The organism is Paenibacillus cisolokensis (assembly GCF_018403665.1).
GTDB classification, from domain to species: Bacteria; Bacillota; Bacilli; order Paenibacillales; family Paenibacillaceae; genus Paenibacillus_AH; species Paenibacillus_AH cisolokensis.
In genome coordinates this window covers 1-57,671 of sequence record NZ_BOVJ01000042.1, presented here as the reverse complement: position 1 = coordinate 57,671, position 57,671 = coordinate 1, and the positions used below count along the sequence as shown (strand labels likewise).

The following is a 57,671-nucleotide window of genomic DNA, read 5'->3' as shown; positions in this document are numbered from 1 at the left end:
GTTCCCGGAAGGAGGCCAATAGGGCGGGAAGCCGCCAACTGGCGGCCGGTTCCATCGCGCCAAGCCGGATCATGCCCGCTTCTCCCTGCTCCCATTCCTTCATCAGATTTTGAAGATATTCATAGTTTTTCAACAGCAGCTCCGCCTGCTCGTAGAACAGCCGGCCCGCTTCCGTCAAACGGACCTTTTTGCTCCGTTCGAGCAGTTGGACGCCCAGATCGGATTCCAGCTTTTTGATCTGCATCGTCACGGTCGATTGCACATATTGAAGCTCTTCCGCCGCCTTTTGGAAGCTCCGCCGCTTGACGATCGTTTGGAACGTTTTTAATAATCGCAAATCCATAGAGATACCTCCAGCTCGTAAAATCAAAAAAGGCACGGGGTGAAATCACTGAATCACCTCCGTGCCTCCGGTTGACCGGTAGACTCGCTTATCGGTATATATCATATAATTCTTATTGTTTTAGTGTGTTTTTTGATTGCAATCATACCATTGCACCGTTGGTCTGTCAATGGCCGGACTTCAACTTCACCATCATATATACGCCACCAAGCCGCACACAAGAACGCCAGGTCTCCCCTCATCCGACAGGACAATGTACCGGCCGGGCGTTTCGCTCGATTCAGTCCCGGGCGAGACTCAATTGCCAGGATACGCCGTATCTGTCGTTCACCCAACCGAATTTGGCGCTGAACGGATACGAATCGAGCGGCATCAGGACTTGGCCTCCTTGCGACAGCCGGTCGATCAGCCGGTCGATCTCTTCCTCGGATTGACACGAAACGTACAAGGAAACCGCGGGCGTAAACGTCCATTCATGCTTAACGCTGCTGTCGATGCACATGAAAACCTGGCCGTTCAGCGTAAACGTCGCGTGCATCACGCTGCCTTCCTTCCCGAATCCCTCCGGACCGTAACGGGTTATGCTGACAATCTCGGATTGCTCGAACAACGAAACATAGAAATTCATCGCTTCTTCGGCCTGACCGTCGAACGTCAGGAACGGGGTTATTTTCTGTCCGGCGTTTAACATTGGCATTCATCCCCTTTATGATATCGGCTTTCCATTTCGGTCCGTTCTGTCCAATTATCCCGCTGTCTCCGGCTTTTCCGCTATGACAAACATATAATCCCCAAGATCGCTTCCATACTTTAAAGCTTTGGTTCGAAAAGTTCCGTCCCCGGATGTCCGATTCCAGCCTTTTGATGCCATGCTCGACTTCTTCCGGGCTCGCCATTGAAGCGAACGATTATATAATCTGCGGCATATTTCCGGATCGGCCTTTCGGGGCGTGTCATAGCCGGCTCCGATACGATCGTATAGCGGATTGTTCATCGTCCCCTCCTTATTCAAGTTTATCGCCTTGGTACCCGTTCCGCCGCTATCGGGACAACTCTTTTGTAAAATACAATACCAAATCATCGTCGACACGGATAGTCGAACCCGGTTCTACCGCCTGGCCGTGATAGGCCGCCCCGTTTCCGTCCGGTATGTACCCCCTGCGGCAGTAAATCCGTTGGGCCTGACCGTAATCCCGGTACAGTCCTACACCGATTCCGATTCGCTTGTGGGTGGCGGAGACTCGGCTTTCGAACTGATCGAGCAGCTGATTCGCGATTCCTTTCCTCCGATATTCGGGGAACACATTCAAATCATTAATTTCCGGAATGCCATGGTCGCGAAAATAAGGATAGCCCGATATGTACTTGACATGCGCGCAACCCGCCAGCTCCCCATCGACCATAGCCAATAGGGTCATCCGCGTACCGTTCCGGTTTTCCCGCAAGCAATCGTCATAGTAATCGTCGCTTCTGACCAAACCGTGCTTGGCGAATGCCGCTCTCCAGCCCTCCGCCTGATCCGGCGTTTCCAGCCGCTGGATTCGCACTTCCCGATTCCGCGCTCCTGCATGATCGCCCGCTGTTAGCGCTTTCGGATAGTCGCCCCACAGCTCGATCCTGTTCCCGTCGGGATCATGAAAACCGAAGGACAGGCCTTGATAGCGGGACATGCTTCCGACTTGAATTCCCCGTTCCTCCAATTGCCGGTATGCCGCTTCCGGATCCGGAACGATAAATCCGTGAACGTGAACGGCCTGCGGCCCGTTCGCATAGGACATATGACAATGAATGCCGTCTTCGTTCGGAATGAGCATCATTCTGATCCCCGATTCGTTTCTCAGCTCCAGATACAGAGGATCCTCGAAAACGATTTGAAATCCCAAATGCACGGCATACCATTCCGCCGAGCGGTACAAATCGCTTACCGGAATGTAATGGTAACCGCTTGACAGCTTCATTCCCGCACCTCCAAAAAAAGTTTTAACGGATTCATAGGTAGTCATCGTTCTCCCGAATCGGGCATCGTCCCTCCCATCATGCATTGAATTCCACCAGAAACGGTTCCTGCCGGGTGATGCAGTATTCGATCCGTTCGCGAAAGTTCTTCCATGTGACCATATTCAGCGCCTCTTCGATAGTAAAATAGCCGATCTCCAAACTTTCGTCCGACGTCCGGAACTGTCCGCCGACCGGTCTCCCCAAAAATAACGTGTTGCATATCGAGTCTCGAACGTTTTGAAAAATGCCGCAAAATCTTATAATTTCGATGTCGATGCCGGTCTCTTCTTTCGTTTCCCTGATGACGGCGGAGCATAACGATTCGCCTTCTTCGACCTGCCCTCCGGGCATCTCCCAGCCTCTCCTCGGTCCCCGAAGCAGCAAAATTTTGTTTTCTTCATTCAATACAATGGCGGCAGCCGATACGATATGTTTCGGGGGGTGTGCCATCCGATCCGTCTCCTTTCTTCACCCGTTCAAAAAAGAAAAGAGAGACAAGCCAGGCAGCCTCGTCTCCCTGTTCACTCGTTATGTCATGGCGCTAGCCACTTTTATCGTATGGCATAGGGAAAATAATGTAAAGACAATTTTTGTTGTTCATGTTATCCTTATATTTTAAAATGATATCCGAAGAATACGTCCATTCCTTACCGGCGGATGGATGAACGATCTGGAGGGATCATCGCATGCCAACCTTTCAAGCGCTTGTAGTGAGCCGTGAGAACGGCCGGTTTGGCCTGGACGTGCAGGACCTGACGTTCGAAGACTTGCCCGAAGGCGAAGTGACGATTCGCGTAGCCTATTCAAGCGTGAATTACAAGGACGGGCTTGCATCGATCCCGGACGGACAAGTCGTGAAGACATATCCGATCGTGCCCGGTATCGATCTGGCGGGTACGGTTGCGTCATCGCGGGACCCGCGGTTCAAGGAAGGCGATGAGGTGCTGGCGACCGGCTACGGGCTCGGCGTTTCGCATCATGGAGGATTCAGCCAATACGCGCGCGTTCCCGCTGAGTGGGTCGTTCCCCTCCCCGACGGCCTCACCTTGAAAGAGGCGATGGCTTACGGTACGGCCGGGTTCACGGCGGCGTTGTCCGTTCATCGGCTGGAGGAGCACGGCGTTGCGCCGGACAAAGGACCGGTGCTGGTGACCGGAGCGACGGGCGGGGTCGGAAGTATGGCGGTCGCCATGCTGGCCCGCAAAGGATACGAGATCGCGGCCAGTACGGGAAAGGATGCCGAGCATGACTTTTTGCGAAGACTCGGAGCCGGAACCGTCATCCATCGCTCGGAGCTGCTGCCGGAGAACATTCGCCCGTTGGGCAAGCAGCTGTGGGCGGGTGCTGTCGATCCGGTCGGCGGCCGATCGCTCGCTTATATTTTGAGCGCGATCCGATACGGCGGTTCCGTAGCGGTCAGCGGATTGACAGGCGGCAGCGAGCTGCCGACTACCGTGCTTCCCTTTATTCTCCGGGGCGTCAACTTGCTGGGCATCGATTCGGTATACTGCCCGATGGATTTGCGGCTGCGGCTGTGGCAGCGAATGGCGACCGATCTAAAACCGAATTTCAAGCTGGACGACATATGCAGCGAAATTTCGTTGGCCGAGCTGCCGGGCGCCTTGTCGGACATATTGAAAGGCCGGCATCGCGGCAGGACCATTGTGAAACTATGACCGGATGGAAGATTTCAATGCGTGCAACAAGCAGGGAACCCCGCTAGCTGACGCTGCCTTGCGGGCTTCCGCTTTCTCGCGGCCGGATGAAAACAGCGACAGCAAGCTCGTCACGGCGCAAATGCCGCCGATGGTCGCGAACAAGACCGAATGGCCGGATTGCGCGAGCAGCGACACGGCCGGCGGGCCCAAGGACACGCCAATGAATCGCATGCTGCTGTAAAACGAAGTAATCGTCCCGCGCTTCTCCTTCTCGATGCCTTCCGTAATCATGGCATCCAGACAGGGCAGCAGCAGCCCGATCCCAATCCCGCTGAACACCATGGCGGCGATCATATAGACGATATTCTCCCACCAGCCGATGACGAGCACCGATGCCGTTAACAAGACCGATCCCGCAAAGCTTACCCATTTCATTCGTATTTTGTCTTTGCCGATTTTTTTGCCTGTCACATACGAGGCCATACATAATGTGGCGAGCGGAATCGCCAGCACCGCGCCTTTCCATACCCCGTCCAGTCTGTACTTGTCTTCGAGCGTCGACGACAGATAGAACAGCAGGGCGAACACGACAAACATGCAAATTCCCCCGATCAGGAAAGCCGCATACAGCCACCTCCCCTTCTCGCGGAAAACGGTACGGATCGATTGAACAAATGCTTTCAAGTTCACTTGCGGTTTCGGTTCCTTCGGCGCTTCCACCAGGAAGGCGACCAATACGATTGAAATGGCACAAAACAAAGGAATGGCGAGAAACGGAGCATACCATGCCAGCATCCCGAGCGTCGCTCCGACGATGGGACTCAACACTTTCCCGAACGTATTCGATGTTTCGATTATACCGAGTCCTTCGCTCACTTCCTGCTCCCGTTCGAACAGATCCCCGACAAGCGGAAGGACGATCGGCGCCGCGCCGGCCGCGCCGATCCCTTGCAGCAGACGGCCCAGAAGAATGAGCCAATAAGCCGACTGTTCCAGGAAGATCGCCGACAATCCCGAGATGGCGCCGCCTATTGCCGTTATGATCAAGCTGGGAATAATGATCGTTTGCGTCCGTAACGGTCCGATAAATAGCCTGCGACGGGAATCAGCAAAATCGCCGCGACCGCGTATACCGTAATGAGCATGCTGACCTGCAGCGAACTGATCTTTAATTCTCTGGAGATGCTCGGAAGTACAGGAATCAGCATGGAATTGGCTAGCGTCGAGATAAGGGGGATGGAGGCAAGAGACCGCAAGGCCAATTTTTTATTTTTCATCTTTAACCGTCCTTTGACCGGATTTCCCGCAGAAATGTACGTTTCCGGTCGTCCGGTCAACGTATAGCATTTATTATTTCCTGTTCATGGAAAACAATACCTTTGAGCAATATATGGCGGTCGCAGTATCGTTTCGGCGAACAAGCCTTAAAATCTGCCCGATCGGATGATCGAAAAGAGCAGCCACAAGAACATCAGCGTCGCCATGCCGAAGCCGATCTCAATCACCGGAATCCTCCACAGCAGGGTGGATTGCCGCCCCAGAGAAGAAGCGATTACGACGCCCGCCATAATGATGCTGAAAGCGAGCAACACGATGCTGAATGACAGCCGATTGCCGACTCGGTCCAATTTCCTCAAAATGAGATCCAGTTCGGGCACGGCCATCTCGATCCGCCATTTCCCGCGTTTGATCCATATGGCTGCCTCTTTCATCTGTTTGGGCAGATCGATCAAGATTTCCCCGAAATCGTTAACGCGTTTCCATAACGATTCCGCCACATGTTTCGGATGCAGCCTTTCCTTTAACAACTGACGCCCGAAGGGCTCCGCGATATCGAAAATGCTGAAATCGGGGTCCAGCTTTTCCACCACGCCTTCCACGGTCAGCAACGTCTTCCCCAGTACCGTCAAGTCCGCCGGAATGCGGATGGAATGCCGAAACGCGGTGCGAAACAAGTCATTGACGGCCTCACCGAGACTGATGCGGCTTAACGGAACGCCGTAATATTTCTCTCTCAGCTGTTCCACATCATCGCGCAACGCCGCCATATTCACATCATCGGGCACGATTCCCATGCGGAGGATCGATTTGATGACGCCGTCCGAACTTTTGCGCATCAGGGCGATCACGAGTGACGAAAAATGATATTTCATCTCCGGATTCAGCCGGCCGACCATGCCAAAATCGATAAAGGCAATCACGTCGCCCGGCAGCGCGAACACATTTCCCGGATGAGGGTCTCCGTGGAAAAATCCGTTGTGGAAAATTTGCTGAAAAATCGCTCTTGCCAGTCGTTCCGCTATCCGTTTGGTGTTATATCCATCCTGCCTGAGCTTGACCGGATCGTTCAGCTTTACCCCTTCGATATATTCCATGGTGAGCACTTTTTTGGTCGAATACTCGAAAAACACTTTCGGCACGTAAACGGCAGGATCGCTTCCGAACTGGTTCGCCATTTTCTCCGCATTGCGGTATTCGATCGTATAATCGAGTTCCGCGCGCAGCGCCTTGGAAAATTCGTCCACCATATCGCGAATTTTGTACGCTTTCGCCCATTCCAGACGATGTTCGGCAAGGGCGGCCAAATCCTGGAGTATTTCCAGATCCGTTTCGATTACGCCGGCGATATTCGGCCGCTGAACTTTGACCGCTACATTCTCGCCCGACCGCAGCACCGCACGATGAACCTGCCCGATCGACGCCGCGGCCAGCGGCAGCTCTTCCAAACGCTGAAACAGGTTATGCCATTCATCCCCCAGTTCATCCCGCACGATGCCGCATACTTCTTGAAATGAAAAAGGCGGGACCCGATCCTGCAATTTTTCCAGTTCGCCGATGATCTCTTCGGGAAGCAAGTCGGGACGCGTGCTCGCGATTTGCCCCAATTTCACAAAAGCGGGGCCCAGTTCCTGCAAAACGAGCCGGATCCGTTCGCCAACCGTTTTGGGGGCCTTTTGCTCGGGCTCCGGGAACCGTCTGCGGGGAAGGGAGAGAAACGGGGCAAAACCGATTTCCTCCACTACAAATCCGAATCCATGACGAATCAAAGCGAGGGCGATCGCCCGATACCGACTGATATGGCGCATTCTTTTCCCATCATCTGAGACCGAACGCCAATCCTTTCTTGGCAGCATCCATCGTCACCGCAACCTCCGTTTCGGGTTCAATTCAGCAATGTCAGCACTTCATGAATTTTGTTTTGAGCTTCCCGTTCCCCCGCTTCGATGCACTCGCGGATTCGGCCGATGTCAAAGGCGAAGAAATGCCCGACTTCCGGCCGAAACACGACATCCGCGTACTTGAGATTGGCCCGGCGCTGCACCGTCGTCATAATCGTAAAAGAACGGTAGACCACTTCGAAAAGATTGCGCGGCTCCTGCTCTTCATGCTCTCTTTCGACATCGACTGCGATGACGACATCCATTTCCGGGCGCAGCAGATCGGCCGGGAGATTGTTGAGCACGCCCCCGTCCACCAACACTTTGCCCCGATGGCGAACGGGGGAGAAAATACCGGGAACCGATGTGGTGGCCCGAATGGCCAGGACGAGACTGCCCTCGTCAAAACAAAAACGTCCCCTTTCATCAGATCGACCGACACGGCACGGAACGGAATCGCCAGATTCTCGATCACAATATCGCCAAGCCCTTTATTTCCGAGAAATCGAATCAGCATGGCGTAAATTTTGTTTCCGGCAAAAATCCCGCGCTTGCGGATTCCGATATCCACAAGCCGATAGGAAGGGGTGCGCAGCACGAACTCTTCGATTTCCTCGATGTCGATTCCGGCCGCGACCAGCCCGCCTATGGCGCCGCCCATGCTGGTACCCGCAATAAAATCGATCGGGATTCGATGTTTCTTCAAAACTTTCAGCACGCCGATATGAGCGAGCCCGCGTATCGCTCCGCCCCCCAAAGCCAGTCCCACTTTCATCCTCATTCTGCCCTTCTGTTACTGGATTTAAAAACTTTTCTTGATCGCTTCGATGATGCTGGCAAGAAAGATCGTAATAATAAAGGGACGCTGATTGACAATGCATAGCCATAACCCGTATCCCACCGAAGACACGGCCAGAAAGACAACCGCATCCCGAATATGTTTCTTTTGCAGCAGCCGAAACAAAACGACGCCGATTAACGGTACGAACCAGATGTGAAACGTCAGCATATTCAACCGGCTGACCTCCTGTATGTTTTCCGAACGATGTTCTTCACCCAAGTTATGACAAGAAGCAAACAGGGAATAAAAAGGGCGAAGAAAGAGCCGTACACAAACGTATACTTTTCGTTCCATTCCCTGTTCTGAATCGGGTTCTCATAAATCGATCCGGCCATGGCCGTCATGATCATGGTTATAGCAATCAGGAAAGGCCATTTGGTTGCCGGGAGGAACATCTGATTCAAGCTTGCATAAGCGGCGTACACGAGCACCAACAATTTGATGAAAATCAGAATGAGCAGAATAACCGAAATAACCGAATGAATATTCATCATCACTTCGCCGATGGAAATCTCCTGCACGACCGAATAGATCGGAAAGGTAAGCCTGGATGCCCGTTCGATCCCCAATAAACCGATGATCATAAACAGGATCAGACTTAGCGATAGGGTTGCTGTCACGATCCCCATAACAAATGAACGGCCGGCGCTCTTGTTTACCAACGGAAACAACATCATCAGCACGATCGTTTCCATGTAAGGAAAGCCCAAAAAAGAGTAAAATCCAATAATATTTTCCAATTTTCGATAAGGAAAGCAGGCTGAAATCGGCTCCAGTCCCAATTGACGGATGCCAGCAACATGACAAACCAAAATGGAAAAAACAAAAAGGAGTGAGCACCTGATTGAGCCGTGCAATCGTTTCGACGCCATTGGCCACCGTGTAGCAAGCGACAAGCAAAAACATGAAATGGAATACGCTCTTCGGTGTCTCAGGCATAATGGTGCCGTTCATGAAATCGCTCAAATTCCGCAGCACCCATCCGGCCAAGATGCAAAAGTACAGAAAATATAAAGTGGCGATAACCGTCCCGAAGACGCGGCCCAACGTCGCCCGCGAGATTTGAACCAGACTTTTTCCTGGATGGCAGCGATAAAGGATAATCCAGATCAAGGCAAAGAGGATGCCGGCCGTACCTGCCCACCAAGGCATTAGCCAGGCATCCTGTCCGCCTTGACGGATCAGCGCCTGGATCAGTACAAAGAACAAAGTTCCCAAAATATAATTAATGGTCAGAAGGAAAAACTGCCAGCGCGAAATCATCCTCGAATTCATTTTGGATTTTCCTCCTAGTACGTTTTTCTAATGCTTCCGATCTGCGATAGTCTGGCTTTCACATTGATCATGACCTCCACGTCTTTCATCGCGATGACCTTTTCGGCTTGGTTCTTCTTCGTCAAGTACCGTTCCACGGTCTCCTTGGTCTTCAGCAATTCCCACCCATTGGCTTTGATTTTTTGATAAAAAGCGTACAAATCATCTTGAATGATTTGCGCCACTTCGTTCTCGAGCTGTTTCACTTCATTCCGGGACTGCGGAACATATTCAATGGCATAAATGGTGGACAGTTCAAGATCGATATGGATCGTGACAACCGGTTTATGATTGCGCCAATGGGCCGACCAGTCCATGTTTGCCAACTGCATTTGCATCGTTATCCGCTTTCCGTCCACCTCGAACAGTTTGGTGTGCCGCCCCGTATCGCCGCTTAACAAGTGATACCATATCAATTCCGTATCATTGAGCTTGCCCACCATCCGGTAATCCCGAAAAACCGCTCCGCCTTCAATAATCAGATTGTTTTGATTGGCGTCGATATGCGTTGACGCCTGGTTGCTGTTCGAATTCGTTTTTTTCTCGGTCTCCTTGATCATCGGCAGCACAATGGCTTCCGATTTTTGCATCCGTTCAATAAAATCCCTCACCTTGACATGTTCTCCCCCTAATAGCGAATCGCTGGTCAAATGCTTCAGCTTTGAATCAACGGCTTCCGAGGGTACGCTTTCCAACGGAGTGAAGGTTTTCATGATACGAGATATCGGGCCGTCCGCTACCAGCAACGGGATCGAGGAACGGCCATTGGGCTGCATTTCGATATAGTTGACGAAGTCGCGTATTCCTTGCCTGGCCGCCCTTTCCGAAACAATCAGCGCTCGATAATGGGCCACAAAAAGCTTGCGCGATAATAATTTATGTATGGTCGATTTCATTTCCCCGTAAGAGCGCCCGGCAATTTCGTACGTGTATATAGGAGCTTCATTGCCTCCGGGCGCTCCTTTGGAAAATACGCTGCTTAACGGGTTAATGATCTGGTAATAAATCGTTTTCAAGCCGCTTTCCCGATCGCTGTCCACGCCGACCATACTGACAAGCGCCAGTTCGTTCAATTCTGTCTTGTCCCAGCAGGCGGTCAGCAGAATGGACATCAGAACAATCGGGATGAACGCTTTGAATGCCGATATACGCACCATTATCGTTCCTCCAGGTCATTTTTTCGTCTCAAATGGCTTATAAATCCAGGTAACCGGTTGGCATGCATCCACGGTCTGGGCATTCTGACCAGTTCATCCTGCCAGTCGGATTTATGGGCCGGCGCCACGGAAGTCAAGTAAGGGACACTGAACGATTTGAGCGACACGAGGTGAGCGACCAGAAACAACGCGCCGCACAAAATGCCGAATAGCCCCATCGTTCCGGCCAACAATATGAACGAAAAGCGGACGAGGCGCTGGGACATGCCGAAGCTGTAGACAGGGACGACAAAATTGGTGATGCCGGTGATGGCCACCACAATGACAACGGCGGCAGAGATGAGACCGGCATCCACTGCCGCTTGTCCAAGCACGATAGCTCCTACGATCGACAGCGCCTGCCCAACCGCTCTGGGCATGCGGAGACCCGCTTCCCGGATAATTTCGAACACCACTTCCATCAGCATCACTTCGACGAACGCCTGAAAAGGAACCCCTTCTCTCTGCGCCGACAAGCTGATTAACAATTGGGTAGGGATCAGCTCCTGGTGGAAAGTCGTCGCGGCAACAAACATCGAAGGCACGAAGACGGCCGTAAAAAAGAAATTAGGCGAATCCAGCGAAGAAACGTGGCAATATCCGCCCGCTGATAATAATCTTCCGGCGAACTGAAAAATTCCAAAAACGTTATTGGGGCCAGAAGAACATTCGGCGTCCCGTCGACCATAACAGCTACTTTCCCGTCCAATAAGTGGGCCGATACCACATCAGGACGTTCCGTATTAGTGATGGTGGGAAAGGGAGTCCATATTCGATCCTGAATATACTCCTCGATGTAGGCGCTCTCCAGCACGCTATCGGTTTCGATGGCCGACAGCCGCCGCCTCGCCTCCTCCACCAATGACTTCGGAGCGAGATTGTCCAAATAGATCAACATCACGGTCGTCCGGGTTTGATTGCCGATATTCAGTTTCTCCATTCGCAGATGCGGATTTCGGATTCTTTTGCGAATCAGTCCGATATTGGTATCGATGCTTTCCGTGAAGCCTTCGTGCGGCCCGCGGATGATCGATTCCGATTTCGGTTCGCCAATCGGGCGCTGTTTGGGAGCGGCCACATCGATCATATAAATGCGCTCCCTTGCGGGATCGACAAACACACATTGACCCGCCAACAGAGCATCGACCGTTTGCTTCAGCAAATCTTCAGGCTTTAACGACAAGGGAAGTTCGCGGAAAAACCCGTCCGCTGCGGCATCGGGGTGCTTCGCTTCCGGAAAGGTGCCCGCCATTAGCGATTTCAAGACATAATCGTCCAATATCTTTGTATCCACCATCGTTTCCAGATACATGCATTGTACCGATTGCTCTTCCTTCACAAACACCGATCGGCAGATCAGATCCGGGGGGGACCCTAGAGCTTTCTGAACATTCCCGAATAAAACGCTCCACATTCGCTGTTTGTCCTTGCTTCCTGGCATCGTCCGAACCTCCGGTTTTTCCATCGACAGTATTAATTTCCCCCCATAATACTTTTTTTTATACCGAATTGAGGGGGGCGGACCGAACGCCGGCTGTCCGGATCGCGAATTGTGTAAAATGCTGCTTTATAAGACGAATTGCGAAGCTCCAGGGCCTTATTTGCTCGCTCCAACCCCGCTGCGAACCGCCATCAGTCCCGAAATGGCTTGCTTTACTCCGGCTCCGCGGCGGCTGGTATCCGGAAGATGAAACCCAATAACGAACAAAGCTGTAAAAGTGCAATTTTTCCGGGGGTAAAATAACCAAAATGTGAAAATTCCTGCGATTATACAGTTTTTGAACCCGTTCAAGCCAGACAAACGAAAATCACAAAAAATTACTGCATTTTCGCAGGATTTTGTTCCATTATTACCTATTAAATCCAAAATTCCTGTATTTTTGCATCATTTTTTCGCTAAAGCAATCTGCCAAAGCAATCTGCCGCGAGAAGGGGGCGCTGAAGGCGGGGCGCGCAACGGACCGGAGGCGATTAGACAGATGACGGTGCGGGCCAACGGACGGGCGACGATTTGACGGAAGGCCCTCAGGCCAGCCGATTCGTTTGCCGCCAAGCTTTGGCCAATCCTTCGGCCATGCGCCCGACGACCCGGTCGCTGGCGAAATACCCGCTGTGGCTAAACGGATTCCAACCGGTTATCCAGTTTCCCACATGAACTTCGATATCCTCCCGAACCGCATCCGCATAGGCCGGATGTACGCCGCGGAGAGGATAAGCGAGAATATCGTCCTTGTCATAGAAATTAATCCATTCTCCTTCGATATCCGGGGACAGCTCGCGCATGGGGCGGCTCGGTACGCGGATCGGCTTGTCGAAATCAAGATAGCGCAAGCTCCATAACGGCAGCGTCGTGCCGCAGGAGTAAAACAGCAACAGCGTGTCTCCCCGTTCCAATGCCGAGTCCGGATTGAAGATAACGGGCTTCCAGCCGTTCGCGTTTTGCAAATCGTAAAATAGTTGCTCGCAATGACGGCGCCCAGACTGTACGACACGACACAAAGCGGCGCATTCGCTCCCGCCACCTCCGACAATCGATGCAAGGCGGCGCTGATCGTTTCATGAATGGCCTGATAGGTTTGATCGTTCGTCCCTAGCGGTTGATAAGCGACCGCATCGGCCAGATAATGAATGACGAAATGTCTCAGCCATTGATAACGCAATTGATAGGAACGAACGATATTTCGTTTCAAAGCTTCTTCCCTTTCTTCCAGCACCTTCGCCCAGTAGACCGGTTCGATGGCCAAATGCTGTTCGGGATGCTTCTCGCCCGTCTCTTTTGCGTATTGCTCCAGCAGCAACCGGGTGAACGGATCGGCGAAGTTTTCCTTCTGCCGGCCTATTCCGTGGATCACGATGACCGCTATCTTTTGATCCAAACTCATCCCCCCCTTGCGCGCAATTAGTTCTGCTTGTGTACTAGGAGTATATGTTTCCGGTTTAAAAGAAAAACCGCAATATTGCGGTTTCCGGCTTTGCATGGCATATGGGGACGGGACAGATTCAGTCGGGATACGTTTCTTTCAAAAATTTGATCGATTGGTTGATTAACGCTTTCAAAACCTCGATATCGATATCTTCTAATTTATTGATGTATACGCAAGCTTTGCCGGACGTATGTTTTCCGAGTTTGGGCAACAATTCTTCTCTCACCGATTCATCCAGCATCAAATACAAACTTATTTTTGCTTTTCGAGGTGAAAAGCCGACGAGAGGCGCATCGCCTTCGTGACCGGTTTTGTATTTATAATGGTAGGAACCGAATCCGATAATACTCGGTCCCCACATCTTCGCCTCATAGCCGGTCGTTTCCGTAAAAATATCCAGCAACCGGTATGCGTCCTCGCGTTTTTTCGGGTTCTCGACATTTTCGATAAACTCGACGACCGAATGATCCGTTTCTTTCGTTTTGAGTTCGTACGCCATAAAAATCCCCCTTTTCGAGTCAGTGAGATACGACCAGTATACATCAAAAGCCTCCATTGCATCTATGGAAATCTATCCGCGCCAAACACCTCCGATTGTTATAAAATAGGAAGGAAAGGAGGAAGAACGGATGCTGCATATTGTCAACGGCGATACGGTGGCGGCCAAGCTGAAGCAAGGCGCCGTTCGCGGCGACATACTCGTCTGGCGGGAAATTTATTCGGAAGGACCGGTCTTTCCCGATCTGTCCGAGCCGTCTGGCCGGGCGCTCCGCGCCGATTACCTGGAGAACGCGCTGCGGATTCCGCGCGAGGAGTATATCGAGGGCTGCCGATCGCAGGAACAGCGGCTCAGCCGTTTCCGAGACTACGACGAAATCGTGCTTTGGTTCGAACACGACCTGTTTGACCAGACGATGCTATGCTATTTGCTGCACTGGTTTTCAAGGCAATCGCCGGGCCGGACAACACTGAATTTGCTATGCATCGGTTCTTTTCCCGGGGTCGAATCTTTCCGGGGGCTCGGCCAATTGACTGTCGAACAGCTGAAAACGCTGTCCGGTACGTGGCATCCGGTCGGGCGGCGGGAGCTGGAGCTTGGCCGGGCATGCTGGGAAGCCTACGCCTCGCCCGATCCGCGCCATCTCGTTCGATTGCTTCAGGGGGACGTGGCCGCGCTGCCCTTCGTTCGCGAGGCGTTTCGCTTCCATTTGTCCCGCTTTCCTTCCCTCCGCAACGGACTCGGCATCGTGGAAACAACGACGCTGGAAGAGGTGCGCCGCGGCCTGCAACAGCCTTTGGCGTTGTTCCGGCAAACGGGAGAGCGGCTTCATTGGTTCGGCATGGGGGATATTCAATATTGGCATATTCTGGAGCAGATGGCGTCCGGTCCGCATCCCTTGATTCGCATCGAAGACGCCGGCGACGCCATGCCCGGTTGCGCCGACTCCGCCCCCTCGCCCGAATTCCGCAACTCCCGCGTCGTGCTGACGGAGGCCGGACGCCGCGTCCTGGACGGCGAAGAAGACCGGGTGGCTCTAAACGGCATCGATTGCTGGCTGGGCGGCGTTCGTCTTCAAGGCAAGGAACGGATATGGCGCTGGGACGACGCGGGAGAGACGATCGTGATGCCGGGGGCGGACGAGGTCTAGCCCGAAATTCACCAAAAAGGCAATAGCGAAAGCGCAACGAACAAGGCGCTTTCGCTATTGCATCTTTTTCAGCAATCCGATTTTCACTGCAGATGCGCGGTCATGTCGAACAGAAGCCTGGCAATGGTCGTTTTCGTAATTCGGCCCACCGCCTCCGCGCCGCTCCCCCCATCTGCCCGGTCGAGCGGCTGTACGACCGGCAAACCGTCAACTTCGTGCTCGATCATTTTCCGCAGCGCTTCATGGACGGTGTCTTCAGGCGTGACCGTTATAATATTGGGGTAACGGGTCATGACCATGCCCAGCAAAACGGAAGGAGCCTGCGCGTTGCCAAGCGTCAATTTGAGCAGATCTTTCCTCGATATGACGCCTGCCAGCGCGCCTGACGCATCCGCTACGATCAGGCTCCCTACATTATGAAGAAACAGGGTGGCGACAGCATCGTTCACGGTAGCCGTTTCCCGAAGCACGACCGGGATGCTCATCACTTCCTTTACGAGCCGCTGCGTGATCTGCGCCACGTCCGAAGTTTCTTTCGCCGTACGGTTGCCGACAAAGTAACCGACTTTCGGTTTCGCGTCAATATAGCCGAGCATGGTAAGGAGCGACAGATCGGAACGGATAGAAGGCCGGGTTACGCCAAGAAGCTCGGCTATTTGTTCCCCTGTAATCGGAGCATGCTTCCGTACCAGTTCCAAAATTTCCAATTGGCGGGATGATAGTTCGATCATGGTTCCCCCCTGCAAAATCGTATATCTCCCACCATTGTAACCGATCTGACAGAAGGATCAAACCGCTGCCGCTTCTTCCGGCTTCCCGGCCTGACGCTTCTGCATGATGGCCGCCTGGGCGGCAGCGATTCTCGCCGTCGGAATCCGGAACGGCGAACAGCTGACATAGTCCAGTCCGGTCTGGTGGCAAAAAGCGATGGAGTCCTTGTCTCCCCCATGCTCCCCGCATATGCCCGTTTTCAGCGCCGGCTTGAGCGACCGCCCTTTCTGGACGGCCAGTTCGATCAGTTGGCCGACGCCTTCGGCATCGAGCACCTGGAACGGATTATGGGGCAGAAGCTTTTTGTCCAAATAATGGGACAGAAACTTCCCTTCCGCATCGTCCCGGCTGTATCCGAACGTCATTTGCGTCAGATCGTTGGTGCCGAACGAGAAGAAGTCCGCATGGGCCGCAATGCGGTCGGCGGTCAACGCGGCGCGCGGCACCTCGATCATCGTGCCGACCTTATACTTGCAATCGCGCCTGTGGTCCGCTCCCAGCACCTGATCCGCCACTTGATCGACCAGCTCCCGCAACATTTTCAATTCGCTCGCATCGCCAACCAGCGGAATCATAATTTCCGGCAGCACGGCGATTCCTCTGTCCATGCAGGCGACCGCAGCTTTGAATATGGCCTCGATCTGCATGTCGTAAATTTCCGGATAAACAATTCCCAATCGGCATCCCCGGTGTCCGAGCATCGGGTTGAATTCGTGCAGCGATTGAACCTTGCGGATCATGTGCTTCCATTGCTGTCTTTCCGCGTCCGAATCCGCCTGCTGAAGCTTGTGCTGCAGTTCGTCCAATTGAGGCAAAAATTCATGCAAAGGCGGGTCCAGCAGCCGGATCGTAACCGGCAAGCCGTCCATCGCTTCGAAGATTCCTTCGAAATCGGCCTGCTGCATAGGCAGCAATTGATCCAATGCCTTCTTGCGTTCTTCCGGCGAATCCGCCATAATCATCTTCTGCATGACGGCGAGACGGGACGGTGCGAAGAACATATGCTCCGTCCGGCAAAGTCCGATTCCTTCCGCTCCGAATGCGCGCGCCGTTCTGGCATCTTCGGGGTTGTCGGCATTCGCGTAGACGCGCAACGTTCGCACTTCATCGGCCCACTGCAGCATCCGGACAAGCTCATCCGTCACCTTGGCTTCCTGAAGCGGAATGGCCCCCCGTATAACCCTTCCGGTGACCCCGTCCAACGTAATCCAGTCTCCTTCAGCGATGGTGATGCCATCCGCCAGCATATGCTTGTTCTGCGGATCGATACGGATGCTCTCGCAGCCGCAAACGCAAGGTTTCCCCATACCGCGCGCCACCACGGCCGCATGGCTGGTCATCCCTCCGCGGCTTGTCAGCACGCCTTCCGCAGCGAGCACGCCATGAATATCTTCGGGCGTCGTTTCCGGACGCACCAGAATGACCCGCTTCCCTGCTTTCTTCCACTCCGCCGCGGTATCCGCATCAAATACCGCGACACCGATCGCAGCGCCAGGAGAGGCGGGCAGCCCGACGGCCAATACTTCCGTCACTTTCGATTCGTCCAAGCCCCGGTGAAGCAGCTGGTCGAGATGGGAAACCTCGATTTTTTGCAAAGCTTCATATTTGTCCGTGACGCCTTCGGCCACCAGGTCGACCGCAATTTTCAATGCCGCCTGGGCGGTACGTTTGCCGTTTCGCGTTTGAAGTACATAGAGCTTTCCTCTTTCCACGGTAAACTCGATATCCTGCATATCTTTGTAATGATGCTCCAATTGCTTGCAGACACGCGCCAGCTGGTCATAGATGTCCGGCATGTCGGATTTCAATCTGTCGATCGGTTGCGGCGTTCTCACCCCTGCCACGACATCTTCGCCTTGCGCATTGACGAGATATTCGCCGAACAAAGCATTTTCGCCCGTGGAAGGGTTGCGCGTAAATACGACGCCCGTTCCGCAATCGTCCCCCATATTGCCGAATACCATGCTCTGCACATTGACGGCTGTGCCTTGCGAATCGGGAATCCGGTTGATTTTGCGGTAAATTTGTGCCCGCTGATTGTTCCACGACTTAAAGACTGCCTCCACGGCCAGCTCAAGCTGCTCGTGCGCATCCTGCGGAAAATCTCTTCCCGCGTGGCGCTTGACGCACAATTTGTAATCGTCGATCAATTGCCGCCAGCCCTCGGCCGCCACTTCCTGATCTTGCTTGACGCCAAGCGAATGTTTCAAGCGCAGCAGCAGTTGTTCGAAATGAATCGCCTCAATTCCGAATACCACATTGCCGAACATCTGGATCAACCGGCGATAGCAATCGTAAGCGAATCGTTCGTTCCGGGTTAGCTTCGCCAATCCGGCCACCGTATTGTCGTTTAAACCGAGATTCAGGATCGTGTCCATCATTCCCGGCATCGAAGTGACGGAGCCCGACCGGACGGATACGAGAAGCGGATTGGACCCGTCGCCGAATTTTTGTCCTTTCGCGGCTTCAAGCCGCTCAAGGGCGTGCAGCAGTTGCGGTTTCAGCTCTTGCATCATGCGCTTGCCGGACTTGAAGAAAGCGCGGCACGCTTCGGTCGTAATGGTGAATCCTTGCGGCACAGGGAGCCCGACCCGCGTCATTTCCGCCAAATTCGCGCCTTTCCCCCCCAATAGCGGTTTCATATTCGCATTTCCTTCGGCAAAGGAATAAACCCATTTTTCCGTCATGTTGAAGTGACCTCTCCTTTTTTGAATTGTCCGGAACATTCCGGTTTGGTGCAAACGCTGTAAAATTTTTTATAGCCATTCGTAGGCAAGGTATAAAGGACATCATTGCATACCCGGCAAATGACGACTCCCAGTTCGTTGTTTGAACCGACGCGGTCAGACATGGTAACCCCCTCTCGAATCGCTTCGAATTAGTATGTCATAATTATAAAATATGAGTTATATTAAACGCAATAAGGTAACTTAAATTTGTGTATATTACTCATATTAAATTTTTCTTATGATTTATAAGTCAAAAACCCTCCTCTTTCCTGGAAACAGGCTTTCGCCACAAGTCTCCCAGCCGCCCCGCCCGCCAACGCCAAAATTTTGCATATTGGGTGCATTTATAACCCATAATAGGAAACGGATGAAAACGGGGCTTTTCGGTCTTGTTATTTTTGACAGGGGGATCGCGATGGGCAACATGAAGAAACGATTGAACCGGCTGCTGCATTCCGATCGGCAAAAACCGTCAATTGCCGCCCCGGGCAAAGATCCGCAAACTGAGATCCATCTTTCTGAAGATCTGAACGAAAATCTGAAACTCCTGCAGACCGTCTATGCGGATTGCTCCGATGTCATTCTCCATCAGTTTTTGATCGGCGAACAGACAAAAGCCTTACTTGCATACATCGATGGTCTTACCAATCTCGAGGAGGCCGACCAGCATGTGCTGGCACCGCTTCAGCAGAATATCGATGCGGAGCACACACTGCCGAATATTCGCAAAAAGGTTGCCGTCTCTTCCATAAAAGACGTCCGAACCGTAGCGGACATTATCGCGGAAGTATCCGGCGGAAATCCTGTCCTGCTTATGGACGGACAAAATCAGGGATTGGCGTTCGCTTTATCGAAGTTTGAAAAACGCGGAATTGAAGAACCGATATCCGAATCGGTATTAAGGGGCCCAAGGGAAGGGTTCGTCGAGACGCTGCGGATCAATACTTCAATGCTGCGGCGGAAATTAAGAAGTCCGAATCTGAAAATCAAGCCGATGAATATCGGGATCTATTCCAGAACCCCCATTGCCATCGCTTATATCGAGGGAATAGCGGATCCCGGTCTCATTCAGGAAGTGACGAGCCGATTACAGCGGATTGAGGTCGACGGTATATTAGGAAGCGCAGCTGTCGAGGAATTGATTGAAGACAACCCTTATTCCCCTTTCCCTCAACTTCTGTCGACGGAACGTCCGGATGTGGCAAGCGCGTATTTGCTGGAAGGGCATGTCGTCGTGTTGGTCGACGGAACCCCCAGTGCGCTGATCGCTCCGGTGACCATCGTTTCCCTGCTGCAATCGCCGGATGATTATTCCGAGCGATACTTTGTCGGTTCTGCCATTCGCTGGCTTCGCTACATTTTTCTTTTCATCTCTTTATTGGGCCCTTCGTTCTATGTCGCCGCTGTTACGTTCCATCAGGAAATGCTACCGACCGCCCTGTTATTAACGATGGCGAAGTCACGGGAACAGGTGCCGTTTCCTGCGCTTATAGAGGCCTTGATCATGGAAACCGTATTTGAAGCGCTGCGCGAAGCCGGAGCCAGACTTCCGAAGCAAATCGGGCAGGCCGTCAGTATTGTCGGGGCGCTTGTGATCGGTCAAGCGGCGATTGCGGCCGGTATCGCTTCCTCTCCAATGGTACTGGCCGTGGCGGTGACGGGGGTTGCTTCGTTTATGGCTCCCCGCTTCACTGTCGGCATTGCTATGCGCCTCCTTCGCTACCCGATGATGTTCCTTGCGGGCTTCCTGGGATTGCTCGGCTTGATCCTCGGGGTGATTGTCATTTTGTATCATCTTCTCACGCTTCGTTCGTTTGGAGTTCCCTACATGTCGCCATTGGCTCCTCTGAAACGCAACGATCTGAAAGACGTGCTCTGGCGCGCTCCGCGTTGGAAGATGAATACCCGTCCTCACTTGACCGGGGAATGGAACCAATATCGGCAGGCCCCCGGACAGCAGCCTCATCCGCCCAAAGGCAATGGAGAAGGGTAACCGAAAGGAGGATTTGTATGGATACGACGAAACGAAAAACCGTTCTTCTCCTGCTTTTCTTTTCCATCCACTCTCTGTTGCTGGCCGGCTGCTGGGACCGAACGGAAGTGAACGATCTGGCGATCATTACAGCGGCTGGTATCGATCTGACGGAAGATCGTTACCCTGAGCTGTCCGTAAATATATATGTTACATCTCAATCAGGCACAGGCGGTCAACAGATAGGAGGGATGTCCGACTCCAGCGGCGGGGGGGCCAATGTATCCGTCGTTCGATCCGCGCCAGGGCTCACCCTGGCGGATGCGACATCCAAGCTGCAGCGAATGCTGCCGCGCAAAGTGTTTTGGGGACATGACGAGGTGTTTATTTTCGGGGAAAGATTAGCAAAGCAAGGCATTGGCGAACCGATCGAATTTTTGACCCGGCACCCCGCTCCGCGAGAACGCGGCAACGTATTCGTCAGCAAAGGGCTGGCGAAAGATGTGCTGATGCTTCCGCCTTCGATTGAACGAACGATCGCAGATAAGCTGCGGGAAGTGGCCAAGTCCCAAACCGGGTTGAATATTACGTTGAAAGAATTGGCGCAAATGATGGCAGGCAAATCCAAGGCTGCAATCGTCCCCTGGTTGGAAATCCAACCGGGCTTCAAAAACCAAACGCCGTTTCCGTTTATTATGGGCTCCGCCGTTTTGAAAAACGGGAAAATGGTCGGCCGCATAAACGAATACGCCACCAGGGGGGTTATGTGGCTGAGAAACGAAATCAATTTGGCCACCATCACCTTCTCCCCGAAAAATACGCAAGGATATGTATCCTTCGAACTGAAAAAAAGCAGTACGGCATTGGTCCCGCACATTGACGGCGATAACTGGAGCATCACGGCCCGGATTGAGACGCTGAACGATATCGTTGAAAATACGACAGACCTGAATCTGATGGAACCGAACAATGTTAAAGAGCTGGAGACGGAACTCGGAAACGATATTGAGCATCGGATGAAGCTGGCCCTGACGAAAGCACAAAACATGAACGCCGACATTTTCGGTTTTGCCGACGCTTTTTACCGAAAGTATCCGAAAGCGTGGAAGCGGGCTCAGGATCGCTGGGATGAGATCTTTCCGAAATTGAAAGTGAAACTGGAGACAAGGACCGTCATTTCAAGGCCGGGAATGACCGGTAAAAGCATTATTAAGCCGGAATAGAGGTGAGTGAAACGATGAGATGGGCTTTTATACTGGGAATAGCGGTCATATTGGCGATCATGACCGTATACGAATGGCCGAAAATGAAGAGAGAAATGAAAAAGGAGAAGACGGCCTTTGCCGTTTTAACCGTTTTGGGAGGAATTCTGGCATTCCTGCTCATGTTTTATCCGGAAATGCCGGGACCTACGCATTTGATGAACGCCATTTATAAACCGCTGGGGACAATTTTCGAGAAATAAACGCGTGGAAAGAGGGCATTGACAATGATCGAGAAAGGGAAAATTTCTGCACTGCAGCTGGGAATGATGATGTATTTGGTCATTGCCCCTACGGCGATTCTCAATTCGCCGTCGATTTCGTTCCGATATGCGAAACAGGATTTGTGGATTTCGCCAATTTGGTCTTTGAGCGGATGGATGGCCATCTATCTGGCTTTCAAACTTCATGACATGTATCCGGGTCATAATATCGTCCAGGCAAGCGAGCGAATTATCGGACGATGGCCCGGAAAAGCGGTCGGGTTCCTGATTCTGTTTATCTATTTATATATCAACAGCGGTACCACTCGTCTGTACGGCGAATTCGTGAGCGAGGCCTTTCTCCCTGAGACCCCGCTCATCGTCGTGACGGGCACCATGGTGCTGGTATGCGCATTAGCCTCGCGCGGAGGCGTAGAAATAACGGGCAGATTCGCGCAGCTTATCCTGCCTGTTTTTATCGTTCTTTTCTTATCGAACGCGCTTCCGATCATACCCGATCTGAAGCCTATGAATATTTTTCCGGTCATGCCGGAAGGGATTATGCCTTCGATTGCGGGCTCGATTGTGCTGCAGTCCTGGTACTGCCAATTTATTACCGTCTCGTTTCTTCTTCCTTTTGTCAGCGACCGCGAGAAAGCGGCCAAAAGCGTCTCGATCGCTTTAATCGCGGTGATCGTGACGTTGGTGGTTGCCAATTTGGTGACGCTGCTGCTCCTGGGAGAAATTACGGGCCATTTCACTTATCCCTTTCTCATTTTGGCAAGGTACATCAGCCTGGTCGAATTTTTCTCTCATCTGGAATCGCTGTATACCGCGATTTGGGTATTTGGCGCTTTTATGAAAATTTATTTGTTTTTTACGTACTCGTGCTTGCCGCCGCTCAATGGATGAACCTGTCCGATTACCGGCCTATTGTCTACCCGCTCGGTTTTATTTTAATTGTGTTCAGTCACTGGATTGCAAACAACCTGCAGGAACTTATCCATGCCCTCGGGACCTCGGTTACTTTTACGGTATTGACGGTACTGCTCGGCGTGCCGATGCTGCTGTTCTGCATTGCGTTGGTGAAGAAACGAGGGCATGGAACCGTGCCCAAGAACTGACGCGATTCGTCCCCTTTCCGTCGGCGGCAAAATTCGTTCCGCATTCTCCGTAAAAAGCTAGACCCCGCTCGGCGTCAACGTATCGGCGTTTTGCTTTATCGTTCGCTCACCCTTTTCCGCATGGTGTCCGGCGACATGAGCGACGAAATCCAGCACCCGGCAGGCGTACGCCCATTCGTTGTCGTACCATGCCAGCACCTTCACTTGCCGTCCTGAAGCCATCAGCGAAAGGCCGTCGATAACCGCCGACTTGTCATTGCCGACGTAGTCCGACGATACGAGCGGCAGCTCGTTGTACTCGACATACGGCGCGAGCGTGCCTTGCACTGCTGTCTTGAACGCCTGCTGCACTTCTTCTTTGGATACGGGACGGTGAACCTCGGCCGTCAAATCGACAAGCGAAACGTCCTGCGTCGGCACGCGCAGCGACAACCCCCGAATGACGGGTGCCAGATGCGGCAGCACCCCGGCCAGCGCTTTGCCGACACCGGTGGAAGTCGGCACGATCGATTGCGTGCAGGCCCGCGCGCGCCGCAAGTCCTTGTGCGGATTGTCGAGATGGTTCTGATCGTTCGTATAGGCGTGAACCGTCGTCATCCAGCCGGAGGCGATGCCGAACGCGCGGTCGAGAATATGCAGCACCGGCGCAAGGCAGTTCGTCGTGCACGATGCGGTGGACAACAGCGTATGCTTGTCCGGATCGTAGCTCGATTCGTTGACGCCCATCACGACCGTCAGATCCAGGTCTTTGCCGGGGGCCGTCACGACGACGCGCTTCGCGCCCGCCGTCAAATGCTTCGACGCTCCCGGACGGTCGTTGAACTTGCCTGTGGCGTCGATCGCGATGTCAATCCCGTATCTGGCCCACGGCAGCAGCGACGGGTCGCGCTCCGAAACGAATGCCACCTCTTGCCCGTTGATGATCAGCTTGTCTGTTTCGACTTGAATGTCGGCGTCCCATTTGCCGTGCACCGTATCGTATTTCAGCAAATGCGCTACCGTCCCGATCGGGCTTGTCGAATTGATTACCGTAACTTGCGCCCCCGGGATGCCGGACGCAAACGCTTTCCGGATTAACAGCCGGCCGATTCTGCCCGTGCCGCTAATTCCTACCTGCTGATTCATGATGACCTCCTGTGGCGTGTAATGACAAAGTGCCGGATGATTCGGCAGAATGACAGCATAAAGCTTCCGTCTGCGAGAGCACATGGTTGACGGTCTCGATAACCGTCCCTCCCCGCAAGTATACGCGGGGAACCCGCTTGCCGACCGTACAGACGATTTCGTAGTGGATCGTATCCAGCCGGGAAGCCATCTCATCGACCGGCAGGCAGCCTTTTTCGGCGCAGCCGAACAGGATCGCTTCGTCCCCGACCCGAACGCCGGGGATGGCGCTGACATCTGCCATCGTCTGGTCCATGCATACCCTGCCGACGATCGGCGCTTTCCGTCCGCCGATCATGATGCTGCCCCGGTTGGACAACCGGCGGGACAGCCCGTCGGCATACCCGGCCGGAATGACCGCGATCCGGCTGGTCCGTTCCGGCCGATACGTACAGCCGTATCCGACCGGCTGCCCGGCGGGTATCTGCTTCAACGACGCAATTCTCGTTTTCCACTGCATCGCCGGCCGCAGCTCGGGCAATCCCGGCACAGGTCCGGCAAAAGGCAGCAAACCGTACAAGCTGATGCCGACCCGAACCATATCCAGATGCATCTCCGGAAAACGCAGGGTCGCCGCGCTGTTGCAGCAGTGCTTGACCGGTACCCGGATACCGTGGCGCTCCAGATGCGCGATATAAGCCAGAAACGTCCGGAACTGGCCCCGGGTGTACGTCTCATCCGGACTATCGGCGCTGGCAAAATGCGTAAAGATTCCTTCCAGCCTGATCCATGGCGAGCTTGCTGCCAGCCGCGCCAGGTCAAGAGCCGTCTCGCGGTCGGTTACGCCGAGCCGCGACATCCCCGTATCCACTTTCAAATGCACATCGGCATGCTGCCGATGGCTGGCCGCGCATTCCATCACGGCTTCCAGCTCTTCCCTGGTGGATACGGTCACGGCGATGCGATGTTTTACAGCCGCTTCGACGGACGCGGGGGGCATGTACCCCAGCACGAGAATGGGGCAATCGATGCCGGACACCCGCAGCTGCAACGCCTCGTCCAACAAGGCCACGCCCAGCCGATCGGCTCCGGCTTCAAGCGCCGCCTTGGCGGTCTGGACCGCGCCATGACCGTAACCGTCCGCCTTAACCACCGCCATGAAGCGGCAGGAAGGCTTGATCCCCGCTTTGATCGCCCTTACATTATGGGCTATGGCGTCGAGCGAAACTTCGGCCCAAGTCTCTCTGTAACCAAACATGATGTAGCGCCTCCGTTCTGGCAACGTTGCTGTCCGATGCGGCAATTGCATCCCTCCTCCGGACCGAAGCCCGGAGGAGACGGACATCGTTACAGGACAGACGGAATTTTCTCCAGCGCCTCTTCGACCGGGACGTATTCGTGGCCAAGGCTGTCGGCCACCGCTTTGTACGTCACGCTTCCCGCTGCGACATTGACCCCTTGAAGCAGCGCCTTGTTCTCCTTCACGGCGCGGATGACGCCTTTATTGGCAATTTGCAGGGCGTACGGCAAGGTCACATTGGTCAGCGCGATCGTCGACGTTCTCGGAACGGCCCCCGGCATGTTCGCGACAGCGTAGTGGACGACACCGTGTTTGACAAACGTCGGGTCGTCATGGGTCGTGATGCGGTCTACCGTCTCGATAATCCCGCCCTGGTCGATCGCCACATCCACAACGACCGAACCCGGCTTCATGGAGCGGATCATGCTTTCCGTAACCAGCTTCGGCGCTTTTGCGCCCGGAATGAGCACCGCCCCCACGACCAGATCGGATTCCGCCACCGCTTCGGCAATATTGAACGGATTGGACATCATCGTTTGCAGGCCGCTGCCGAAAATATCGTCCAATTGACGCAGACGTTCCGGATTCAGGTCGATAATCGTCACGTTAGCGCCGAGCCCGACGGCGATTTTCGCCGCATTGGTGCCTACGATGCCTCCGCCGATAATCGTCACTTTGGCCCGCTTCACGCCGGGCACGCCTCCGAGCAGAACGCCTTTGCCGCCGTAAGGCTTTTCCAAAAACTGCGCGCCGATTTGCGGCGCCATCCGGCCGGCCACTTCGCTCATAGGCGTCAAAAGCGGCAGCGTGCGATTCACTTCCACGGTTTCGTAAGCGACGGCGGTAACGCCTTTGTCCATCAGCGCCCGGGTCAATCCCGGCTCCGCCGCCAGATGCAAGTACGTGAACAAAATCAGTCCGTCACGGAAATAGCCGTATTCGGACGACAGCGGCTCTTTCACTTTCATGACCATATCGGCGCCGGCCCAGACGTCGGCCGCCTGTTGCAAAATCGTCGCCCCGGCTGCGGCGTAGTCCTCATCGGTGAAACCGCTTCCGACTCCGGCATTCGTTTCGATCATCACTTCGTGTCCGGCTTTGACGAAAGCGTCGACGCCCGCCGGCGTGATCGCCACCCGGTTTTCGTTGTTCTTAATTTCTTTCGGAATTCCGATTTTCATATCAGTATCTCCCCTTTTGTTTTGCGGTCTACCGCAAGTATAAGGGAGAAAGCGCTTTATTTCGTTGTTTCAAATTCAGAAAAAATAGCCGGGGTCTTGTGAAAATAAACAAAGCCTCCGCTGCGCAATGGAACGTCATTCCCGGTTACTGCTCCATTTTTCCGTCTTCAAATCGAGATAGAGCGTAACCTTCTGATCCATGCTGTTCAGATCGATCCCCCCGATCTCGGCGATACGCTTCAAGCGGTAGGTGAGCGTGTTAATGTGAATATGCAGCAGCTCCGCCGCAGCTTTGACATTGCTGTCGTTGTTCAGGAAAACTTCGAGCGTTTGCAGCAGGCGGCTGTGGTGTTCGCGGTCATACTTCCGTATTTTTCGCAGCGCGGGATTTTCGAACCGGTGCAGCTGCTTTTCCTGCAAAATATGAGGGAGATAGCGGTAATAACCCAGATCGGTGTAGTTAAACACCGCTTTCGTCTCCTCGGGAAACCGCTGCTTGATCTGCAGCAGCGCGGAGGCTTCCTGGTAGCTTCGTTCCACCATGGCGTAGTCGTCGTAGATCATCCCGCTGCAGCTTTGGACAGGCGAAATCCCGAATCGCTGCTTCATTTGGCGGACCATTCGCAGGAGCGGCTCCTGCGGCTCCTCCTCATCATCCGCAGAGGGGGAAGGCGCCGCCGCCAGCAGCACCAATTGGGAATCGGTCACCGCATGCAGGACGATCCGGACGAAAGGCGTCGTTTCCAATGTATAACGAATTTGCTGGTGCAGCTTGTCCGAGATGGGCGCATCGAACTGGAGCACGGTCACGTGATACCGTTCCGGCAGCTGCAGCCCCAGCTGCTTCGCCCTTCCGCGAACGATTTCGTCCGATTTCAGGTGGCCGGTCAGTAGCTGCCAGAAAAATCGTGATAGCTTTTCTCCTCTTTCCGGGATTTCATCTGAAGCCGGTCCAGTTGCGAGCGGGCAGCTTCGGCTGCCCATTGGAGCTGACGCAGCTCCGGTTCGCCGAGCGGCTCGTTCACTTCCAATACCCAGATAAAACCGAGCACATCCTGATTTTTTCGGATCGCGACGGCCACCCGGTCCCCCAGCCCGATCTCCTCCACCGCGGAGATGCGGACCGGAATTTCGCTCTGCAAAAGACGCTTCATCACGCCGTTTCTCCATAGCGAGCTGATCACTTTTGCGGAACCTTGCGTCCCATAATGGTCGAAATTCGGGCGGGATCTGTCATATCTTCATGAGAGCTGTATGCCAACAGCCGGTGATTGGCGTCTTCGATCGTGACCGGACAGCGGAGCGCGCCGTAGATCGCCTCCGCCAACGTATCCAGACTATCGAAGCCCCGGTCAAACGGATTGATGACTTGATCCATTCTCATACTCTCCTACCATCAATTTTGCCAAAAGCGGACACACCGCCCCAATAACAGACTGACATTTGTAGAATACCACAAAAGCGGCCGGAAAATTTCTCACTATGAAACAAATCCGAACGTTCCATTTTGCAGTACGATAAAGATGCCGAACGAAACAAAATGAACGATTCCATTTGCTTCGGCATACTTGATGAGATTGACAGCGCTTACAAAAAAGTTGAAAGGGGTTTCAACATGAGCAATCATTCCAACACAACCGAGTTGAAACGGGGGCTTGAACAACGGCACATCACGTTGATGTCCCTGGGAGCGGCGATCGGGGTCGGATTGTTTCTCGGTTCCGCATCCGCCATCAAATTGGCGGGGCCTGCGATTTTACTTGCTTACGCCCTTGGCGGCCTCGCGATCTTTTTCATCATGCGCGCGCTTGGGGAAATGGCCGTTCACAACCCGGTTGCCGGTTCCTTCAGCCGATACGCACGCAACTATATGGGACCTCTGTTCGGATATTTGACCGGCTGGAACTACTGGTTTTTGTGGGTCATTACCTGCATGGCGGAAATTACGGCGGTCGCCGTATATATGGGGTTCTGGTTCCCGGACGTGCCGCGCTGGATCTGGGCATTGGCCGCGCTGGTCATCATGAGCGCTGTCAACCTGATTGCCGTCAAAGCTTACGGCGAGCTGGAATTCTGGTTTGCGCTGATTAAAATTGTAGCCATCATCTCCATGATTGTGCTTGGAGTCGGTATGATTGCCTTCGGTATCGGCAACGGCGGCATCCCGACCGGTATCAGTAATTTGTGGGAGAACGGCGGATTTTTCCAAACGGTTTCAAAGGCGTATTTTTATCGTTGCAGATGGTCATGTTCGCTTATCTGGGGATTGAAATGATCGGGGTTACCGCCGGCGAGGTTCAAAACCCTAGAAAGTCGCTGTCCCGCGCTATTGACAGCGTTTTCTGGAGAATTCTCATTTTCTACGTCGGCGCTCTGTTCGTGATCATGTCCATTTATCCCTGGAATGAAATCGGGCAAAAGGCAGCCCGTTCGTCATGACCTTCGATCAGATCGGCATTCCGTATGCGGCGGGCATCATCAACTTTGTCGTGCTGACGGCGGCTTTGTCCTCCTGCAACAGCGGGATTTTCAGCACCGGACGCATGCTGTTCAATCTGGCACAACAACGGGAAGCTTCTCCGAAATTCAATCGGTTGAGCAAGAGAGGCGTACCCGCAACCGCCATTATTGTCTCCGCGCTCGCGCTGCTCGTCGGCGTCGTGCTGAACTACCTGGTTCCGGAAAAGTATTCATCTGGGTGACGAGCATTGCCACGTTCGGAGCGGTATGGACTTGGGCGGTAATCCTCATTTCGCAGCTGCGGTTCCGCAAATCGCTGTCCGAAACCGAGCGGAGCCAGCTGGCCTACAAAATGCCCTGGGCGCCTTACAGCTCCTATCTGTCCTTGGCGTTTCTGGCTCTGGTCATCGTCCTGATGGCTTTCTCGCCGGACACGCGGATCGCCCTCGTGGTCGGACCGCTCTGGTTTGTCTTCCTGATTGCGGTATATTACAACAAAGGCTTGCACAAAAAAATCAAATGCTCCTGGTGAACGAGAACAAACAGGCAGGCTGATTCGACCCGAAATGGGCGACACGCGTGACGTCGAAGTGCAGCTTTCCCACTTCTTCCATGGGCATTCCCACTTTGATCATGCACTTGTCAATGGTGGCGCCCGTCCCCGATGCGCATTTGTCGTTCATAGAGGTCAGCGCCTGCTTGTTCCCCGTCTCCTCGTTTTCCTTGAAAATGATAATCTTCGCGTCTTGTCCCCCCAATTCAATGACGCTCCCGACATCGGGGTGAAGATGCTCGACAGCCATCGTAACGGCATTTACTTCCTGGACAAACTTCGCTCCAATATGCGGGGCAATGGGAGCGCTGCCGGAACCCGTCGCAAAGACGCGAATGTTTTCCTGTATGATGTCAGGAAATTCGTTGCCGATCGCAACCAGCATGTCCAATACTTTTTCCGCTTGTTTCGTATGGTGGCGATGATAGTCCGACCACAGAATTTGTTTGGTTTCCGGATTCACCACCGTAGCTTTGACGGTCGTCGATCCCACATCTATGCCGATAATCAGCTTGTCGCTGCCTTGTTTGCCGAATCCCATACAGGTCAGCTCCTTTTTTCCAGTCTTTTGATATGGATAGATTCTTCATATGGGATAACTTTTATCCCAAAACCGGAAGTTCCCATGTCGGGTTCGAACTTTTTTGGGACAACTTAATCAAAGCTCTTTCTTACGAAACGACAACACGCTTACGCGGCCATGGAGGAGAGACGATACCCTTGCTCTGGATCATATCGGCCCTTTTGCTGATCATCGGCCAGATGGCAATCGTGCTAATTAATGAATATTGCCGTCCGCAAAAGCGGTTGCCTGGCTGGTCATCCTGATGGTCTTCCCGCTGATCGGATTCGCGGCTTATTATTTTATCGGCAAAGAATATTCCCGGATCGATCCCGCACGCTGCAAAACGAACAGGATGCTGGCCCCTTTAAAGGAAAAACTTGCAGACAGGTGCGCGCAGCGTCTCCCGCCGGAAACGGTCCGGCAGCACGTTGGCGACGAACGTTTGCGGGCGATGCTAAAAAACAACATTTTCCTTCCCATTACCGTCTGCAATCAGACAACGGTCTATACGGAAGGAACGGAAGCCTTTGCGGCGATGTTCGAATCGATTTCCCTGGCAAAAGTTTATATCCATATTGAATTTTACATCATACGCGACGATGAGATCGGCAAGCGTTTCCAACAATTACTAATCCGAAAATCGCGGGAAGGCGTAAACGTGAGGCTGCTGTACGACGGAATCGGATGCCTTCGCTTGCGGAAAACGTATTTGCGGGAGCTCAAGGATGCCGGCGTGGAAATCGGGTGCTTCGCTCCCCCGGTACCCGCCTTCCTGAACAAGCGGATCAATTATCGAAATCACCGGAAAATCGTCGTGGTGGACGGAGAAGTCGGCTTTATCGGAGGGTTGAATGTCGGCGACGAATATTTGGGGCGGAAAGCGGAAATCGGCTACTGGCGGGATACCCATTTTCGCATAAAAGGGGATGCGGTACTGTGGATTCAATATACCTTCGCCCGGGATTGGTTCGTGGTCAAACGGCAGCTGCTGGACGATCCTGTCTATTATCCCGTTCGGCCGGCGCAAGGAAACGAATTCGTGCAAATGATCAAAAGCGGACCGGATGAAACGATTCTCGAGCTGATTTTCACCTTGATCGTATCGGCGAAAAAGCGCATTTATATCGAAACCCCTTATTTCATTCCCGATCCCGCCGTCTTCCTGGCATTAAAAACGGCTGCGATGCGCGGCGTCGATGTGCGCGTCATTATTCCCGCGGTTCCGGATTCAAAGGTCGTATATTGGGCTTCTTTGTCTTTCGTTCAGGACTTGCTGCAGGCCGGCATCCGGTTTTATCGCTATCAAAAAGGGTTTATCCATGCCAAAGTTGTGATATGCGACGAAACGGCTTGCTCCGGGAGCGCGAATCTGGACATGCGAAGCTTTATCGGCCAATTCGAAATTAATGCGATGTTTTTTGACGGCCAGGTCGTCAACCGCCTCGTTGCCGATTTTTTCGCGATCTTGGGGAAAGCGAAGAAATCGTGCCCGCGGAATTCGAGAAGCGGCCGAAATCCCAGAAACGGAAAGAAATTTTTGCGCGTCTGCTTTCCCCTTTATTTTGATCCGGGCGGCAGCCGGACGATTGGCCGGTTCGATCCGGCATCCGGTCCCGGGGGCGGCGATTCCGTTGCAGGACATGCGCCGTTCCCCCGGCCGTTTAGGCTTCATCCGAAATTCAGGGAATGACGGAGAACGTTCCGCACAATCCCCCTCTGCTGTCGGGGCCGATCCATACCGTAAAGCGGCCCGGTTCCACGACATAGCGGCCGTCCGCATTGAAAAATCCGAGCTGCTCTGCGGAAAGCCGGAACTCCACCAGATGGCTTTCTCCGGGCTTCAACGAAATTTTCGCGAACCCTTTCAGTTCCTTGACCGGTCTCGTGATGCTGGCAGCCTCGTCGCATATATACAATTGGACGGTCTCCGCGCCCTCCATCGTTCCGGCATTCGTAATCCGCGCCGATACCGTTATCGTGTCGCCGGCCTTTATCTCGGTGCTGCTGATGCCGAACCGGTCGTACTCGAACCGGGTATAACTCAGTCCGTAGCCGAACGGATACAACGGCTCAACCTCGCTGTCCGCATAACGTTTCAGCCCCGGTCTGCCCGTTTTCTTCGCGCTGTAATAAATCGGAATTTGACCGGTGCTTCTCGGAAACGTGATCGGCAGCTTGCCGCTCGGATTATGCTTGCCGAACAAAATATCGGCGACGGCCATGCCTGCTTGTGTTCCCAGATGCCACGCTTCCACGATAGCCGGTATATGCCGGTCCGCCCATTCCAGCGCGAGCGGCCGGCCGTTCACCAGGACGAGCACAACCGGCACGCCCGTGGCATGGATCGCCTTGAGCAGCTCGAGTTGACCGCTCGGAAGCTCGATCGAGGTGCGGCTGTTGTTCTCGCCGCTCATATCGGCGGTTTCCCCCAATACGACAACGGCGGTCTCGCATTGCCGGACGATATCGACGGCTTGCGCGATGTCCGGTTCTGCGGTCTCTTCGCGCCATCCCCGGCAAAACATGATTTCCACATCCGGTTCCGCCGTCGCGACGATGCCCTGCAGGATGGACACCGCGTCTTCGCTGCGTCCCTGACCGGCCCAGCAGCCAAGAACGGCAGCCCGATCGTCGGCGAGCGGTCCGACGACCGCCAGTTTGCGGACACGGCTTGTCAGAGGAAGCACGTTATGCTCGTTCTTCAGGAGGACGATGGACTCCCGCGCCATTGCCCTGGCCGTCCTCACATGGTCGGGATGAAGGAGCAGCGAAGCCGCATGCTCGGGAGGCGTATACGGTTGGTCGAATAAGCCCGCCCGGAATTTGATGCGCAATATTCTTCGCACCGCTTCATCGATTACAGACTCCGGTACGATCCCCCGGTTCACGAGCTGCTCCAAGTACTCGTTATAGACTCGGGCCTGCATGTCCATATGCACGCCGGCTTCGATGGCGATCCGGGCCGCTTCCTCCCTGGACTCGGCGAAGCCGTGCTGCACAAGCTCGTCGATCGATTCCCAGTCGCTCACGACGAAGCCCTGGAAGCCCCATTCCTGCTGGAGCACGTCGGTGAGAAGCCACCGGTTGCCCGTACACGGCACGCCGTTCAGTTCGTTGAATGCGCACATCATGGTGCCGGCCCCCGCTTCCAAGGCCGCCTGGAACGGCGGGAAATACGTTTCCCTGAGCCTCCGCTCGGAGACATCGACCGTGTTATAGTCCCTTCCGGCTTCAGCGAGCCCGTAGCCGGCAAAGTGCTTGGGGCAAGCGACCATGTGCGGACGGTCTTCCCAATCGTTGCGCTGGATGCCCGCTACGCGGGCGCGGGCGATTGCCGCCGCCAGCCAGACGTCCTCGCCCGCTCCTTCAGCGACGCGGCCCCACCTCGGATCACGCGCGATATCGACCATCGGCGCGAGAATCCAATGAATGCCGGCGGCGGACGCTTCCCTGGCGGCCACGGCGGCCGTCTCCTCGATCAATGCCATATTCCAGCTGCAAGCTTCCGCGAGCGGAATCGGAAACGTCGTGCGGTAGCCATGAATAACATCGCCGGCGATCAATAGCGGTATGCCGAGCCGCGACTCCTCCACCGCGATCCGCTGCAGCTCGTTGACCAGGTCCGCACCGGTTACGCCGAGCACGGAGCCGATCCGGCCCATTCGAATCTTCTCCTTGTCGGCTTCCTCGAACGTGCCCGTCTGGATCATTTGCCTGATTTTCTCCTGCAACGTCATACGCGACAACAACTTGTCGATCTGCTGCTCGACGGACATATCAGTTCCATGCCTCCAACAACTGCTTCAAATATTGAACGGATAAGGCTGTATTGTCGGACATCGGTCGTATCCTGCCCCTGCTTGCCCAGGTTATAGTGAAGCAGCTTGTTCAAGGACGTGACCAGCTTGTCAATCTCATCCTGCCCGTTCAGACAGGCGATCCATGAAACCGTATCCAGCGTATTGTATAGAAAGTGGGGATTGATCTGGTACATCAGCTTCTCGACTTCCAGATCGGCACGGCGCTTCTCTTTCTGTTCCACCTCGAGCAGAAGCTCCCATACCTGTTTGCGCGTGCGCCAAAACTGATGCAGCAGTTCGTCGTATTCCGGGATGTTCGTCTTTTTGATTTCCGAATGGAATCTGCTGTTGCCCAGTTGCCGGATCTCTTTGCTCAACTGCGTCAGCGGGACGTAAACCATTCTCCACATCAGCCATGCGAGCAGCAACCCCGCGGCGATGGACAACAGGGAGAGCAGGGAGTACTGTTTGATCCCAGAAAAAAGAAAAAGAACGGTGTAAACCGTTCATTTCAACGGGAATTCAATCGTTGTATAAAATGACTTTCATCGCTTTTGCTTTGGCTGCATTTTTAAACACCTCGTACGCCTCTGCGATCTGGTTCAGGGGAAATCGGTGAGTGATCAATTGTTCGGGTTTGATCTTCCCGGACTGCACGGTCTTTAGCAGCATCGGGGTCATGCTCGTGCTAACCAGCCCGGTTGTGATCTTGACATTGCGAATCCACAATTTTTCCAGATGCAGCTCGACAGGCTTGCCGTGCACCCCGACGTTAGCCAGCCGTCCGCCCGGCTTCAAAATTTGCTGACAGATGTCGAAGGTTACCGGGAACCCGACGGCCTCAATCGCCACATCGACACCCTTGCCATCGGTCAAGGCCATCACGCGCTCGACCGCATTTCCTTCGGAGCTGTTAATGGTATGGGTAGCTCCGAACTTTTTGGACAGTTCCAGGCGATTATCGTCAAGGTCGACCATGATAATCTCCGCCGGTGAATACAACTGCGCTGTCAGAAGCGCCGACATTCCGACCGGACCGGCCCCGACGATCGCGATCACATCCCCCGGCTGAACGCCGCCGTTTATGACCCCGATTTCCAAACTCGTCGGCAAAATGTCGCTGAGCATGACAAGCGCTTCCTCATCGCTTCCCGAAGGAATATGATACATGCTCGTATCGGCGTAAGGGATGCGAACGTATTCCGCCTGCGTACCGTCGATGAGGTGTCCCAAAATCCAGCCGCCGTCTTCACAATGCGCGTACATCGCTTTTTTGCAGTACTCGCATCTTCCGCAGGACGTGACACAGGAAATCAGCACGCGGTCTCCGGGCTTGAAATTGTTGACGGCCGCCCCCGCTTCTTCAACGATGCCGACACCTTCGTGTCCCAGTGTCCGGCCGTCGGTTACCGCCGGTACGTCGCCGCCCAAAATATGCAAGTCCGTGCCGCAAATCGTCGTTTTCGTGATTTTTACGATGACATCCGTCGGTTTCTGAATCGTCGGCTTGTCTTTCTCCACCCACTCGAACTTTCCTGGCCCGCGAAATATTAAAGCGTTCATAAGCAGCCTCCTAAGTTTAGGCGATTATTCTTTTTTCAGCTTGAAGGAGAACCCCTCCTCTTTTCTTCATTCTCACCAATCTTCACCTCATGTACTCACTGGATGAAAAGCAAACATTTCCGTATTTTATTTGCCTTCGGCTGCAAACTGCTGGATTCTTGCTTCGATCTGATCGCGCACACGCTGAAACACGTTCCATTTCTCTGCTTCTGTGCCTGTGGCCTTGGCCGGATCGTCAAATCCCCAATGAAGCCGGACAACGTGCGGCGGCGTGATCGGGCATTTATCGTTGGCGTCACCGCAAAGCGTAATGACATAATCCGCGTTGTTCAAAATCTCCGGATCGATCACATCCGACGTTTGCTTGGAGATGTCAATCCCTTTTTCCGCCATTGCCTTGACGGCATTGGGATTCAGACCATGCGCTTCAATGCCCGCGCTATACACGTCGTACTTGTCACCGAGATATTTCTTCCCGAATCCTTCCGCCATCTGGCTGCGGCAAGAATTGCCGGTACATAGGAAGTAAATGATTTTTGGGCCATGACAGGAACTCCCTTCAGGATATCGTTTTAGGTTGGAAATACTTCCGCTGAAACCACAGGGCGACGTTGACCAAAGCAATCATGACCGGCACCTCCACCAAGGGACCGATGACGGCAGCGAAAGCCGCGCCCGAATGAATGCCGAATACGCCAACCGCAACGGCAATCGCCAGCTCGAAGTTATTGCTTGCAGCCGTGAACGCGAGAGTCGACGTAACCGGATAATTCGCCCCCGATTTTTTTCCCATATAGAAAGAAATCAAGAACATCGCCACGAAGTAAATGAGCAGCGGGATCGCAATCCGGACCGCATCGAGCGGCAATCGAACAATGGTGTCGCCTTTTAACGAGAACATGACGATAATGGTAAACAATAAAGCAATCAGGGTAACGGGGCTGATTTTCGGAATAAAGACTTTTTCATACCAGGTCCGCCCCTTTGCTTTCACGAATAGGAGGCGGGTGATCATGCCGGCCAGGAACGGAATGCCCAAATAAATCAACACGCTTCGGGCCACTTCGGACATCGTAATGTCGACAACCATACCTTTGAGACCGAACCACCCCGGCAAGATCGTCACAAAAAGATAGGTGTACACCGAGTAAAACAGTACTTGGAAAATCGAATTGAACGCGACGAGTCCCGCGGCATATTCAGTATCTCCTTGACATAAATCGTTCCAAACGATGACCATCGCAATACAACGGGCGAGCCCGATCATAATGAGCCCGACCATATATTCGGGATATCCCTGTAAAAAGACGATTGCAAGGACGAACATGAAGAGCGGACCGATGACCCAGTTTTGCACGAGGGAAAGCGCTAAAATTTTCCGTTCCGGAAAACGCGCCCCAACTCCTCGTAACGAACCTTTGCAAGTGGCGGATACATCATCAGAATCAAACCGATCGCAATCGGAACGGACGTCGTTCCCGCTTGAAATTGATCGAGAAACGCAACGAAATTCGGAAACATAGCGCCTGTTCCAATTCCGATAGCCATCGCAACAAAAATCCATAATGTCAAATAACGATCCAGGAAAGATAATCGCTTTCCCGCCTTTTCACCCATTTCGTTTACCCCTCTTGTTTACTCGCATGTGACTAACAGCCCTTGCTCCTCCAATTTCTTTAAATGCTCGGATAAATCGGGCAAATGGCTTAAAGCCAATCCGGTTTCCGCAAGCCTCTTCTCATTCAACGAGTAAAACACCCATTGGCCTTTGCGCGTCTCGCGGACCAGTTCAGCCGTTTTAAGACGACTCAAATGCTTGGAAATGGCCGGTTGGGATATATTAAAAATGGGAACCAGTTCACAGACGCAGCAATCGCGGATACGCAATAACGAAATGATTTTCAACCGGGTCGGGTCCGCGAGTGCTTTCAACGTATCGGCCAATTTCTCGAATGTCATGATCGCGATGTCACCTCGCTATTCAATCACCATATAACCATATTGTTATGTATGAATATGAAAGGTCAATACCTCCACCGAAATGGATATCCGGTGGGGTATATCTGACTCAAATAAGACCAATTAGTGTTCCCCCTATTGCACCCGTGATGACGACAACCCAAGGCGGCAGCTTCCAAAAGACGAGCATTAAAAACAGAATCGAAACGAGGGCAAAATCGGCCGGAGCCAGAATAGCCGTCGTCCATAGAGGGTTATAAAGCGCGGCTAACAAAATACCGACAACCGCTGCGTTGATCCCGACCAGCGCCCCCTGTACTTTCGGGCTTTTCCGCAAGGCATTCCAGAACGGCAGCGCGCCTGTGATCAGCAGAAAAGCGGGCAGGAAAATAGCCGCTGTCGCGATTAAAGCCCCTTTCACACCGCTGATCATCGCCCCTAAATACCCGGCAAAGGTGAACAACGGTCCGGGCACAGCTTGCGCCGCGCCGTAACCCGCTAAAAAGTCCTCCTTGCTGATCCACCCCGTAGGCACGACTTCCCGTTCGAGCAGCGGAAGAACGACGTGCCCTCCTCCGAACACAAGGGAACCTGCGCGATAAAAGCTGTCGAACAAGGCCAGCCAATCCAAGGCACCGAATTGTCGAAGCAGAGGCAATACGATCAGAAGTCCGAAGAAAAGCGTCAAGCAGACGACAGCAAAGCTGCGGCTGACCGGAACAGACAGGTTCGGCGTTTCCGGTATAGTCGTTTTTCGGTATAGCAGAAGTCCGGCTGCACCGGCGAGAACAATAAGCAATACCTGGCTGAAAGCGGTCTGCCACAAGAGGGTAACGGACGCTGCAACGATCGCGATTGTCGCCCTGTTGCGGTCAGGAGTCAATTTTTGTCCCATGCCCAGAACGGCCTGAGCGACAATGGCCACGGCGACGATCTTGAGCCCGTGAATCCATCCTGCATGGCCGATATCAAAACCTTGCAAAAGAAAGGCGAACAGAACAAGCGCGATGACCGACGGCAGTGTAAATCCGAGCCAAGCGGTCAGCCCGCCAAGCAGACCGGCGCGAATGATGCCGATTCCGATCCCCACCTGGCTGCTGGCAGGACCGGGAAGAAATTGACATAGCGCGACCAGATCGGCATAGCTTCGTTCGTCCATCCATTTGCGGCGGCGTATGTATTCGTCATGAAAATAACCGAGATGAGCGATCGGCCCTCCGAATGAAGTGAGACCGAGTTTCGTGGATACGGCGAATACTTCCAGAAGCGCCTGAGTTTTGCTTTTGGGCTTATTCCGGACAGCGGCATCATTCATTTCCACGTTCTGTTACTCCTCCTTGTCAGCTGGCTTTGGAGACGGTTTATTGTCGGTGTTTGTCATCCTTACTTATTATACGGACAAACGGCTGACCCGGCCACAACGCCAGACTCCGGAAGGTCTGGCCGGAATGAACGATCTTCCCGTTCCGGGGCCCGGAACAAAGGGAAAAGATATAGGCGCGACGTGTATTAAACGCAAAAACGGATGCTTTATCGGGTGAGGAGCATCCGGTTTTTGAGCCTAACGGCTTGTCTTTGCGAAGTGAGAAAATGCCGAAAACCCTTGTGGTACAAGAGTTTCCGGCATTCTTGTGAGATGATGCCAGCTTCTTCGAATCTTTCATCAACTTGTTTTTAAGTTCTCCTTCAAAGCATGAAATAACTTTCCGGCGTTCCTGGTGCTGATAACAAATGGTTTTGCATTATTTATTTGTATTTCAATCCCTTCATCTCCATCTAATATCAAAGCCCATTTCTCTCCATTCCAGCGAATTCCCCAGCCACCGAAGTCTTGAATTGGTTTTATCCTAATCTGTTTGATGCCTTCAATATTTTCAAAGCGATTTTTTTCCTGAATATAGGAAGTAAGCTTATGATCACTTCTTGTTTTGTTACGACGATCCCAGCTTTCATAAATATGAATAGCGCTGGTATTAGGAGTCCAAATATCAAAGCCATAATCATAACTCCTGTATCTGACATCGGTTGATTTCCAACTGTCTTACCTAATCCGATTTGTACATATGCGATCCCCCAAAAAAGAAGAGCGGGCAACAAGAAGATCATCAATATCCACTTTGGGAGAGTTGCACCTCTTTATACAAGATTTCATTATCATTTCTCATTTGCCTCACCTCAAAATGTCAATCATAAGCTCCTTGCCCTACGACGTCCCACCGACTTAAAGCCCCGAGTAGCCGCCCCAAAACACTCGATATGCTGCTCGATAGCAGGGGATCAAAAAATGCATTGACAAGGAATCGACCTCGACCTGAAGCCCGACGAGTTTGTCTGCGTGCTGGGACCGTCAGGCTGCGGCAAGTCCTCCCTGGTGAACATTATTGCAGGCTATCTGGAACCGACCGAGGGCACGGTCCGGATCAACGGTTCGATTCATACGAAGCCCGATCCGCATGTCGGCGTCGTCTTCCAACACGCCAACCTGTTTCCGTGGCTGTCCATCGCCGGCAATGTGGCGTTCGGTCTGCGGATGGCAGGCGTTCCCCGCAAGGAGCGCAAACGCATCGTTGCCGAATATTTGGCCTTGGTCGGCCTGGAGGAAGCGGCTGATCTGCTGCCGCATCAGCTCTCCGGCGGCATGAAGCAGCGCGCCGCCTTGGCGAGGACATTAGCCGCGGAGCCCAGCATCGTACTGATGGACGAACCTTTCAGCGCGCTCGACGCGCTCACCCGGGAGTCCATGCAGCTGCACCTGCGCAGCATCTGGCAGCGAACGCGCATCTGCATTTTCTTCATCACGCATGATGTGGACGAAGCGCTGCTGCTTGGCCGCCGGATTCTGGTCATGCAGCCGGGTCCCGGACGGATCGTTCAGGACTTTGCCAATCCGCTGTTCCGCGAACAACTCGACGTGCCGTTCGACGAGCTGCGCGCCAACAAGGAATTTACCGCTTTGCGGCGGCATTTGCTAGCTCTCATTGCCGGCAGCCGTACGACAAACGACTAGGAGGATGCGATATGGAAATGTTCTGGTACTTGCCCACGATGGGCGACGGAAGATATCTGGGCACTGCGAAAGGCGCCAAAATTACGGATCTGCATTACTTCCGGCAAATCGCGCAAGCGGTGGACCGGCTCGGTTATACCGGGATGCTCGTGCCAACGGGCCATGCTTGCAAGCCATAGCCGGTGCTTCGTTCGCCGCCTGGCTGCCTGTTCTTTTTTCATTCCAATATTAACCTTACGATGGATACGAACAGCAGGAACGCGATGCCGAAACAAAGGCGCATCAGCCATTTGTCCTGTTGATCGAACACATTCACGACAGTTCCCCCTTCACATACCGGGCATTGAACAAAAACAATCGGAGCAGCAGAACGAGCGACGGGACGAGCAATATGAACCCGGCAATAAATGCCGCGATCAGCGCGCGCCCCATTGCCGGATTCGTCACCCCGCCGTACACCGTCAAGTAAGGGTACAGCAAATAAGGAAGGTGGGAGATGCCGTAACCGAAAAAGCGAAGGCGAACTGCAGCATCACCATGACAAAAGCGATACCAAAATATTTTCGCCGCCAAATGAGCCACACGGCGATCGCAAAGCTGATGAGCGACAACCCGAACATCCACCATACGTCCAGCGTGCGCTGAAAATGCTCCAGATTATGGTTTCGCAGCGCAATGAAGACGAACAGGCTGGATATGATCGTCGGAATGCCGCCCCACAAGGCAAAGCGGCGCATCTGCTCGAGCGCTCTCGCATCTTCCGCGCGGCCGCGTAATACGTCAAAAACGTCGAACTGATAAACAGCACGCTGGACATGGCAAGCAACACAACCGCCCAGGAGTACGCGCTGAAAAACAGCTCTTCCAGCAGCAAGACGACATGGCTACCCCGAACGGACAAAAAACCTCCCTCCGATATCGTGAATACCGTGGATAAAGCGGCAGGAATGAGCAGTCCGGTAGCTCCGTATGCGAACAGGTAGAAGGAATTATTTTTCGCCCCGTAATTCGCAAATGCGTAGAACGATCCCCGAATGGCAAGCAAAATGAGCGCAATGCTGCCGGGAATGAGCAGCGCCGTGCCATAATAATAAGCCGTTTCCGGAAAGAAACCGACGATCCCGACGATAAAAAACACGAGAAACACGTTGGTCACTTCCCAGACCGGGGACAAGTACCTGGAAATGACGGGCCCGATGATCGATTCCATACCGCTCACCCGACTGTAATAAGCGTAGAAACCCGCCCCGAAATCGATGGAACCTACGATCAAGTAACCGTACAGAAAGCTCCAAAGGATGGTGATGCCAAGCTGTTCGATCGACATGTCCGGCTTCCTCCTTACAAGATGATGCGGCGCATTTCCAGTTCCAGTTCGGCCGGTTTGTTGCGAAACAGACGGACCAGCACGAATAGACAAACGATCCCGAGCACGGCGTACAAGCCGGCAAACAGCCAGAAAGCAATGTCAACATGCGCGTTCGTGGTCGCCGCATCGAACACGCGCAAATATCCCCGCAAAATCCATGGCTGTCTGCCAACCTCGGCATAAAACCACCCAAGTTCGATGGCGAGCAAGGACAGCGGACCTCCCGCCAAAATGCCGGCCAACAGCCAGCGATGGTAAGCATATCCCCTTTTCAGCCTTAGCAGCGCAAGAAAAAGGACCGGAACGGCCAGCAAATAAAACCCGATGCCGACCATCGCATCGAACAAGTAATGCACATACAGCGGAGGCCACTCGTCTCTCGGAATATCGTTCAGGCCGACGACGACCCCGTCCGGATCGTGGGTTGCGAGCAGACTGAGCGCCCAGGGAATTTCAATAGCCCCAGTTACCTCTTGCGTATCCGGGTCCAACCGGCCTCCGACGACCAGCGGAGCTCTGCTGCCGGTCTCAAAATGCCACTCGGCTGCCGCAAGCTTCTCCGGCTGCTCCGCGGCCAAAAACGGGCGGCCATATCCCCGACTCCGATCGTAACGACCGCCAGGATCAGGCCTGCTGTCATATTCAGGCGAATCGATTTTCGGTAATATTCGTCCTTTCGTCCTCTCAGCAACGCGAAAGCGGCGATCATGGCCAATAGAAAAGCGGCCGTCAAATAAGCGGAAGACAGGACATGCGCCACCTTCGACGGAGCCGCCGGATTGAACATGGCTGCGATCGGGTCGATATGCGTCAGCCTCCCGTTTTCGAGCGAAAAGCCTTGCGGCGTATTCATAAAAGCATTGACGGTCGTAATAAACAGCGCGGAGGCGGACGAGCCGATGATGATCGGAAGGGTCAGCAGCCAGTGATAATACGGATTGGAAAATCGGTTCCAGGTATAGAGATATATGCCGAGGAAGATCGCCTCGAAGAAGAACGCAAACGTCTCCATGAACAGCGGCAAGCCGATCACATTACCGGCCAACCGCATAAATTCCGGCCACAACAGACTGAGCTGAAGGCCGATACAAGTTCCGGTGACGACGCCTACGGCCACCGTAATGACGAAGCCGCGCGCCCATCTCCGGGCCATTAACGAATAATGAGCATCCTTTTTACGAATCCCTATCCATTCGGCCAGCGAAATGAATACCGGAACGCCCACCCCGACCGTCGCAAACAAAATATGAAAGGCCAGTGTCATTTCCGTTAATCCGCGGCTCCAATCCACCGTCTCCAAAACGTATCCCCCTCGATCGAACCAAACGTTAGTGATTTCCTCTGATGGTTACTGTACCCAAAAAGCGTTCATGTATGCAGCAATCATCGGGGGGGGGGATTTACAACGCTTAGAAAACGCCAATAATTAAAAGCCCAATTTCTCAAATACAATACTGAGAAATTGGGCTTTTTGTTACTCTACAATCGCGCCCTTAAGCTATCCTATTTTTTATTTCCGCCAAAATGTTGAACAGTCTGCTTTATCCTGAATATTAAATTCAATTATTTTCTCAAGCAATTCGTAATTTACCGGCTTATTCCACGGAATTCGAAACAAGCCTTTGGTAGCGCTGTAGCCAGCTTGTACAATGTCATCGGCAAAGTGCGCAATGCATACTTCTTCGGGTGAAACGCTCAAATGATGTTTCGCTGTGGAAAAGCCGATAATAAATGTGCCGTGATCGGAAAACATTGGCGTATTCCACTTGATTTGCGGTTCCAAATTCGGGAATTTATTAGCAACCCACGCCAAAATTTCCTCTGTTCGGTCGCGGTGGTCGGGGTTATCGATACCTGCTAAATATTTTGCAAAAACTTCCATGTTGTTCCCTCCTAAAATAAAAATTATGTCGTTCAGAGAATTTCTTCAAACCCATTCGTCGTTAAAACTCCTCACAGAACCGCTCAGACACGTTCTTGTATTCTCCCTCCTCAAAAATCCATAGTTTCTACTAAAATTATATAAGTATGATATATTGTTTCACATATTATAAAACTATTAATATATCAGACCGTCTCGCCGGAAGCGATCAGGGTCAGATCATCCCCTTCCAGCATCGTGACGGCCTTGCCGATCTCATACGATCTTGATGCCCGCATCGCGCGCCTTTTGCAGAAACCTGAGTTTGGCTGAAAACCAGCGGCCGGGATACACTTCCCGGCTTGCGGAAGTCCTGTCCCGGCCGCTTGTGCCCGCGGTCAATAAAGCTTGTCCGATACGGATCTCGCGGTTTTTTGCAGCATATTGTAAACTTTGTCGCGATGCTGTATCGATAAAGCCGTGCAAATAATATCGAGGATGTGGATTTGCGCCATCTTGGATGAAAACGCTCCTCCCTGGAGCGGATTTTCCCGGGACGAACCGAGCAGCACCACGTCCGCATATTGCGTAATCGGCGATCTCGCATAATGGGTCAAACAAATGATCGTGGCGCCGCCCTGTTTGGCGATTCGGACCGCATCGACCAAATCTTTGGTGCTTCCGGACACCGAGATGCCGACCACCACATCCCCCTTCCCCGCTACCGCGGCGTTCATGGCAATAATGTGGGCGTCCGTCGCCGCCTCCACATTGAACCCCATTCTCATAAAACGATACTTGGCGCTTTCCACGGTTATGCCCGAGGAACCGACACCGAAGAAATAGATTTTTCTCGCGTTGACCAATTCGTCGATCGTTCGCTGCAAACGTTCTTCATCCAGCAGCGCGGTTGTGTTCTGAATCGTCTGGGTATTGATATTGCCGAGCTTCTCCGCAATTTGAATCAAGCTGTCATCTTCCTGAATTTCATCGTGTATCTGTTTCGTTGGCGATGAGATGTTCTGCACGACGGCAAGCTTGAATTCCTGATACCCTTTGAATCCGAGTTTGCGGCATAATCGGATGACGGTCGTTTCGCCTACATTCGCTTTTTCCGCCAGGTCCGTTATCGTATAAAACAGCGCTCCTTCCAAATCGTCCAATACGGTCCGCGCCACTCTCTGCTCCGAATTGGTCAGGGAGGGATATATGCTTTCTAACATAAGCGGCAAAGATTGATGGAAGACGGCCTTATTCTTCATCCCTATACCTCGCTCAATATGATTTACTTTCCATTATATCAATATTGAATGGTATGGGATAATCTATACTGCCTTGTCATTCCGTCCAGCCCATTAAAGCCATTGCAACTCATAACCCGGTTCCAAATCGACGATATCGAATGCTTCTCCTGCAGTAAAAGGCCGAATCACCTGAATTTGCAGCTTTTTCAGCTCCGGAACTCCGACAATGGTGCCTAGTCCCCCTCGCTGGCCGACAATCCGTTTTCCGGCAAAAGGGGATTTGCCCTTCTCCGCAACGCCGAGCGGCAAAGGATATAAAGTTTCCATCTCATGGTCCGTGACGGAACGCACAATTCCTTTGGACAAAATAAGCGAATCGGTTAATTGAATGGCCGTCCGGTTGCCGAAGACATGCATGCTGTTCACGCGATAAACGACAGAAGCGCCTTTGTGCGGAGAACGCAAACGAACGAATCTCGGCGTATCTCCTTTCAGAGGCGGCCGTTCGGGTACCCAGACGGTTCCGGACTGTTCGTCGATCTGATCGATCGTCAGCCATTTATCCTCTCTTCCATACAATTGGTAATCGCCGTACGACATCGATTGCGCCTGGATGCAGTCCGCTCTGACGACTCGGCCCTCACGATCCAGACGAAGCAGGGCGCATCTGCCGGTTACCGTCCATTCCTGACCCTGAACGAGCAGCTTCATCGTCTGTGTCGACGGACTGTACAACCAGTAGTCCGTATACCCTTCCGGAAGCGAAACCGCGAGCGCCGTTGCATGCCGGCCTTCCGCGGAAAGACTGGCGACTCCCTCGACGGGCATCCGCTGCCGCGCATCGTGCTGGAGACATGTGACAACGGCATACTGTGTGATCGGACGGGAGCTGCGGTGCACCAATATCGCATGCTTGCGTCCCCCTTCCAGATCGGGGCATAATCCTGTAAATATGCGGTCTCCCCCGCCGCACAGACCAAACCAGTGCAACCTTTCCTGCTGTTCCGAGTTCCAGACCGCATAAACCAGTTCCTGATCGGGCAAGTACTCCTGCACATTGTAAATAAAGCCGTACCCGTTATTTCGTTCGGGTGTCCAGAGCCTCGGCTCTTCTCCGGGAAGCAGCGGGACAAAGGTTTCTCCGGTCATCAGCCGTTCTCCCAGACTCTTGCCCGGTTCGTCAAAATACAGCTTGTCAGGCGAATCCACTCCGGCGAGCGTCCAATGTTTGCGCGGGGACGGCTGTGCATGACGGAGCTCAAGTGTGCTGCTGCTTTGAAACGCATGAAAGGCATAATCGGTCACTCGCGCCCCTTCCACACGGAAAAAATCGATGACATAATGTCCGCCGCGTTCGTTATCGACAAGTCCGATCATGCGCCGGTATTGCTCGACTCCGCATTCTCCGTATAATTCGGTAGCGTCCCCTTCCATCGCCGCAACCGTTTCGGACGAATACAGCAGCGTTAACTCGCCGCCGGAAAAATCTTGAACAATTGGTTTTTTTCATGCCTTCGTCCTGATTGACAACGACGGTATTGTGAGCAATCGACTTGGACGCCCAGCCGTAATGCGCATTCGTACCGTAAACGCTGTACCCGATATCGGCCGATATTTCCTTGCCGCCGGCATAATAGGAATAAGCCAACACGTCATCATGCCCGTGCGTATTGTTGCGGCCAAACCGCATCAGCGCCGTCGTATCGCCGGAGCTGCGAATGATGGACACGCCGGATTGACCCATCACAGTAAAATGCCTTTTTTATCCAGGCACGAGCCGGACGGACTGTGCACGCCGTTATGAGGTAAAAACAATTCCGAACTGCGCTCTCCGAGCTTGCTTTCGACGATGGGATAAAGCAGACGAAGCGTCTCACCGGCCTTCATCCGTATCACTTCATCGGGCGAATACCGGTAAAAAACTGGGCGGAACGGTATACGTCCAGACAAAGCTTCACATCCGGATCTTTGCCGATCCTTCTGTCCGCCCCCCAATCGCCGTAGCTTGGCATATGGCCTTCGCACAGCATATCGAGCGGATTTTCGACGGCAAAACGGAAAAACGGGCGTTCGCGAAAGGATGCGCAATGTCCCAGTTATAAAGCTCCGCCGCACGCATGGATAGCAAGGCAAGATCCAAATAGACGGATGCCGTAAACAATGAATACCCGTAAGAGCTTTCAAAATACATGCCGTCCCGCCCGATGGCATTATAAAAATACGCCGTAAGTGAATCGGTCCCCCACTTGCAGTAATCTTCCCTGTCGGATACGAGGCCCACCGCAAGCATAGCGCGCACGCCGTCCGCTTCATGATTTTGCAGATTGGTCAAATTGCCATCGGTCAAATCGTAATAGGGCCCTCCAGGCTCGGTCAGCATATAGTCATTCAGCATCGTCTCGATATTTTGCCTGATCGTGCCTTCACGGCCCAATTGCCTCAGCGCGGGGGACGGTCCGTCCAGCTCCGGCAACCGGTGCAGCCAGTCATAGTCGTGAGCCAGCCATACCTTCACACGATGTACAATGCTCGTTAACAAATGCAGTCTTCCGATTTCAAAATCGCTGCCGAAAGGCGTGAAATCTCTCGGACCCAAAGTTCCCGGAAAAATGGCGGAAAAGGCGTCCAGCAGCAACAACGCCCGCTTCGCGTATCGGGCATCTCCGGTCAGCATATACATGGCAACCAGCTTGGTGACCAGCCCTTCATGATTGCGCACGCCGCCGAAGAGCAGACCGGCGTGATAAAAATTCCACATCCCGATCAAATAATAAGCTTTCCCGTCCCGCTCCAATCCGTTTCCGTCATCCGGATACTCTTCATTCGGAAATACAGTGCCGCAATGCGGGCAAGTCACGGTTTTCGGGGCCACTCGGATATGGACGAAAACATGCCGAGCTGGTCTTCCAGCTCCAGCGGAAAAGGTTGCCCGCATTTCGGACAGCCTGAAATGCCGTAGGCAAATGTCGCATCTTTCATCCCGAGGACTACGCGATACAGATGCTCGTCAGACAGTTGCAAATGTTCGTCGCAAGCCCTTCTCAGCGCCTCATATTTCTCGCGGGCCCATGGGTATATTTCGATGTTGCGCCTGGCCTGCTGGACGTCCTTGCCCGTAAAGTAAAGCCCGCTTTTCGGTACAGCTACGGTTTCTTCCTTGATCGACATGCTGCCTAACACCTCTCTCTTTATCCTTTCAGGGAACCGATCATGATGCCTTTGACAAAATATTTTTGAATAAAGGGATATACGCACAAGATCGGAATCGTCGCCACCATGATCGTTGCCGCCTTTATAATGTCGGGTGTGACCGTATTGCCTTCGCCGGGCCGAGCTGTCTCGAAATTTTGAAACTGCGAAGAGCCTTCAATGACGATTTTACGCAGAACATTGCCAAGAACCGTTTTCTCCGGATCGGTAATGTACAGGAGCGAATCGAACCATGCGTTCCAATGCGAGACGGCATACCAGAGGGAAATCGTCGCCACGATCGGCAGCGACACCGGCAGCACGATGGAAGTCAAAATCCGGATATCGTTGGCACCATCTATTTTAGCCGATTCCTCGACCTCAGACGGCAGAGACATAAAATAATTTCTTACAATAATCATCGTAAAGGGAGCGATCAGCCCCGGCAAAATGAGCGACCAACGGCTGTTCAGCAGCCCCAGCTCCTTGATCAGAAGATAATTGGGAATGAGACCGCCGCTGAAAAACATCGTGAAAATAATAATGAGCGTGTACAGGTCCCGGTTCGGCAAATATTTCTTCGCGAGCGGATAGGCGCATAATACGGTAAACGCGACATTCAGGAACGTCCCGATCACCGTCCGGAAAAGGGTATTGGCATATCCGATCCAGATATATTCATTCGCGAAAACGGACCTGTAAGCTTCAAGCGTTATATCCTTGGGCCACAGCTTGATTCCGTATACGTTGGCGGCTGCGGGCGTGCTGAAAGACACGACGAGCACGTTAATAAACGGATACACTGTCGTAACCGCAAACGCCGTCAAAAACAACACATTGAAAATGTCGAATATTCTTTCGCCCGCAGACGGTTTCCCTGCCGTTAGCGACATGCTGCCACCCTCCTACCAAATCCCATATTCGCTATAGCGTCTGACAATAAAATTGGCGGATACGATGAGAATCAGCGCGATCACATTGGTAAACAAGCCCGACGCGGTGGCCAAGCCGTACTCCATCTCGGATATCCCGACCCGATACGTATAGGTGCTCAGAACATCCGCAACCTCGTAAACGGCCGGGTTGTAAAAATTGAATACCTGGTCGAAATCGTCGGTAATAACGCCCCCGACAGCAAAAATGAACATAATGGTCGTAACCGGAATCAAGGCGGGCAGCGTGATGTGAACCATCTGCTTCCAGCGGTTCGCTCCGTCCACAACGGCCGCTTCGTACAACGAAGTATCCACGCTTGACAAGGCGGCCAAGTAGATAATGGAACCCCAGCCTACCGATTTCCACACATCCGTTGAAACGAGCAAAGTTCGGAACCAGTCTTTGTCTCCGAAAAAGAAGATCGCTTCTCCGCCCATGGCGGTAATGATATAATTCACGATCCCGCGCGTAGGCGAAAACAATTCCATAAACACGCCGGCCAGGACGACCCACGACAAAAAATGCGGCAAATAGCTAAGCGTCTGCACGATTCTTTTAAACAAAATGACTCGCAGTTCATTCAGCAAGAGGGCCAGAATAATCGGCGCGGGAAAACCGAATATGAGCTTGTATAGACTGATGATCACCGTATTCCGGAATGCCCGGGGAAAATCCCTTCCTTCCACGAGAGTCCGAAAGTTCTCCCATCCCGCCCAAGGACTTCCGAATATGCCGTCTATAAAGCGATAATCCTTGAATGCCAGAATGACGCCGTACATGGGCACATATTTAAACAGCAAAAATAGAGCAGGCACAGAAAGAGAATGGAGAGCAAATAACGATGCTTCCAATAGGAACGGGCCCATCTCCGGAATGCGCTCTGCGTTTTCGGCTCCAAGCTGATTTCAACAGTTTCCAAGCTGTTCACTCCTTAGGGGAAAAGCGGTCAATCGGACGTGCAACTGACCGCTTTTGTTGCTGTTACTGGATTTGCGCATACCATTCGTTCGCTTCGGCCGTCAACTGTTCCCCGCCGTTTTTCTTCCATTCCTCCACGAATTTGTCGAATTCATCAAGCGGCTTCTCCCCGTTGATGATGGCGGTGAACGTGTCTTTCTGCAAAGCGATCAAATTGCTCATATACTTCGATTCCGAAGGCAGCGCCGTTTTTTGGCATCGCTGTAGCCGGCCCCTTCCCAGACGAACAATTCGTCGCGCACTTCCAGGCTTCTCGGATTCGTCAGTTGATAGCGGAAATCGGGCTGATCGAAGGGGACAAAGGTAATGTTCAAGCCATCCTTCGCCTGCGCATCATTCTGACTGTACGCCTCCGTGCGTATAACGGATACCCCGTCCGGGCCGTGCTCCCAGTGGACGCCTTCTTCTCCCCACTTGACCGCCAGCCATAAATCGAAATCGCCGTAAAGGGCGTCCCAGATTTTCATGATGCGATGTTTCTTCTCCGGATCGGCGTTCGCGCCGAATGCCATATAGGTCGTGCCGACGAAATCGGGCGTAATATTGCCGAACTTCCCGTCGGGTCCGATCGGCGGCTGACCGTAGCCGATTTTGGCGTCAGGGTTCACTTCAAGCGTCAATTTGACATTATCGCCAGGCGCTCCGCCAGTCTCTTTGGTCAAATCCGGATTCCAGTGATAGTTCATGCCATGAGTGGAATAGCCGATTTTGCCGTTGACGAAATCGTGAGAGACCGCCCAATATCCACCCTGATTTTCGCCGACGACCCATTCCGGCGTTATAATATCGTCCTTTTTCCATTGAGCCAGCTTGGCAAGCGCCTGCTTCGTTTCCGGCAAAATACCGCTCCAAACCATCTTGCCGTCGCGAACGGTCCAAAACTCCGGATAGACGCCGTAGGCTCCGTATACATTCGTCATCCCGCTGACCGACATGCCGTACGTATCTTTCTTGCCGTTTTTGTCCGGGTCTTCGTTGCGGAATTTATAAAGCGCCTCTTCCGTTTCCTCCAACGTTACCGGTATTTTGTCGATGCCGACATTTTCCAGCCAGTCTTTTCGCCATGCGGTCGCCAAACTCGCGCCGCCATCCGCGATGCTCGGTATGCCGATGTATTGGTCTCCGAATTTGGCATATTTCCAAATATTCGGATCATATTTGTCTACAAGCTTTTTATAATTGGGCATATATTGGTTCAGCTCTTCCTCGGTATAACCTGTAATAATGCCCTGGTCCAAAAATTTCACCAGATCCGCTGAAGAATAAACGGTCATCAGATCCGGAATTTCCCCTGCCGACAACTTGGCGCCGAGCAATTCCTCACGCTTGGTCACATCGATATACCAAATGTTGAACTTTACATTGAACATCTCTTCCAGTTTTTTCTTGACTGCGGCATTTTCATCCACGGGTCCGTATTGATAGGTCAGCCATTCGAGTGTCAACTGCTTTTGGTCGTCTTCAGCCGGCTCATTTTCTTCGCCGGACGTTTGATTTTCAGCCGGAGGGGTCGAGCCGGTTTCCGGCGTATTGGTTCCCTGTTCCGAATTCCCCGTTTTACTGCCGGAGCACGCAGCCAGACTAAACACAAGGACAACCGCAAGACATACGAACCACCATTTCGATGCCTTCATACTCATTTCCCAGCCCCCGCATTCTTTATAAACTATTTCCCCATTCAGGATTGATGATTCCGGTTCAATTCGTTCAACCGATCCGTCAGCTCCGATCGGACCGGACTATGAGGCAATCTGGCGACGAGCACTCTCGCATAGGTAATATCTGCTCTCATTTTCGTCTCTTCCGCCTTCTTCACAGCCAGGAATGCGCTGACAAGCTGATCCTCCGGAGAACCCGGAATGATGTCGCTGTCGCTCCACAACCGGTAAACCGTCCCGTTCTTCCCCTTCATGACGGCGCTGTCGTCGATTGCGAACATCCTTGATGTCAAGGCGGCGTCGTCCCGGGCATCCCGTTTGACAAAATGAAGCGTAATCAGATCCGGAGCGCCGGCCAGCGGATTGCGCCGTTCCAACAGGTCGGCAAAAATGGCATGATCAGGATGATCGATCCGGAAGCTGACTTTCAACCGCCCCTTTCTGCTGTCGTCCACTTGAAACGTCCCTTTTCCTTGCAGCGCGGCAGGAAGACTGAATCGCGAAAACGTTACATGGTCCTGATCATAATGAAGCGTAAATTCGCCTTCCACAACATGATCCGCAAGCGGCAGCTTAACGGTAACTTTCAGATCGGCCGGGTCCGACAAGTCGACAGACTGATGCATACCAAAAGTCGGTTCATACCGCCCTTTTACATAGTTGTAAATTTGATCGTACACCCCCCTTCGGATTGCGGATAGCGAGTCGGGAACCTTCGTGGGATCCAAGGGCGTAAAGGCGTAGGCCCCGTCCACGATCGGCATGGCCGCCAGATAGTAAGTATTGTGCGCCCCGGTCATATAGCCTTCGAAAACGCCATAATTCAAATATTGCGAGAGTGTGCGGTAGTCGTCGTACTCGATTTCAAGCGCCCCTCCCGTTCGCCTTGCCAGGTCGGATATGGCGGGAAAAATGGCCTTTTTCGAGTTGCTAAACGCAAAATTGGGCTGAACGGATGCGGTCGTAAAACCGAGATCGCGCCACAAATAAGCTGAACCGGGTCCGATATAAGGTATCCAGGTAAAGTAGTATCCTTTGTCCTTCAAGTATTGGGAAGTCGCTTGAATGAGCTCCGCTTCACCGGTCGGCTCCATAATCCGCTCATGATACCAATAGAAGCTGTTCAGGACGAGATTGCGATAGCCCGCCTCTTGGAAGCGCCGTTCCACCTCCTCGATATACCAGCGGACGGCCGCTTTTTTATTCTCGAAAGCAAGCCGCGCCATTTCCAGCCGCCCTTCATAGCTGGCAGGATCGTCGACTTGATCGGCAAAGTCGATCGCCCTTAAAGGCAAGGTGCTGCCATCGTTATAAATGTCGCCGAAGTTGGAGCTTTCTTCGATAAATGGAATGGCCATATTGACGCGCACCTTTTGATTCGTTCGCAGCGTCCGGTTAATTTCCGAAGCGGCCTGATCGATCGCCCCGAGCTGCGTATCCTCCTGAAAGATGAAGTCGAGATAGGCAAGCAGGTCTTCTTTGGTCACATACCGCGCATTGCCCGCCTGGTCAAACCCGGACGGCGTGATCATTTGCGTAACCGGAATAGCCAGAATGTCGCTGAAGAACCAATCGCGAATACGGCCATAAATATCTTTGTAGGCGAGAAAAGCGGCGGCCTTCTCTTTCGTCCAATCCGTAAAATGGCTGTTTGACGCGCTCATCGGCCCCGAATACCAAAGAAATTGGTCCCGAATTTCCGCCGAAGAAGCGGCGCCCGGAGCAGCGTACTGATCGTATGTAAACCCGTCGTCCCGCTGCGGCGGAAGCTCGGCTCCATCGACTACGCCTGGCTTGCCGATCACTTCGATTTCATCCATCCAACCAAAAATGTTGATGGCAAATACCAGCTTGACAAACCGTCCCTGGACGTTAAGCGGCTGTCCGTCAACCGTCCGGTCAATGGCATACACTTTACGGTGCATATCGTTGCTGCCGTTTGTGTATTCGAAGTAAAAAGGCGTATCCGGCTCCGACTTGCCCAAGTACCGATAATCGCTCCCGTCATTGGATACATAAAAACGAACATTGATCGGCGGCGCGATGCCGACATCCCCGCGCATCCCGAAGCCGGTAGATATTTTGTTGATGGTGCTGACTTGTTCCAAATCAATGACGACCTCGCGCTTCAGCTTCCGATATAACACAAACCAATCGGCAGTGTTGGCCCAGTTGGTTACATCTCCGTACTTTCCGTCGGTCAGCTTCCATGCCTGGTTCAAAGGCGATTCGCTTCCATACAAGCCGATTCCCTGAATCTGGTCGAATACGGCGTCCGGCTGTGAAATCGCGACTTGTTTGCCATAGGCGAGGTTGACCCCTTCTTCCCCTTCATCCGCCGTTTTTGAAACCGCTGATATTTCCTGTTGAGCGCTTACATTTCCTGATAAGAAAGAGACCGTCATACAAAGGAGCAGAAATAGGTTTAGCCCTTTCTTCCATACCACTATTCTTCGCCTCCTTTTGTGTGGAAAATTTCTCCCTAAAACTTGATTTAGGGTGGAAATTTGTTCTCCTTCATTATAATTGCTAACATTTTCTATTTCAATCCTTTTTATTTAACCGTCCGGGCATCAAAAAATCCCCGCCTTATCCATAAGGCGGGGACTGGAAACATCATGCTACTTAGGACTGCGGATACAAACAATCGGCTCGTGCGCATGACAGCAAAATGGCCCGGTATTCTGTAATTCAATGCCGTTTAAGGTATAATGAATAACGTCTGCAAGGAGTCAAACGATATGCAACTTTTGGGATAAGGGGTTTTGAATTTGCTTCGGATTATGGCGATCCATAAAGACGGTACAATTGCAAACGACTTGCCATTGCAGCAATTGAGCCGACCTGATATTCAGTGGTATTGGGTTGATTTCAACGAACCGACGGAAGAAGAAGCGATGTTGTTGGAACGGCATTTTCATTTTCATCCGCTGGCCATTGAAGATTGCTTTCACCTGCTGCAGCGTCCAAAATTGGACCATTACGATGACGTTCATTTTTTGTACTCCATGCGATCAATCCAATCACGCTAGATGCGGAAGAAGTGGATTTGTTCCTGGGGAAAAACTTTGTCGTCACCTTTCATTTGCAGCCATCCAGCGAAATCGACGAGGCCTGGAAGCGGATAACCGGACAGACCGACTTGCGGGAAAAAGGGCAGCTTTACGCCGCCTACCTGGTGATGGACAAATTAGTGGATCAATACTTCCCTGCCGTTTATCAGCTTGAAGACCAGCTTTCCGAATCGGAAAGCGCACGCAAATCGATCCAGGCTCTGATGGACGACATTTTTGAAATACGGGCCAAACTGCTGAAGCTGCGCAAAACGATTTTGCCGATGCGGGATCTGTTATACCGTATCCTGAATTCAGAACGTATTGAAGGCGTTAAAGAACATTTGGCTTACTTCACGGACATTTACGATCATTTGCTGAAGCTTTCGGAAATGATCGAATCCAACCGGGAGATGACCGCCGATATGCGAGACAGTTATATTTCAATCAATTCAAATCGGATGAATGCCATTATGAAGACGCTGACGGTAATTACGACGATATTTATGCCGCTCACGTTTATTGCCGGAATATACGGAATGAATTTTGAGTATATGCCGGAGTTGAAGTGGAACTGGGGGTATTTTACCGTTCTTGGAGTCATGTTCAGCATAGGTTTCGGCATGTATGTATGGTTTCGCCGCAAAGGGTGGTTCGATTAATCACAAAAACCCAAAAACTATTCAAAAAAATATTCAGGTGATGCAGCCCGGCTAAAAACGGCCGGAACGAAAGATGGCGAAGATGAGCACATAAATAAGAGCAGGGCGATGACAAAACCGATCTCGATGACAGGAATCCGCCATATGAAGGTTTGCGAATCGCTCAGGGCGGCGCCGATAATCAGGCCGACCATGACGATGCTGAGCGATAGCAGCACAATGCTGAACGACAGCCGATTGCTGATGCGATCCATTTTTCATCAAGGCTTCCAGCTGAGGAACCTCAACTTCTACTCGCACCTGTCCTTTCCGCATCAGCGAAGACAATTGCTTCAAGCCTAACGGGACTTCTCGCAACAGATCCATATATTCAGGTACATCCTCCATCCATGTCTTCAGCATTTGGATGGGACTCAACCGTTCCAAAAAAAGCTTCTTCCCAAACGGCTCGGCCACATCGAAGACGCTGAATGTCGGATCCAATGCCGACACCACCCCCTCCATCGTCAAAAGCGATTTCCCGAGCAAAGTCAATTCCGTCGGAATTCGAATCCGGTGGCGGAACGCCACGGAAAACAAATCCTGGACGGCTTCTCCCAAACTGACCTGGTTTAACGGCACCTTATAATATTTTTCGCGCATTTCGTCTACATCTGCATACAGCAATTCTTTGTTCATATCTTCCGGGACAACGCCCATATTGGAAATGGCACGGATCACCCCTTTGGAGCTTTGATTCCGCAAGGCGATGACAAACGACGCAAAATGCTTCTTCATCTCGGGCGTCAACCGCCCCACCATGCCAAAGTCCAGCAAGACAAGGCTGCCGTCCTGAAGCGCCAGCACATTGCCCGGGTGAGGATCGCCGTGGAAGAAACCTTCGATCAGAACCTGATGAAAGATGGTCGCGGCAAAACGCTCCGCTAGCAATCTGCGATCCAGTCCGGCCCGATCAAGCTGTTCCTGGTCGGATAGCTTAATCCCTTCTATGTATCCCATAGTCAATACTCGTCTTGTGCAGTAATCCCAATAAACCGTCGGCACGCGGACATGTTTCCATGTTTTGCATTGGTGCGCGAACCTTTCGGCATTCCGCGCTTCGGTCATATAGTCCAATTCCGCGCGCAGCGCTTTTCCGAGTTCGTCCACAATGTCGCGGAGCCGGTAGTTTCGCGCCCACTCCAATCGATTTTCAGCCAATCTTGCCCAATCGGTCAGAATGTCCAGATCGGTTTCGATCAGCGCTTGAATATCCGGGCGCTGCACTTTGACGGCGACAGCGGTTCCATCCTTTAATACGGCGCGATAGACCTGCCCGATGGAGGCAGCCGCAAGGGGAGTTTCAGAAAACTGCAGAAACAGATTTTCGATGGGCTCCCCCAGTTCCTGTTCAATGATTCGGGATGCTTCCCGATAAGAGAACGCAGGCACGTTGTCCTGGAGACGCTCCAGTTCCGACAAGATAGAGGGCGGAATCAAGTCGGGACGCGTGCTGGCGATTTGCCCCAACTTGATAAAGGTCGGACCCAATTCCTCCAGCAGCAGACGAATCCGCTCGCCAAGTTCTTCGCTCCGAATAAACGGAAACTTCTCGGTCAGTCCCATTTCATGAAAGACGTATCCGAGCCCGTTGCGCGCAAAAGCCGAGGCGATCGTCCGGTACCGCTGCAGCTGTCGAATCCGTTTTCCGGCGCTCATCGGTCTCCTCCCGTCAGTTCTCGGTATGGTCTTTCCGTTCCAAAGCATCCAATCGCCGTTCGAGCCGTGCGATGTCTTCCTGGGTAGCCAACCGCATTTCGCTCAGAATGGCGTTTACGCGTTCCCTCGCCATCGCCTCGATTTGCTGCCGCGCCTCTTCTCCCTTCCGGATCAGTTCCTCCACCAAAGCTTTGGATTCGGTTCGGTTTACCTCGCCTTTTTTCACTAATTCATCAACCGTTTTCTCGATCTGTTCCTTGCCCGCGCTTACAATGCCCAAACCGAGCGAAATGATTTTTTCGATCGTGTCTTTCATGTCGTCCAGCTCCTTTTTTTCCATTTATCTTCAAAATCACTGGCGCCGCCCACTGCTGGTACCCGCGATGCGG

At 52.9% G+C, this 57,671-nt stretch carries 49 protein-coding genes and 12 pseudogenes (1 of these 61 running past the window's edge); 14 read left to right on the top strand and 47 right to left on the bottom strand.

Annotated features, from left to right (window positions below):
• From PACILC2_RS06110 to PACILC2_RS06095, 4 genes are all read right to left on the bottom strand, one after another.
• Window positions 1-343, bottom strand: partial view of a LysR family transcriptional regulator gene (locus tag PACILC2_RS06110; protein WP_213528128.1) — the 5' end (the start) only. The gene continues 623 nt to the left of window position 1, outside the view; the window shows 343 of its 966 coding nt (coding positions 1-343); it begins with the start codon at window positions 341-343; its stop codon lies beyond the left edge, outside the window.
• A gap of 280 nt (window positions 344-623) precedes the next feature.
• Complete coding sequence (locus tag PACILC2_RS06105; RefSeq protein ID WP_213528127.1) at window positions 624-1,034, bottom strand: VOC family protein; 411 nt, start codon at window positions 1,032-1,034, stop codon at window positions 624-626.
• A 349-nt stretch (window positions 1,035-1,383) separates the two neighbouring features.
• Window positions 1,384-2,301: a GNAT family N-acetyltransferase gene (locus tag PACILC2_RS06100; protein WP_244863273.1), complete on the bottom strand. Its 918-nt coding sequence runs from the start codon at window positions 2,299-2,301 to the stop codon at window positions 1,384-1,386.
• 76 nt (window positions 2,302-2,377) lie between these two features.
• Window positions 2,378-2,791 (bottom strand): NUDIX hydrolase, encoded by a 414-nt coding sequence (locus PACILC2_RS06095; protein WP_062493723.1) that lies wholly within the window; start codon window positions 2,789-2,791, stop codon window positions 2,378-2,380.
• 236 nt (window positions 2,792-3,027) lie between these two features.
• Between PACILC2_RS06095 and PACILC2_RS06090 the strand changes: the two genes are divergently transcribed.
• Entirely contained in the window at window positions 3,028-4,017 is a 990-nt protein-coding gene (locus PACILC2_RS06090) for an NADPH:quinone oxidoreductase family protein (protein WP_213528125.1), read from the top strand.
• On the opposite strand, the pseudogene PACILC2_RS06085 reads toward PACILC2_RS06090, so the two are convergent.
• From PACILC2_RS06085 to PACILC2_RS06055, 8 genes and pseudogenes are all read right to left on the bottom strand, one after another.
• Window positions 4,012-5,276: pseudogene (locus PACILC2_RS06085) on the bottom strand (MFS transporter). The gene PACILC2_RS06090 and the pseudogene PACILC2_RS06085 overlap by 6 nt on opposite strands.
• Before the next feature lie 147 nt (window positions 5,277-5,423).
• A complete protein-coding gene (locus tag PACILC2_RS06080) occupies window positions 5,424-7,085 on the bottom strand; it encodes an ABC1 kinase family protein (RefSeq protein WP_244863272.1) in 1,662 nt (553 codons plus the stop codon).
• A 77-nt stretch (window positions 7,086-7,162) separates the two neighbouring features.
• Window positions 7,163-7,932, bottom strand: a pseudogene (locus tag PACILC2_RS06075) (patatin-like phospholipase family protein).
• Between the two features lie 27 nt (window positions 7,933-7,959).
• A complete protein-coding gene (locus PACILC2_RS06070; RefSeq protein ID WP_213528120.1) occupies window positions 7,960-8,172 on the bottom strand; it encodes a hypothetical protein in 213 nt (70 codons plus the stop codon).
• Entirely contained in the window at window positions 8,169-8,672 is a 504-nt protein-coding gene (locus tag PACILC2_RS27885; RefSeq protein WP_280515285.1) for a GerAB/ArcD/ProY family transporter, read from the bottom strand. Before PACILC2_RS27885 ends, PACILC2_RS06070 begins: the two co-directional genes overlap by 4 nt.
• A gap of 190 nt (window positions 8,673-8,862) precedes the next feature.
• A pseudogene (locus PACILC2_RS27880) lies at window positions 8,863-9,261 on the bottom strand (GerAB/ArcD/ProY family transporter); the annotation flags it as partial.
• Window positions 9,262-9,287: 26 nt separating this feature from the next.
• Window positions 9,288-10,469, bottom strand: coding sequence for a Ger(x)C family spore germination protein (locus PACILC2_RS06060; protein WP_213528119.1), 1,182 nt, complete (start codon window positions 10,467-10,469; stop codon window positions 9,288-9,290).
• Window positions 10,469-11,922 (bottom strand): annotated as a pseudogene (locus PACILC2_RS06055) (spore germination protein). Before PACILC2_RS06055 ends, PACILC2_RS06060 begins: the two are co-directional and overlap by 1 nt.
• A gap of 337 nt (window positions 11,923-12,259) precedes the next feature.
• Between PACILC2_RS06055 and PACILC2_RS06050 the strand changes: the two are divergent.
• Entirely contained in the window at window positions 12,260-12,523 is a 264-nt protein-coding gene (locus PACILC2_RS06050) for a hypothetical protein (protein WP_213528117.1), read from the top strand.
• A gap of 10 nt (window positions 12,524-12,533) precedes the next feature.
• On the opposite strand, the gene PACILC2_RS28465 is transcribed toward PACILC2_RS06050, so the two are convergent.
• Entirely contained in the window at window positions 12,534-13,007 is a 474-nt protein-coding gene (locus PACILC2_RS28465) for a hypothetical protein (RefSeq protein ID WP_307860385.1), read from the bottom strand.
• 125 nt (window positions 13,008-13,132) lie between these two features.
• On the opposite strand from PACILC2_RS28465, the gene PACILC2_RS28460 reads away from it, so the two are divergent.
• Window positions 13,133-13,411: a hypothetical protein gene (locus PACILC2_RS28460; RefSeq protein WP_307860383.1), complete on the top strand. Its 279-nt coding sequence runs from the start codon at window positions 13,133-13,135 to the stop codon at window positions 13,409-13,411.
• A gap of 97 nt (window positions 13,412-13,508) precedes the next feature.
• Here PACILC2_RS28460 and PACILC2_RS06040 read toward each other — a convergent pair whose 3' ends face one another.
• Entirely contained in the window at window positions 13,509-13,931 is a 423-nt protein-coding gene (locus PACILC2_RS06040; RefSeq protein ID WP_213528115.1) for a DUF1801 domain-containing protein, read from the bottom strand.
• 130 nt (window positions 13,932-14,061) lie between these two features.
• Here PACILC2_RS06040 and PACILC2_RS06035 point away from each other — a divergent pair, with 130 nt between their 5' ends.
• A complete protein-coding gene (locus PACILC2_RS06035) occupies window positions 14,062-15,081 on the top strand; it encodes a DUF1835 domain-containing protein (protein WP_213528113.1) in 1,020 nt (339 codons plus the stop codon).
• Between the two features lie 83 nt (window positions 15,082-15,164).
• Here PACILC2_RS06035 and PACILC2_RS06030 read toward each other — a convergent pair whose 3' ends face one another.
• Together PACILC2_RS06030 and ppdK are read right to left on the bottom strand one after the other, a co-directional pair.
• The gene (locus PACILC2_RS06030; protein ID WP_213528111.1) at window positions 15,165-15,812 is read right to left on the bottom strand and encodes a helix-turn-helix transcriptional regulator; all 648 of its coding nucleotides are present in this window, start codon (window positions 15,810-15,812) and stop codon (window positions 15,165-15,167) included.
• A 57-nt stretch (window positions 15,813-15,869) separates the two neighbouring features.
• Window positions 15,870-18,539, bottom strand: coding sequence for a pyruvate, phosphate dikinase (ppdK, locus tag PACILC2_RS06025; protein WP_213528109.1), 2,670 nt, complete (start codon window positions 18,537-18,539; stop codon window positions 15,870-15,872).
• Between the two features lie 466 nt (window positions 18,540-19,005).
• On the opposite strand from ppdK, the gene PACILC2_RS06015 reads away from it, so the two are divergent.
• From PACILC2_RS06015 to PACILC2_RS26425, 5 genes are read left to right on the top strand one after another with little or no spacing between them, the layout of a single operon-like run.
• Window positions 19,006-20,574 (top strand): spore germination protein, encoded by a 1,569-nt coding sequence (locus tag PACILC2_RS06015; RefSeq protein ID WP_213528153.1) that lies wholly within the window; start codon window positions 19,006-19,008, stop codon window positions 20,572-20,574.
• Between the two features lie 17 nt (window positions 20,575-20,591).
• Window positions 20,592-21,776, top strand: a complete 1,185-nt coding sequence (locus PACILC2_RS06010) for a Ger(x)C family spore germination protein (protein WP_213528105.1) — start codon at window positions 20,592-20,594, stop codon at window positions 21,774-21,776.
• A gap of 14 nt (window positions 21,777-21,790) precedes the next feature.
• Window positions 21,791-22,018 carry a hypothetical protein gene (locus PACILC2_RS06005; protein ID WP_213528103.1) on the top strand — a complete coding sequence of 76 codons (228 nt, stop codon included), beginning with the start codon at window positions 21,791-21,793 and terminating at the stop codon, window positions 22,016-22,018.
• A 24-nt stretch (window positions 22,019-22,042) separates the two neighbouring features.
• Window positions 22,043-22,930, top strand: coding sequence for a GerAB/ArcD/ProY family transporter (locus PACILC2_RS06000; protein WP_244863269.1), 888 nt, complete (start codon window positions 22,043-22,045; stop codon window positions 22,928-22,930).
• Window positions 22,927-23,142: a hypothetical protein gene (locus tag PACILC2_RS26425; RefSeq protein WP_244863268.1), complete on the top strand. Its 216-nt coding sequence runs from the start codon at window positions 22,927-22,929 to the stop codon at window positions 23,140-23,142. The genes PACILC2_RS06000 and PACILC2_RS26425 overlap by 4 nt, the downstream gene beginning before the upstream one ends.
• Window positions 23,143-23,199: 57 nt before the next feature.
• Here PACILC2_RS26425 and gap read toward each other — a convergent pair whose 3' ends face one another.
• The 6 genes from gap to PACILC2_RS26415 form a co-directional block, all read right to left on the bottom strand.
• Window positions 23,200-24,267, bottom strand: a complete 1,068-nt coding sequence (gap, locus tag PACILC2_RS05995) for a type I glyceraldehyde-3-phosphate dehydrogenase (RefSeq protein WP_244863267.1) — start codon at window positions 24,265-24,267, stop codon at window positions 23,200-23,202.
• Entirely contained in the window at window positions 24,245-25,504 is a 1,260-nt protein-coding gene (alr, locus tag PACILC2_RS05990; RefSeq protein WP_244863266.1) for an alanine racemase, read from the bottom strand. The genes gap and alr overlap by 23 nt, the downstream gene beginning before the upstream one ends.
• Window positions 25,505-25,593: 89 nt before the next feature.
• Window positions 25,594-26,727: an alanine dehydrogenase gene (gene ald / locus PACILC2_RS05985; protein ID WP_213528099.1), complete on the bottom strand. Its 1,134-nt coding sequence runs from the start codon at window positions 26,725-26,727 to the stop codon at window positions 25,594-25,596.
• Window positions 26,728-26,862: 135 nt separating this feature from the next.
• On the bottom strand, window positions 26,863-27,711 hold the full coding sequence (locus PACILC2_RS05980) for a PucR family transcriptional regulator (protein ID WP_244863265.1): 849 nt from the start codon (window positions 27,709-27,711) through the stop codon (window positions 26,863-26,865).
• Window positions 27,615-27,881: a hypothetical protein gene (locus PACILC2_RS26420; RefSeq protein WP_244863264.1), complete on the bottom strand. Its 267-nt coding sequence runs from the start codon at window positions 27,879-27,881 to the stop codon at window positions 27,615-27,617. The genes PACILC2_RS05980 and PACILC2_RS26420 overlap by 97 nt, the downstream gene beginning before the upstream one ends.
• A gap of 26 nt (window positions 27,882-27,907) precedes the next feature.
• Window positions 27,908-28,105: a hypothetical protein gene (locus tag PACILC2_RS26415; protein ID WP_244863263.1), complete on the bottom strand. Its 198-nt coding sequence runs from the start codon at window positions 28,103-28,105 to the stop codon at window positions 27,908-27,910.
• Between the two features lie 237 nt (window positions 28,106-28,342).
• Between PACILC2_RS26415 and PACILC2_RS05975 the strand changes: the two are divergent.
• Window positions 28,343-29,719, top strand: a pseudogene (locus PACILC2_RS05975) (amino acid permease).
• A gap of 34 nt (window positions 29,720-29,753) precedes the next feature.
• Here the strand turns inward: PACILC2_RS05975 and PACILC2_RS05970 are convergent.
• Window positions 29,754-30,281, bottom strand: a pseudogene (locus PACILC2_RS05970) (BadF/BadG/BcrA/BcrD ATPase family protein); the annotation flags it as partial.
• A 286-nt stretch (window positions 30,282-30,567) separates the two neighbouring features.
• Between PACILC2_RS05970 and cls the strand changes: the two are divergent.
• Window positions 30,568-31,995 carry a cardiolipin synthase gene (gene cls / locus PACILC2_RS05965; RefSeq protein ID WP_244863262.1) on the top strand — a complete coding sequence of 476 codons (1,428 nt, stop codon included), beginning with the start codon at window positions 30,568-30,570 and terminating at the stop codon, window positions 31,993-31,995.
• Here the strand turns inward: cls and PACILC2_RS05960 are convergent.
• The 8 genes and pseudogenes from PACILC2_RS05960 to PACILC2_RS29210 form a co-directional block, all read right to left on the bottom strand.
• The gene (locus PACILC2_RS05960; protein ID WP_213528097.1) at window positions 31,985-34,081 is read right to left on the bottom strand and encodes a glycoside hydrolase family 3 N-terminal domain-containing protein; all 2,097 of its coding nucleotides are present in this window, start codon (window positions 34,079-34,081) and stop codon (window positions 31,985-31,987) included. The two genes, cls and PACILC2_RS05960, sit on opposite strands and share 11 nt — an antisense overlap.
• A complete protein-coding gene (locus PACILC2_RS05955; protein ID WP_244863261.1) occupies window positions 34,039-34,551 on the bottom strand; it encodes a sensor histidine kinase in 513 nt (170 codons plus the stop codon). Before PACILC2_RS05955 ends, PACILC2_RS05960 begins: the two co-directional genes overlap by 43 nt.
• A gap of 76 nt (window positions 34,552-34,627) precedes the next feature.
• Window positions 34,628-35,668: a zinc-dependent alcohol dehydrogenase family protein gene (locus tag PACILC2_RS05950; protein WP_213528095.1), complete on the bottom strand. Its 1,041-nt coding sequence runs from the start codon at window positions 35,666-35,668 to the stop codon at window positions 34,628-34,630.
• A 126-nt stretch (window positions 35,669-35,794) separates the two neighbouring features.
• Window positions 35,795-36,253: an arsenate reductase (thioredoxin) gene (gene arsC / locus PACILC2_RS05945; protein ID WP_372447058.1), complete on the bottom strand. Its 459-nt coding sequence runs from the start codon at window positions 36,251-36,253 to the stop codon at window positions 35,795-35,797.
• Window positions 36,228-37,285: pseudogene (gene arsB / locus PACILC2_RS05940) on the bottom strand (ACR3 family arsenite efflux transporter). The gene arsC and the pseudogene arsB overlap by 26 nt, the downstream one beginning before the upstream one ends.
• A gap of 18 nt (window positions 37,286-37,303) precedes the next feature.
• Window positions 37,304-37,627, bottom strand: a complete 324-nt coding sequence (locus tag PACILC2_RS05935) for an ArsR/SmtB family transcription factor (protein WP_062493783.1) — start codon at window positions 37,625-37,627, stop codon at window positions 37,304-37,306.
• Window positions 37,628-37,736: 109 nt separating this feature from the next.
• On the bottom strand, window positions 37,737-38,942 hold the full coding sequence (locus PACILC2_RS05930) for a chromate transporter (protein WP_213528147.1): 1,206 nt from the start codon (window positions 38,940-38,942) through the stop codon (window positions 37,737-37,739).
• 527 nt (window positions 38,943-39,469) lie between these two features.
• Window positions 39,470-39,733: a DUF6141 family protein gene (locus PACILC2_RS29210; RefSeq protein WP_372447057.1), complete on the bottom strand. Its 264-nt coding sequence runs from the start codon at window positions 39,731-39,733 to the stop codon at window positions 39,470-39,472.
• A 193-nt stretch (window positions 39,734-39,926) separates the two neighbouring features.
• On the opposite strand from PACILC2_RS29210, the gene PACILC2_RS05925 reads away from it, so the two are divergent.
• Both PACILC2_RS05925 and PACILC2_RS05920 read left to right on the top strand, forming a co-directional pair.
• Window positions 39,927-40,634, top strand: coding sequence for an ABC transporter ATP-binding protein (locus tag PACILC2_RS05925; RefSeq protein ID WP_213528145.1), 708 nt, complete (start codon window positions 39,927-39,929; stop codon window positions 40,632-40,634).
• Between the two features lie 11 nt (window positions 40,635-40,645).
• A pseudogene (locus tag PACILC2_RS05920) lies at window positions 40,646-40,807 on the top strand (alkanesulfonate monooxygenase); the annotation flags it as partial.
• Between the two features lie 139 nt (window positions 40,808-40,946).
• Here PACILC2_RS05920 and PACILC2_RS05915 read toward each other — a convergent pair.
• The 14 genes and pseudogenes from PACILC2_RS05915 to PACILC2_RS29200 all read right to left on the bottom strand — a co-directional run bounded on the left by PACILC2_RS05915 (window position 40,947) and on the right by PACILC2_RS29200 (window position 54,865).
• Window positions 40,947-41,961 (bottom strand): annotated as a pseudogene (locus tag PACILC2_RS05915) (cytochrome d ubiquinol oxidase subunit II).
• Window positions 41,962-41,975: 14 nt separating this feature from the next.
• Window positions 41,976-43,267, bottom strand: a pseudogene (locus PACILC2_RS05910) (cytochrome ubiquinol oxidase subunit I).
• Between the two features lie 246 nt (window positions 43,268-43,513).
• Window positions 43,514-43,885, bottom strand: a complete 372-nt coding sequence (locus PACILC2_RS05905) for an iron chaperone (RefSeq protein ID WP_213528093.1) — start codon at window positions 43,883-43,885, stop codon at window positions 43,514-43,516.
• A 377-nt stretch (window positions 43,886-44,262) separates the two neighbouring features.
• Entirely contained in the window at window positions 44,263-45,087 is an 825-nt protein-coding gene (locus PACILC2_RS05900) for a MurR/RpiR family transcriptional regulator (RefSeq protein ID WP_307860391.1), read from the bottom strand.
• 132 nt (window positions 45,088-45,219) lie between these two features.
• Window positions 45,220-46,542: a hypothetical protein gene (locus PACILC2_RS05895; protein ID WP_213528162.1), complete on the bottom strand. Its 1,323-nt coding sequence runs from the start codon at window positions 46,540-46,542 to the stop codon at window positions 45,220-45,222.
• Complete coding sequence (locus tag PACILC2_RS29205; protein WP_213528091.1) at window positions 46,466-46,855, bottom strand: heparinase II/III domain-containing protein; 390 nt, start codon at window positions 46,853-46,855, stop codon at window positions 46,466-46,468. The genes PACILC2_RS05895 and PACILC2_RS29205 overlap by 77 nt, the downstream gene beginning before the upstream one ends.
• 207 nt (window positions 46,856-47,062) lie before the next feature.
• On the bottom strand, window positions 47,063-47,902 hold the full coding sequence (locus tag PACILC2_RS05885; RefSeq protein ID WP_213528089.1) for a hypothetical protein: 840 nt from the start codon (window positions 47,900-47,902) through the stop codon (window positions 47,063-47,065).
• 59 nt (window positions 47,903-47,961) lie between these two features.
• Window positions 47,962-48,276, bottom strand: a complete 315-nt coding sequence (locus PACILC2_RS05880; RefSeq protein WP_213528087.1) for a hypothetical protein — start codon at window positions 48,274-48,276, stop codon at window positions 47,962-47,964.
• A 20-nt stretch (window positions 48,277-48,296) separates the two neighbouring features.
• Window positions 48,297-49,190 (bottom strand): carbohydrate ABC transporter permease, encoded by an 894-nt coding sequence (locus PACILC2_RS05875; RefSeq protein ID WP_213528085.1) that lies wholly within the window; start codon window positions 49,188-49,190, stop codon window positions 48,297-48,299.
• A 12-nt stretch (window positions 49,191-49,202) separates the two neighbouring features.
• The gene (locus tag PACILC2_RS05870) at window positions 49,203-49,919 is read right to left on the bottom strand and encodes an ABC transporter permease (protein ID WP_244863259.1); all 717 of its coding nucleotides are present in this window, start codon (window positions 49,917-49,919) and stop codon (window positions 49,203-49,205) included.
• Window positions 49,920-50,214: 295 nt separating this feature from the next.
• A complete protein-coding gene (locus tag PACILC2_RS05865) occupies window positions 50,215-50,373 on the bottom strand; it encodes a hypothetical protein (RefSeq protein WP_213528081.1) in 159 nt (52 codons plus the stop codon).
• Window positions 50,370-51,851, bottom strand: coding sequence for a type 2 periplasmic-binding domain-containing protein (locus PACILC2_RS05860; RefSeq protein WP_213528079.1), 1,482 nt, complete (start codon window positions 51,849-51,851; stop codon window positions 50,370-50,372). Before PACILC2_RS05860 ends, PACILC2_RS05865 begins: the two co-directional genes overlap by 4 nt.
• A 38-nt stretch (window positions 51,852-51,889) precedes the next feature.
• The gene (locus PACILC2_RS05855; RefSeq protein ID WP_213528077.1) at window positions 51,890-54,316 is read right to left on the bottom strand and encodes a DUF4855 domain-containing protein; all 2,427 of its coding nucleotides are present in this window, start codon (window positions 54,314-54,316) and stop codon (window positions 51,890-51,892) included.
• A 285-nt stretch (window positions 54,317-54,601) separates the two neighbouring features.
• The gene (locus PACILC2_RS29200) at window positions 54,602-54,865 is read right to left on the bottom strand and encodes a hypothetical protein (RefSeq protein ID WP_372447059.1); all 264 of its coding nucleotides are present in this window, start codon (window positions 54,863-54,865) and stop codon (window positions 54,602-54,604) included.
• Here PACILC2_RS29200 and corA point away from each other — a divergent pair.
• Window positions 54,767-55,584 (top strand): annotated as a pseudogene (gene corA, locus PACILC2_RS05850) (magnesium/cobalt transporter CorA). The gene PACILC2_RS29200 and the pseudogene corA sit on opposite strands and share 99 nt — an antisense overlap.
• Before the next feature lie 51 nt (window positions 55,585-55,635).
• Here corA and PACILC2_RS05845 read toward each other — a convergent pair.
• Both PACILC2_RS05845 and PACILC2_RS05840 read right to left on the bottom strand, forming a co-directional pair.
• A pseudogene (locus PACILC2_RS05845) lies at window positions 55,636-57,282 on the bottom strand (ABC1 kinase family protein).
• Window positions 57,283-57,295: 13 nt separating this feature from the next.
• Window positions 57,296-57,598, bottom strand: a complete 303-nt coding sequence (locus PACILC2_RS05840) for a phasin family protein (RefSeq protein ID WP_213528075.1) — start codon at window positions 57,596-57,598, stop codon at window positions 57,296-57,298.
• Window positions 57,599-57,671 lie beyond the last annotated feature (73 nt).

Bases quoted from the DNA above. Each gene is read 5' to 3' on its own strand.
- PACILC2_RS06105 (WP_213528127.1), bottom strand. From the start codon at position 1,034: ATGTTAAACGCCGGACAGAAAATAACCCCGTTCCTGACGTTCGACGGT.
- PACILC2_RS06100 (WP_244863273.1), bottom strand. From the start codon at position 2,301: ATGAAGCTGTCAAGCGGTTACCATTACATTCCGGTAAGCGATTTGTAC.
- PACILC2_RS06095 (WP_062493723.1), bottom strand. From the start codon at position 2,791: ATGGCACACCCCCCGAAACATATCGTATCGGCTGCCGCCATTGTATTG.
- PACILC2_RS06090 (WP_213528125.1), top strand. From the start codon at position 3,028: ATGCCAACCTTTCAAGCGCTTGTAGTGAGCCGTGAGAACGGCCGGTTT.
- PACILC2_RS06080 (WP_244863272.1), bottom strand. From the start codon at position 7,085: ATGCGCCATATCAGTCGGTATCGGGCGATCGCCCTCGCTTTGATTCGT.
- PACILC2_RS27885 (WP_280515285.1), bottom strand. From the start codon at position 8,672: ATGTTGTTTCCGTTGGTAAACAAGAGCGCCGGCCGTTCATTTGTTATG.
- PACILC2_RS06060 (WP_213528119.1), bottom strand. From the start codon at position 10,469: ATGGTGCGTATATCGGCATTCAAAGCGTTCATCCCGATTGTTCTGATG.
- PACILC2_RS28460 (WP_307860383.1), top strand. From the start codon at position 13,133: ATGAATGACGAAATGTCTCAGCCATTGATAACGCAATTGATAGGAACG.
- PACILC2_RS06040 (WP_213528115.1), bottom strand. From the start codon at position 13,931: ATGGCGTACGAACTCAAAACGAAAGAAACGGATCATTCGGTCGTCGAG.
- PACILC2_RS06035 (WP_213528113.1), top strand. From the start codon at position 14,062: ATGCTGCATATTGTCAACGGCGATACGGTGGCGGCCAAGCTGAAGCAA.
- PACILC2_RS06030 (WP_213528111.1), bottom strand. From the start codon at position 15,812: ATGATCGAACTATCATCCCGCCAATTGGAAATTTTGGAACTGGTACGG.
- ppdK (WP_213528109.1), bottom strand. From the start codon at position 18,539: ATGACGGAAAAATGGGTTTATTCCTTTGCCGAAGGAAATGCGAATATG.
- PACILC2_RS06015 (WP_213528153.1), top strand. From the start codon at position 19,006: ATGAAGAAACGATTGAACCGGCTGCTGCATTCCGATCGGCAAAAACCG.
- PACILC2_RS06010 (WP_213528105.1), top strand. From the start codon at position 20,592: ATGGATACGACGAAACGAAAAACCGTTCTTCTCCTGCTTTTCTTTTCC.
- PACILC2_RS06005 (WP_213528103.1), top strand. From the start codon at position 21,791: ATGAGATGGGCTTTTATACTGGGAATAGCGGTCATATTGGCGATCATG.
- PACILC2_RS06000 (WP_244863269.1), top strand. From the start codon at position 22,043: ATGATCGAGAAAGGGAAAATTTCTGCACTGCAGCTGGGAATGATGATG.
- PACILC2_RS26425 (WP_244863268.1), top strand. From the start codon at position 22,927: ATGAACCTGTCCGATTACCGGCCTATTGTCTACCCGCTCGGTTTTATT.
- gap (WP_244863267.1), bottom strand. From the start codon at position 24,267: ATGAATCAGCAGGTAGGAATTAGCGGCACGGGCAGAATCGGCCGGCTG.
- alr (WP_244863266.1), bottom strand. From the start codon at position 25,504: ATGTTTGGTTACAGAGAGACTTGGGCCGAAGTTTCGCTCGACGCCATA.
- ald (WP_213528099.1), bottom strand. From the start codon at position 26,727: ATGAAAATCGGAATTCCGAAAGAAATTAAGAACAACGAAAACCGGGTG.
- PACILC2_RS05980 (WP_244863265.1), bottom strand. From the start codon at position 27,711: ATGGGCAGCCGAAGCTGCCCGCTCGCAACTGGACCGGCTTCAGATGAA.
- PACILC2_RS26420 (WP_244863264.1), bottom strand. From the start codon at position 27,881: ATGAAGCGTCTTTTGCAGAGCGAAATTCCGGTCCGCATCTCCGCGGTG.
- PACILC2_RS26415 (WP_244863263.1), bottom strand. From the start codon at position 28,105: ATGGATCAAGTCATCAATCCGTTTGACCGGGGCTTCGATAGTCTGGAT.
- cls (WP_244863262.1), top strand. From the start codon at position 30,568: ATGGTCTTCCCGCTGATCGGATTCGCGGCTTATTATTTTATCGGCAAA.
- PACILC2_RS05960 (WP_213528097.1), bottom strand. From the start codon at position 34,081: ATGTCCGTCGAGCAGCAGATCGACAAGTTGTTGTCGCGTATGACGTTG.
- PACILC2_RS05950 (WP_213528095.1), bottom strand. From the start codon at position 35,668: ATGAACGCTTTAATATTTCGCGGGCCAGGAAAGTTCGAGTGGGTGGAG.
- PACILC2_RS05935 (WP_062493783.1), bottom strand. From the start codon at position 37,627: ATGACATTCGAGAAATTGGCCGATACGTTGAAAGCACTCGCGGACCCG.
- PACILC2_RS05930 (WP_213528147.1), bottom strand. From the start codon at position 38,942: ATGAATGATGCCGCTGTCCGGAATAAGCCCAAAAGCAAAACTCAGGCG.
- PACILC2_RS29210 (WP_372447057.1), bottom strand. From the start codon at position 39,733: ATGATCTTCTTGTTGCCCGCTCTTCTTTTTTGGGGGATCGCATATGTA.
- PACILC2_RS05905 (WP_213528093.1), bottom strand. From the start codon at position 43,885: ATGGAAGTTTTTGCAAAATATTTAGCAGGTATCGATAACCCCGACCAC.
- PACILC2_RS05900 (WP_307860391.1), bottom strand. From the start codon at position 45,087: ATGTTAGAAAGCATATATCCCTCCCTGACCAATTCGGAGCAGAGAGTG.
- PACILC2_RS05895 (WP_213528162.1), bottom strand. From the start codon at position 46,542: ATGGAAGGGGACGCTACCGAATTATACGGAGAATGCGGAGTCGAGCAA.
- PACILC2_RS05880 (WP_213528087.1), bottom strand. From the start codon at position 48,276: ATGTCGATCAAGGAAGAAACCGTAGCTGTACCGAAAAGCGGGCTTTAC.
- PACILC2_RS05875 (WP_213528085.1), bottom strand. From the start codon at position 49,190: ATGTCGCTAACGGCAGGGAAACCGTCTGCGGGCGAAAGAATATTCGAC.
- PACILC2_RS05865 (WP_213528081.1), bottom strand. From the start codon at position 50,373: ATGAGCAATTTGATCGCTTTGCAGAAAGACACGTTCACCGCCATCATC.
- PACILC2_RS05860 (WP_213528079.1), bottom strand. From the start codon at position 51,851: ATGAGTATGAAGGCATCGAAATGGTGGTTCGTATGTCTTGCGGTTGTC.
- PACILC2_RS29200 (WP_372447059.1), bottom strand. From the start codon at position 54,865: ATGAACGTCATCGTAATGGTCCAATTTTGGACGCTGCAGCAGGTGAAA.
- PACILC2_RS05840 (WP_213528075.1), bottom strand. From the start codon at position 57,598: ATGAAAGACACGATCGAAAAAATCATTTCGCTCGGTTTGGGCATTGTA.